45 protein-coding genes and 3 tRNA genes (1 of these 48 running past the window's edge) are annotated in these 57,671 nt (G+C 59.4%); 38 read left to right on the top strand and 10 right to left on the bottom strand.

The features are described 5' to 3' along the window. Window positions 1-178 precede the first annotated feature (178 nt). A complete protein-coding gene (locus tag KGB07_RS17605; RefSeq protein WP_046038691.1) occupies window positions 179-706 on the bottom strand; it encodes an outer membrane protein assembly factor BamE in 528 nt (175 codons plus the stop codon). Window positions 707-803: 97 nt separating this feature from the next. Between KGB07_RS17605 and fur the strand changes: the two genes are divergently transcribed. Beyond that, window positions 804-1,208 (top strand): ferric iron uptake transcriptional regulator, encoded by a 405-nt coding sequence (gene fur, locus KGB07_RS17610; RefSeq protein ID WP_003197684.1) that lies wholly within the window; start codon window positions 804-806, stop codon window positions 1,206-1,208. Between the two features lie 84 nt (window positions 1,209-1,292). Here the strand turns inward: fur and recN are convergent, their stop codons facing one another. Next, window positions 1,293-2,966, bottom strand: a complete 1,674-nt coding sequence (gene recN, locus KGB07_RS17615; RefSeq protein WP_008047468.1) for a DNA repair protein RecN — start codon at window positions 2,964-2,966, stop codon at window positions 1,293-1,295. 240 nt (window positions 2,967-3,206) lie between these two features. On the opposite strand from recN, the gene grpE reads away from it, so the two are divergent. From grpE to KGB07_RS17655, 8 genes are all read left to right on the top strand, one after another. Next, window positions 3,207-3,773, top strand: a complete 567-nt coding sequence (gene grpE, locus KGB07_RS17620; protein ID WP_046038692.1) for a nucleotide exchange factor GrpE — start codon at window positions 3,207-3,209, stop codon at window positions 3,771-3,773. Between the two features lie 102 nt (window positions 3,774-3,875). Beyond that, window positions 3,876-5,792 (top strand): molecular chaperone DnaK, encoded by a 1,917-nt coding sequence (dnaK, locus tag KGB07_RS17625; protein WP_046038693.1) that lies wholly within the window; start codon window positions 3,876-3,878, stop codon window positions 5,790-5,792. 295 nt (window positions 5,793-6,087) lie between these two features. Continuing rightward, a complete protein-coding gene (gene dnaJ / locus KGB07_RS17630) occupies window positions 6,088-7,212 on the top strand; it encodes a molecular chaperone DnaJ (RefSeq protein ID WP_046038694.1) in 1,125 nt (374 codons plus the stop codon). A gap of 10 nt (window positions 7,213-7,222) precedes the next feature. Beyond that, window positions 7,223-8,026, top strand: a complete 804-nt coding sequence (gene dapB / locus KGB07_RS17635; protein WP_046038695.1) for a 4-hydroxy-tetrahydrodipicolinate reductase — start codon at window positions 7,223-7,225, stop codon at window positions 8,024-8,026. A 259-nt stretch (window positions 8,027-8,285) separates the two neighbouring features. After that, on the top strand, window positions 8,286-9,422 hold the full coding sequence (carA, locus tag KGB07_RS17640) for a glutamine-hydrolyzing carbamoyl-phosphate synthase small subunit (RefSeq protein ID WP_046038697.1): 1,137 nt from the start codon (window positions 8,286-8,288) through the stop codon (window positions 9,420-9,422). A 117-nt stretch (window positions 9,423-9,539) separates the two neighbouring features. Next, window positions 9,540-12,761 carry a carbamoyl-phosphate synthase large subunit gene (carB, locus tag KGB07_RS17645; protein ID WP_046038699.1) on the top strand — a complete coding sequence of 1,074 codons (3,222 nt, stop codon included), beginning with the start codon at window positions 9,540-9,542 and terminating at the stop codon, window positions 12,759-12,761. A 2-nt stretch (window positions 12,762-12,763) separates the two neighbouring features. Further along, entirely contained in the window at window positions 12,764-13,240 is a 477-nt protein-coding gene (gene greA, locus KGB07_RS17650; RefSeq protein WP_046038757.1) for a transcription elongation factor GreA, read from the top strand. Window positions 13,241-13,268: 28 nt separating this feature from the next. Continuing rightward, window positions 13,269-13,673 (top strand): hypothetical protein, encoded by a 405-nt coding sequence (locus KGB07_RS17655; RefSeq protein WP_046038759.1) that lies wholly within the window; start codon window positions 13,269-13,271, stop codon window positions 13,671-13,673. Window positions 13,674-13,682: 9 nt separating this feature from the next. On the opposite strand, the gene KGB07_RS17660 is transcribed toward KGB07_RS17655, so the two are convergent. Then, window positions 13,683-13,991, bottom strand: a complete 309-nt coding sequence (locus KGB07_RS17660) for a YhbY family RNA-binding protein (protein ID WP_007942889.1) — start codon at window positions 13,989-13,991, stop codon at window positions 13,683-13,685. Between the two features lie 105 nt (window positions 13,992-14,096). Between KGB07_RS17660 and rlmE the strand changes: the two genes are divergently transcribed. The 17 genes from rlmE (at window position 14,097) to KGB07_RS17745 (ending at window position 30,342) form a co-directional block, all read left to right on the top strand. Further along, window positions 14,097-14,729 (top strand): 23S rRNA (uridine(2552)-2'-O)-methyltransferase RlmE, encoded by a 633-nt coding sequence (rlmE, locus tag KGB07_RS17665; RefSeq protein WP_046038702.1) that lies wholly within the window; start codon window positions 14,097-14,099, stop codon window positions 14,727-14,729. Window positions 14,730-14,928: 199 nt separating this feature from the next. Then, window positions 14,929-16,839, top strand: a complete 1,911-nt coding sequence (gene ftsH / locus KGB07_RS17670) for an ATP-dependent zinc metalloprotease FtsH (protein WP_015093436.1) — start codon at window positions 14,929-14,931, stop codon at window positions 16,837-16,839. An 8-nt stretch (window positions 16,840-16,847) separates the two neighbouring features. Beyond that, window positions 16,848-17,699: a dihydropteroate synthase gene (gene folP, locus KGB07_RS17675; protein ID WP_223466089.1), complete on the top strand. Its 852-nt coding sequence runs from the start codon at window positions 16,848-16,850 to the stop codon at window positions 17,697-17,699. A 16-nt stretch (window positions 17,700-17,715) separates the two neighbouring features. Next, window positions 17,716-19,053, top strand: a complete 1,338-nt coding sequence (gene glmM / locus KGB07_RS17680; protein WP_046038709.1) for a phosphoglucosamine mutase — start codon at window positions 17,716-17,718, stop codon at window positions 19,051-19,053. A gap of 66 nt (window positions 19,054-19,119) precedes the next feature. After that, window positions 19,120-19,875: a triose-phosphate isomerase gene (gene tpiA, locus KGB07_RS17685; protein ID WP_223466090.1), complete on the top strand. Its 756-nt coding sequence runs from the start codon at window positions 19,120-19,122 to the stop codon at window positions 19,873-19,875. A 4-nt stretch (window positions 19,876-19,879) separates the two neighbouring features. Further along, on the top strand, window positions 19,880-20,263 hold the full coding sequence (gene secG / locus KGB07_RS17690) for a preprotein translocase subunit SecG (RefSeq protein WP_017336473.1): 384 nt from the start codon (window positions 19,880-19,882) through the stop codon (window positions 20,261-20,263). Between the two features lie 22 nt (window positions 20,264-20,285). After that, window positions 20,286-20,371, top strand: a tRNA-Leu gene (locus tag KGB07_RS17695). A gap of 97 nt (window positions 20,372-20,468) precedes the next feature. After that, a tRNA-Met gene (locus tag KGB07_RS17700) sits at window positions 20,469-20,545 on the top strand. A gap of 138 nt (window positions 20,546-20,683) precedes the next feature. Further along, the gene (rimP, locus tag KGB07_RS17705) at window positions 20,684-21,142 is read left to right on the top strand and encodes a ribosome maturation factor RimP (RefSeq protein ID WP_007915250.1); all 459 of its coding nucleotides are present in this window, start codon (window positions 20,684-20,686) and stop codon (window positions 21,140-21,142) included. Between the two features lie 59 nt (window positions 21,143-21,201). Then, the gene (gene nusA / locus KGB07_RS17710) at window positions 21,202-22,683 is read left to right on the top strand and encodes a transcription termination factor NusA (RefSeq protein ID WP_007900474.1); all 1,482 of its coding nucleotides are present in this window, start codon (window positions 21,202-21,204) and stop codon (window positions 22,681-22,683) included. Between the two features lie 27 nt (window positions 22,684-22,710). Beyond that, window positions 22,711-25,236 carry a translation initiation factor IF-2 gene (infB, locus tag KGB07_RS17715; protein ID WP_046038713.1) on the top strand — a complete coding sequence of 842 codons (2,526 nt, stop codon included), beginning with the start codon at window positions 22,711-22,713 and terminating at the stop codon, window positions 25,234-25,236. Window positions 25,237-25,395: 159 nt separating this feature from the next. Beyond that, entirely contained in the window at window positions 25,396-25,797 is a 402-nt protein-coding gene (gene rbfA / locus KGB07_RS17720; protein ID WP_007973108.1) for a 30S ribosome-binding factor RbfA, read from the top strand. Between the two features lie 3 nt (window positions 25,798-25,800). Continuing rightward, window positions 25,801-26,718, top strand: coding sequence for a tRNA pseudouridine(55) synthase TruB (gene truB / locus KGB07_RS17725; RefSeq protein WP_046038714.1), 918 nt, complete (start codon window positions 25,801-25,803; stop codon window positions 26,716-26,718). Window positions 26,719-26,835: 117 nt separating this feature from the next. Beyond that, a complete protein-coding gene (gene rpsO / locus KGB07_RS17730) occupies window positions 26,836-27,105 on the top strand; it encodes a 30S ribosomal protein S15 (protein WP_003176135.1) in 270 nt (89 codons plus the stop codon). Window positions 27,106-27,311: 206 nt separating this feature from the next. After that, window positions 27,312-29,417, top strand: coding sequence for a polyribonucleotide nucleotidyltransferase (pnp, locus tag KGB07_RS17735; protein ID WP_007915263.1), 2,106 nt, complete (start codon window positions 27,312-27,314; stop codon window positions 29,415-29,417). 252 nt (window positions 29,418-29,669) lie between these two features. After that, a tRNA-Thr gene (locus KGB07_RS17740) sits at window positions 29,670-29,745 on the top strand. A 291-nt stretch (window positions 29,746-30,036) separates the two neighbouring features. Beyond that, complete coding sequence (locus KGB07_RS17745) at window positions 30,037-30,342, top strand: DUF6388 family protein (RefSeq protein WP_046038717.1); 306 nt, start codon at window positions 30,037-30,039, stop codon at window positions 30,340-30,342. An 83-nt stretch (window positions 30,343-30,425) separates the two neighbouring features. Here KGB07_RS17745 and nadC read toward each other — a convergent pair whose 3' ends face one another. After that, window positions 30,426-31,274: a carboxylating nicotinate-nucleotide diphosphorylase gene (gene nadC, locus KGB07_RS17750; RefSeq protein ID WP_223466091.1), complete on the bottom strand. Its 849-nt coding sequence runs from the start codon at window positions 31,272-31,274 to the stop codon at window positions 30,426-30,428. A 263-nt stretch (window positions 31,275-31,537) separates the two neighbouring features. Between nadC and KGB07_RS17755 the strand changes: the two genes are divergently transcribed. From KGB07_RS17755 to KGB07_RS17775, 5 genes are all read left to right on the top strand, one after another. Continuing rightward, window positions 31,538-33,292, top strand: coding sequence for a DUF1631 domain-containing protein (locus KGB07_RS17755; RefSeq protein ID WP_046038722.1), 1,755 nt, complete (start codon window positions 31,538-31,540; stop codon window positions 33,290-33,292). A gap of 62 nt (window positions 33,293-33,354) precedes the next feature. Then, on the top strand, window positions 33,355-33,915 hold the full coding sequence (gene ampD / locus KGB07_RS17760) for a 1,6-anhydro-N-acetylmuramyl-L-alanine amidase AmpD (RefSeq protein WP_046038724.1): 561 nt from the start codon (window positions 33,355-33,357) through the stop codon (window positions 33,913-33,915). Next, entirely contained in the window at window positions 33,912-34,748 is an 837-nt protein-coding gene (gene ampE / locus KGB07_RS17765) for a regulatory signaling modulator protein AmpE (protein WP_223466092.1), read from the top strand. Before ampD ends, ampE begins: the two co-directional genes overlap by 4 nt. Before the next feature lie 186 nt (window positions 34,749-34,934). Then, the gene (locus KGB07_RS17770; protein WP_046038727.1) at window positions 34,935-36,965 is read left to right on the top strand and encodes a methyl-accepting chemotaxis protein; all 2,031 of its coding nucleotides are present in this window, start codon (window positions 34,935-34,937) and stop codon (window positions 36,963-36,965) included. Between the two features lie 180 nt (window positions 36,966-37,145). Beyond that, window positions 37,146-37,535 carry a hypothetical protein gene (locus KGB07_RS17775; protein ID WP_046038728.1) on the top strand — a complete coding sequence of 130 codons (390 nt, stop codon included), beginning with the start codon at window positions 37,146-37,148 and terminating at the stop codon, window positions 37,533-37,535. Here KGB07_RS17775 and KGB07_RS17780 read toward each other — a convergent pair whose 3' ends face one another. Both KGB07_RS17780 and cra read right to left on the bottom strand, forming a co-directional pair. After that, a complete protein-coding gene (locus KGB07_RS17780; RefSeq protein ID WP_046038730.1) occupies window positions 37,536-38,312 on the bottom strand; it encodes a TatD family hydrolase in 777 nt (258 codons plus the stop codon). A gap of 3 nt (window positions 38,313-38,315) precedes the next feature. Beyond that, complete coding sequence (gene cra, locus KGB07_RS17785; RefSeq protein WP_046038732.1) at window positions 38,316-39,311, bottom strand: catabolite repressor/activator; 996 nt, start codon at window positions 39,309-39,311, stop codon at window positions 38,316-38,318. Between the two features lie 290 nt (window positions 39,312-39,601). Here cra and ptsP point away from each other — a divergent pair, with 290 nt between their 5' ends. The 4 genes from ptsP (at window position 39,602) to KGB07_RS17805 (ending at window position 46,800) form a co-directional block, all read left to right on the top strand. After that, window positions 39,602-42,463 carry a phosphoenolpyruvate--protein phosphotransferase gene (ptsP, locus tag KGB07_RS17790; RefSeq protein ID WP_223466093.1) on the top strand — a complete coding sequence of 954 codons (2,862 nt, stop codon included), beginning with the start codon at window positions 39,602-39,604 and terminating at the stop codon, window positions 42,461-42,463. Further along, the gene (gene pfkB, locus KGB07_RS17795; RefSeq protein WP_046038736.1) at window positions 42,463-43,404 is read left to right on the top strand and encodes a 1-phosphofructokinase; all 942 of its coding nucleotides are present in this window, start codon (window positions 42,463-42,465) and stop codon (window positions 43,402-43,404) included. Before ptsP ends, pfkB begins: the two co-directional genes overlap by 1 nt. Window positions 43,405-43,415: 11 nt before the next feature. Continuing rightward, window positions 43,416-45,155, top strand: a complete 1,740-nt coding sequence (locus KGB07_RS17800) for a PTS fructose-like transporter subunit IIB (RefSeq protein WP_223466095.1) — start codon at window positions 43,416-43,418, stop codon at window positions 45,153-45,155. A gap of 103 nt (window positions 45,156-45,258) precedes the next feature. Continuing rightward, window positions 45,259-46,800 (top strand): alkaline phosphatase D family protein, encoded by a 1,542-nt coding sequence (locus KGB07_RS17805; protein WP_046038740.1) that lies wholly within the window; start codon window positions 45,259-45,261, stop codon window positions 46,798-46,800. Window positions 46,801-46,859: 59 nt separating this feature from the next. Here KGB07_RS17805 and KGB07_RS17810 read toward each other — a convergent pair whose 3' ends face one another. Both KGB07_RS17810 and KGB07_RS17815 read right to left on the bottom strand, forming a co-directional pair. Beyond that, window positions 46,860-49,388 carry a PepSY domain-containing protein gene (locus KGB07_RS17810; RefSeq protein WP_223466097.1) on the bottom strand — a complete coding sequence of 843 codons (2,529 nt, stop codon included), beginning with the start codon at window positions 49,386-49,388 and terminating at the stop codon, window positions 46,860-46,862. Between the two features lie 156 nt (window positions 49,389-49,544). Next, a complete protein-coding gene (locus tag KGB07_RS17815) occupies window positions 49,545-51,869 on the bottom strand; it encodes a TonB-dependent receptor (RefSeq protein ID WP_223466098.1) in 2,325 nt (774 codons plus the stop codon). Window positions 51,870-52,082: 213 nt separating this feature from the next. Here KGB07_RS17815 and KGB07_RS17820 point away from each other — a divergent pair, with 213 nt between their 5' ends. From KGB07_RS17820 to ltrA, 3 genes are all read left to right on the top strand, one after another. Continuing rightward, on the top strand, window positions 52,083-52,763 hold the full coding sequence (locus KGB07_RS17820) for a Fe2+-dependent dioxygenase (protein WP_046038746.1): 681 nt from the start codon (window positions 52,083-52,085) through the stop codon (window positions 52,761-52,763). Next, complete coding sequence (locus KGB07_RS17825; RefSeq protein ID WP_046038748.1) at window positions 52,764-53,522, top strand: tetratricopeptide repeat protein; 759 nt, start codon at window positions 52,764-52,766, stop codon at window positions 53,520-53,522. Window positions 53,523-53,994: 472 nt separating this feature from the next. Beyond that, window positions 53,995-55,416, top strand: coding sequence for a group II intron reverse transcriptase/maturase (ltrA, locus tag KGB07_RS17830; protein ID WP_223466100.1), 1,422 nt, complete (start codon window positions 53,995-53,997; stop codon window positions 55,414-55,416). Window positions 55,417-55,499: 83 nt separating this feature from the next. Here the strand turns inward: ltrA and KGB07_RS17835 are convergent, their stop codons facing one another. Both KGB07_RS17835 and KGB07_RS17840 read right to left on the bottom strand, forming a co-directional pair. Continuing rightward, complete coding sequence (locus tag KGB07_RS17835) at window positions 55,500-56,663, bottom strand: type III PLP-dependent enzyme (RefSeq protein ID WP_046043936.1); 1,164 nt, start codon at window positions 56,661-56,663, stop codon at window positions 55,500-55,502. 660 nt (window positions 56,664-57,323) lie between these two features. Further along, window positions 57,324-57,671: the end of a betaine/proline/choline family ABC transporter ATP-binding protein gene (locus tag KGB07_RS17840; RefSeq protein WP_046043937.1), read on the bottom strand. The gene runs 810 nt beyond the window's last position; only the last 348 of its 1,158 coding nucleotides appear in the window; its start codon lies off the right edge, out of view; its stop codon occupies window positions 57,324-57,326.

The raw sequence follows: 57,671 nt of genomic DNA on the forward strand, positions 1-57,671 counted from the left end.
TACCTGGCCGAGCTTCATGCCTCAGCCCCGCACTATGTCCTGCCTCATCGGCGAGAGGAGCGTATTTATCCTCGCGCCATCCGGCTCAAATCACCGAAGTATCCGATCAGAAATAAAAATGCCAGTCAGCTTAACTGACTGGCATTAGGGCATGCCGGGCTTTTTATTGCGTCGCAAATTATTGCGGCGAGGTATCCAGTGGTTGCGGCGTCGGGACCGGAACGGTTTCTACACCGTCGACGTCCTTCTGGATCTGATCCAGCAACGAACCTGGCTTGACCGGCTTTTCCGGTTTTGGCTTCTCGACGTTCTCTGCCGGGGCAGGCACTGTCGTGCCGCTGTCCTTGCCGAGAATGGCTTCGTCACGGCTCACGCCTGGCATGAAATCACCGGAGAGGCTGACAAGCTGATCATTTGGGTTGAAGATAACGCTGATGCGTTCCTGTTGGCGTTCACCGCCACCCGGTTGCAGGCTGTACAGATAATCCCAGCGATCGGCATGGAACGTGTCAGTCAGCAGAGGGTTGCCCATGATAAACCGTACTTGCTTACGGGTCATTCCCGGGCGTAACTGGTCTATCATGTCCTGCGTGACGACATTGCCCTGCTGGATGTCGATTTTGTAAACCCCGGGGAATGAACAACCGGCGAGTGCGAGCAGTCCCACAAAGGTGAAACTGGTTAGCAAGAGCTTGGTGTTTTGCATCGGTGGGCGACTTCCACTATCTTGGCTGGGACAACGTAAACGCCGATCATACCCGCATTAAGAGAAGCTGCGAAGCAGCATCGCGAGAAAGCTGACCATGGTTGAAAATAGCGAACTACGCAAAGCCGGCCTCAAAGTGACCCTGCCACGGGTCAAAATTCTGCAAATGCTCGACTCCGCCGAGCAGCGCCACATGAGTGCCGAGGATGTCTACAAGGCCCTTATGGAGGCTGGTGAGGACGTCGGTCTGGCCACGGTTTACCGTGTTCTGACCCAGTTCGAGGCAGCTGGCCTTGTGGTGCGGCACAACTTCGACGGAGGCCATGCGGTCTTCGAGCTGGACGACGGAAAGCATCACGACCATATGGTCAACGTCGAAACCAGCGAAGTGATCGAATTCTTCGACGAAGAAATCGAGCGGCTTCAGAAAGCAATCGTCGACAAGTATGGCTTCGAGATGGTTGATCACAATCTGGTGCTGTACGTGCGCAAGAAAAAGTAAGCATGTCGCGCGAACTCAGGTTCGCGAAACGAACGAAGGCGACCCCAGGGTCGCCTTCGTGCTTTCTGCCTTTATTTATTCAATTCAAGCTTTTGCGGCCACCACCATTTTTTTGGCATGCGCCAGGGATTCCTTGGTGAGATCGATGCCGCCCAGCATTCGTGCGACTTCTTCGACGCGGTCGTTTTTGCTCAGTTTGGAAACGGCCGTGCGGGTGGCATCTTCGCCGCGCACTTTATGCACAAATAGATGTTGATGACCTTGCGCCGCCACCTGCGGCAAGTGGGTCACTGTCAGTACCTGTCCGCGCTCGCCGAGCCTGCGCAGCAACTGGCCGACGATTTCCGCGGTCGGGCCGCCAATGCCGACATCGACTTCGTCGAACACCAGGGTCGGGACACGGGAGGTCTGTGCGGTGATCACCTGGATCGCCAGGCTGATCCGTGACAGCTCGCCACCGGATGCGACTTTTGCCAAGGCTTTTAATGGTTGTCCCGGGTTGGCGCTGACCAGCAGCTCAACTTGTTCAAGTCCGTTAGGCAGCAGTTCGTCGCTGCTGTTTGGACGCAGTTCGATGGTGAAGCGCCCGCCAGGCATGCCCAGGCGCTGGATTTCCTGTTCCACTGCGCTGGCCAGGCTGCTCGAGGCTTGATGACGCAGGTCGCTCAGTTCCCGAGCCTTTTCCTGATAATGGCGAGCGTATGAAGACAGCTCATCACTCAGCCGCTCGATGGATTCGTCGTTGGCGTTGAGGGTTTCGATTTCATCCAGCAGTTTCTGCTGCATCTCGGCGACTTCGGTCGGCTGGATGCGGTGTTTGCGCGCCAGGGTGTAGATCGCGTCGAGGCGCTCTTCGAGGTATTGAAGGCGGGACGGATCGGCGTCGAAGTTGTCGAGGAAGCGATTCAGTTCGCCAACAGCCTCTTCAACCTGGATCTGTGCACTGGTCAACAAGCTGCTGGCTTCGCCCAGCGCACCGATCGAGCTGTTCACGCTCGACAGGCGATTGAGGCTGGCGGTGAGGGCGTTCAGTACATTTCCGGAATCACTTTCACTGCATTGCTCGACGACTTGCCGGCAGATGCCGAGCAAGGTCTCGGCGTTGGTCAGGTTCTTGTGTTCCTGCTCAAGCTGCTCCAGTTCGTTGTCGCCAAGGCCAAGGTTTTCCAGCTCCTCAAGTTGATAGCTGAGCAACTGATGGCGGGCGCGTTGCTCATCGCCGGAGTTGGAGAGCCGCTCAAGTTCCTGGCGGGTCTGGCGCCAGCGCTGGGCGGCGAGTTGAACCTGGCGGGCAAGGTCGGTTGCGCCGGCATACTCATCGAGCAGGCGACGGTGGGTGTCGGTCTTGAGCAGGGATTGGTGCTCGTGCTGGCTGTGAATGTCGATCAGCAGCTCGCCCAGCGCCTTGAGATCGCCAAGCGGGCAGGGCGTGCCGTTGATGTAGCCGCGCGAACGTCCTTCGGATGTGATGACCCGGCGCAGGATGCACGGGCCGTCGTTTTCGAGGTCGCGCTCGGCCAGCCAGGCGCTGGCTTCCGGAATGTCGACCAGATCGAAGGTGGCCAGGATATCGGCCTTGTCGGCGCCGGGGCGGACCACGCCGCTGTCGGCGCGATCGCCCAGGGTAAGGCCCAGCGCGTCGAGCATGATCGACTTGCCCGCGCCGGTTTCCCCGGTGATCACGCTCATCCCGCGATCGAGTTCGAGATCGAGATGTTCAACGATGGCGTAGTTGTGTACGGACAGGTGCACCAGCATATGGGCCGCTCCCAGGTGTTAGGTCTGGTTATTTATACAGTGTTTTGTTTCTGGCTGACAATGCCCCTCGTTAGCTCGATTCGCTCGGTCCGACGAAAGCCTTATCGCGACCGCGAATGACAAAGCAGTTGTTTTTTGTAGGGTTAATCGTCGGACCCCCTTGAAGCCGGATTTTGCGGCCCCATATAGCTGGGCAGAAGCGCGAGTTGAGCTCGCGGACGAAATTGAAAGGAGAAATCTATGGCTGACGAACAGACAGTGGATACGCAAAACCCAGACGCCAACCAGGCGCCCGAGGCTTCGGGTGATGACCTGGCGGCTCGTGTACAAGTGCTCGAAGAGCAACTGGCAGGCGCTCAGGATCAGGCTTTGCGTGTAGCCGCCGATCTGCAGAACGTCCGCCGTCGCGCCGAGCAGGATGTGGAGAAGGCTCACAAGTTCGCGCTGGAAAAATTCGCCAGCGACCTGCTGCCGATCGTCGACAGCCTGGAGCGTGGCCTGGAATTGTCCAGCCCGGATGACGAAAGCATCCGTCCGATGCGCGAAGGCATCGAACTGACCCTGAAAATGTTCCAGGACACCCTCAAGCGTTATCAGCTTGAAGCGATCGATCCCCATGGCGAACCGTTCAACGCCGTTCACCATCAGGCAATGGCCATGCAGGAAAGCGCCGATGTCGAGCCGAACAGTGTTCTGAAGGTGTTCCAGAAGGGCTATCAGCTCAATGGTCGCCTGCTGCGCCCGGCGATGGTCGTGGTCAGCAAGGCGCCTGCGCCGGTTTCGCCTTCGATTGATGAGCAGGCTTGAAATCCGCCGCAAGGCCCCCATTTATAAGTCAAGCGTTTAAGTGCTACCGCAGTTAGCCACCACTGCTGCGGCAACCAAATCCAAAGTTTCGGGAGAGTGAACATGGGCAAAATTATCGGTATCGACCTGGGGACTACCAACTCCTGCGTCTCCGTGCTGGAAAACGGCAAGGCAAAAGTTATTGAAAACGCTGAAGGCGCGCGTACCACGCCGTCGATCATCGCTTACGCCAACGATGGCGAAATCCTGGTTGGCCAGTCGGCCAAGCGTCAGGCCGTGACCAATCCGCACAACACCCTGTATGCGGTGAAGCGTCTGATCGGTCGTCGTTTCGACGAAGAAGTCGTGCAGAAAGACATCCAGATGGTCCCTTACAAGATCGTCAAGGCTGACAACAGCGACGCCTGGGTTGAAGTGAACGGCCAGAAAATGGCGCCGCCACAAATCTCGGCTGAAATCCTGAAGAAAATGAAGAAGACCGCCGAAGACTACCTCGGCGAGACCGTGACTGAAGCGGTGATCACCGTTCCGGCCTACTTCAACGACAGTCAGCGTCAGGCGACCAAAGACGCCGGCCGCATCGCTGGCCTGGACGTAAAACGTATCATCAACGAACCAACCGCAGCCGCTCTGGCTTACGGCATGGACAAGGCCAAGGGCGATCACACCGTGATCGTTTACGACCTGGGTGGTGGTACTTTCGACGTTTCCGTGATCGAGATCGCTGAAGTCGATGGCGAGCACCAGTTCGAAGTACTGGCTACCAACGGTGACACGTTCCTGGGCGGTGAAGACTTTGACATTCGTCTGATCGACTACCTCGTCGACGAATTCAAGAAAGAAAGCGGCATGAACCTCAAGGGCGACCCGCTGGCCATGCAGCGCCTGAAAGAAGCCGCTGAAAAAGCCAAGATCGAACTGTCCTCGAGCCAGTCGACCGACGTGAACCTGCCGTACATCACTGCAGACGCCACCGGTCCTAAGCACCTGAACGTGAAGATCTCCCGCGCCAAGCTCGAAGCGCTGGTGGAAGACCTGGTTCAGCGCACCATCGAACCTTGCCGCATCGCAATGAAAGATGCCGGTATCGAAGTTGGCGCGATCAACGACGTGATCCTGGTGGGCGGTCAGACCCGTATGCCACTGGTTCAGAAGCTGGTAACCGAGTTCTTCGGTAAAGAAGCTCGTAAAGACGTCAACCCGGACGAAGCTGTTGCCATGGGTGCTGCCATCCAGGGCGCGGTACTGGCCGGTGACGTGAAAGACGTTCTGCTGCTCGACGTCAGCCCGCTGACCCTGGGTATCGAAACCATGGGTGGCGTGATGACCGCGCTGATCGAGAAAAACACCACGATTCCTACCAAGAAATCGCAAGTGTTCTCGACCGCCGACGACAATCAGGGCGCCGTGACCATTCACGTGCTGCAAGGCGAGCGTAAGCAAGCCGCACAGAACAAGTCCCTGGGCAAGTTCGACCTGGCCGACATTCCACCAGCTCCACGTGGTGTGCCGCAGATTGAAGTGACCTTCGACATCGATGCCAACGGCATCCTGCACGTAGGTGCGAAGGACAAGGCTACCGGCAAGACTCAGTCGATCGTGATCAAGGCCAACTCCGGTCTGTCCGACGAAGAAATCGAGCGCATGGTGCGTGATGCCGAGGCGAATGCCGAGGAAGACCGCAAGTTCGAAGAGCTGGCTGCTGCCCGTAACCAGGGCGATGCACTGGTTCATTCGACGCGCAAAATGGTTACCGATGCCGGCGATAAAGTGACCGCTGAAGAGAAAACTGCAATCGAAGCTGCCGTAGTTGCCCTGGAAGCCGCCGTTAAAGGCGACGACAAGGCTGCTATCGACGCCAAGGTTGAAGAGCTGTCGAAAGTCTCCGCTCCAGTGGCGCAGAAGATGTACGCCGAACAGGCTCAGCCTGCTGAAGGCGCTGCACCGCACGACGACAAGGCGGAAAAGGCTGACGACGTTGTCGACGCCGAGTTCGAAGAAGTCAAAGACCACAAGTAAGTTGTTGGTCGGCCGGTTGACTGCCTTAAGGCGGTGACTGGTAGGATGTCGCCGCGCGGGAGCTTGCTCCCGCGTTGGCGTATCTGGAATACGCGAATTTTTACAGCATGCGACAGCGTTCGCGTGCTGGTGGTATGGCCGGAAATGCTCCTGCTTTTCGCGCCGCAAGTACCGCAAGAATCAAAGACCAGGATCGTTGAATTGACGTGAGTTGGGTCCGGGCCTGTATTGGGGCTCAACGAGTTCGGCAAACTCAGGAGGGTTTTGTCGGACGTCCTCAAGAGTGCAAAGACTTATGGCAAAACGTGACTATTACGAAGTATTGGGTGTTGAGCGTGGCTCAAGCGAAGCGGACCTGAAAAAGGCCTACCGTCGCCTGGCAATGAAGCATCACCCGGACCGTAATCCCGATGACAAAGCGTCGGAAGACATGTTCAAAGAGGCCAACGAGGCCTACGAAGTGCTGTCCGATTCCGGCAAACGCGCGGCATACGATCAGTACGGTCATGCCGGTGTTGACCCGAGCATGGGTGGCGGCGGTGCCGGTTTCGGTGGTCAGAACTTCTCCGACATCTTTGGCGATGTCTTCAGTGACTTCTTCGGTGGCGGTCGCGGCGGTTCCCGTGGCGGCGCTCAGCGCGGCAGTGACTTGCGTTACACCCTGGAGCTGGACCTCGAAGAGGCGGTGCGCGGTACGACCGTGAACATCCGCGTTCCGACGCTGGTCAACTGCAAGCCGTGTGATGGTTCCGGCGCCAAGAAAGGTTCGTCGCCGGTGACCTGCCCGACTTGCGGCGGTATCGGCCAGGTGCGCATGCAGCAAGGTTTCTTCTCGGTGCAGCAGACCTGCCCGCGCTGCCATGGCCAAGGCAAGATCATTTCCGATCCGTGCGATTCCTGCCACGGCGAAGGTCGTGTCGAAGAGTACAAGACCCTGTCGGTGAAAGTGCCGGCCGGTGTCGATACCGGTGACCGCATTCGTCTGTCCGGCGAGGGCGAGGCGGGCGCTCACGGTGGTCCGACGGGTGACCTGTACGTGGTGATCAATGTGCGCGAGCACTCGATTTTCCAGCGCGATGGCAAGCACCTGTTCTGCGAAGTGCCGATCAGCTTCGTCGATGCGGCGCTGGGTGGCGAGCTGGAGATTCCGACCCTTGATGGCCGGGTCAAGCTGAAGATCCCTGAGGGGACTCAGACCGGCAAGCAGTTCCGTGTTCGCGGCAAGGGCGTTGCGCCTGTGCGCGGCGGCGGAGCCGGTGACCTGATGTGCCGCGTAGCGGTCGAGACTCCGGTCAATCTGAGTCGTCGCCAGCGTGAAATGCTCGAGGAATTCCGTAGTTCGTTGGCGGACGACAACAGCCATTCACCGAAAACCACTGGTTGGTTCGAAGGCGTGAAGCGCTTCTTCGGCGATTTGTAAGGAGACAGGCATGCGACGTATTGCAGTGATGGGCGCCGCCGGGCGCATGGGCAAGACCCTGATTGAAGCGGTGCAGCAAACCCCGGGCGCCGGTCTGACGGCGGCGGTGGATCGTCCCGACAGCACGCTGGTCGGTGCGGATGCCGGCGAGCTGGCTGCGCTGGGTCGAATCGGCGTACCTCTGTCCGGTGATCTGGATCGGGTGGTCGACGAGTTCGACGTGCTGATCGACTTCACGCACCCGACGGTGACCTTGAAGAACCTGGCTTTCTGTCGTAAGCACGGCAAGGCCATGATCATCGGTACCACCGGTTTCAGCGTTGAAGAAAAGCAGTTGCTGGCGGAGGCGGGCAAGGACATTCCGATTGTCTTCGCGGCCAACTTCAGTGTCGGGGTCAACCTGTGCCTGAAGTTGCTCGACACAGCCGCTCGCGTATTGGGTGACGATGTCGATATCGAAATCACCGAAGCTCACCATCGGCATAAAGTCGATGCGCCGTCCGGCACTGCCATGCGCATGGGTGAGGTGATTGCCGATGCGTTGGGTCGCGATCTGAAAAAGGTGGCGGTGTATGGTCGTGAGGGTCAGACCGGCGCTCGTGATCGCGAGACCATTGGTTTTGCCACTGTGCGCGCTGGCGACATCGTTGGTGATCACACTGTGCTGTTCGCCGCCGACGGCGAGCGTGTCGAGATCACTCACAAGGCGTCCAGTCGCATGACCTTCGCCAAGGGCGCGGTACGTGCTGCTTTGTGGCTGGACGGGCGCGAGCCTGGCCTTTACGACATGCAAGACGTGCTCGATCTGCGTTAAGATGCACCCGAAATCGGGCTCGCGCACAGCGTTTGAGCCCGGTTTTGTTCCGCCAAGCGACGACCTGTCGCATTCTCCAGCCTTTAAGGCTCATTGGCGGTAGACCAAAAATGCCTTTTTCTGTAAGCTACAGCTTTAGTGTGTCCACTAAAAGCGCGCAGAATAATTCAGTGAAGAAGCGGGGTGACGTGTCCATACGTCACTCCGCTTTTTTACAACCTGCGATCGCCCTTTCAGGCTTTATTTACGGGAGGTCTTCTTGACTAAGCCAGCCATACTCGCCCTTGCTGATGGCAGCATTTTTCGCGGCGAAGCCATTGGAGCCGACGGTCAAACCGTTGGTGAGGTGGTGTTCAACACCGCAATGACCGGCTATCAGGAAATCCTTACCGATCCTTCCTACGCCCAACAGATCGTTACCCTGACTTACCCGCACATCGGCAACACCGGCACCACGCCGGAAGACGCCGAGTCCAACCGCGTCTGGTCTGCCGGCCTGGTCATCCGTGACCTGCCACTGGTGGCGAGCAACTGGCGCAACACGATGTCCCTGTCCGACTACCTGAAGGCCAACAATGTTGTGGCCATCGCCGGTATCGACACCCGCCGCCTGACGCGCATCCTGCGTGAAAAAGGCGCGCAGAACGGCTGCATCATGGCCGGTGACAACATTTCCGAGGCCGCCGCCATCGCCGCCGCCCAGGGTTTCCCTGGTCTGAAGGGCATGGACCTGGCGAAAGTCGTCAGCACCAAGGAAAGCTACGAGTGGCGCTCGACTGTCTGGGATCTGAAAACCGACAGCCATGCAACCATCGAAGCCTCCGAGCTGCCGTACCACGTGGTTGCCTACGACTACGGCGTCAAGGTGAACATCCTGCGCATGCTGGTCGAGCGCGGTTGCCGCGTGACCGTCGTGCCTGCGCAAACCCCTGCTGCCGATGTGCTGGCACTGAAGCCGGACGGCGTGTTCCTGTCCAACGGCCCTGGTGATCCGGAGCCTTGCGACTACGCGATCCAGGCGATCAAGGACGTGCTGGAAACCGAGATCCCGGTCTTCGGTATCTGCCTCGGTCACCAACTGCTGGCCCTGGCCTCCGGCGCCAAGACCCTGAAAATGGGTCACGGCCACCACGGTGCCAACCACCCCGTCCAGGACCTGGACAGCGGCGTGGTGATGATCACCAGCCAGAACCACGGTTTTGCCGTAGACGAAGCGACCCTGCCGGCCAACGTTCGCGCGATCCACAAATCGCTGTTCGATGGCACCCTGCAAGGTATCGAGCGTACCGACAAGAGCGCCTTCAGCTTCCAGGGTCACCCGGAAGCCAGCCCTGGCCCGAACGACGTAGCGCCATTGTTCGATCGCTTCATCACCGAGATGGCCAAGCGACGCTGATCGCTCGCCCTGATGTAGCAAAGCTTGAGGGTGGCCCCACACCGGTGGCCCCCTCAAGGCTTCAGAGATTGAACAAGACGGCTTGCCGACTGACCTGCGGATTTGAGTGACAAACCCATGCCAAAACGTACAGACATTAAAAGCATCCTGATTCTCGGTGCTGGCCCGATCGTGATCGGCCAGGCCTGCGAATTCGACTACTCCGGTGCCCAGGCCTGCAAAGCCCTGCGCGAAGAGGGTTACCGCGTCATCCTGGTGAACTCCAACCCGGCCACCATCATGACCGACCCGGCCATGGCCGACGCCACCTACATCGAGCCGATCAAGTGGCAGACCGTTGCCAAGATCATCGAGAAAGAGCGTCCGGACGCGCTGCTGCCGACCATGGGTGGCCAAACCGCTCTGAACTGCGCCCTGGACCTGGAGCGCGAAGGCGTTCTGGAGAAGTTCGGCGTAGAGATGATCGGTGCCAACGCCGACACCATCGACAAGGCTGAAGACCGTTCGCGTTTCGACAAGGCGATGAAGTCCATCGGCCTGGCGTGCCCGCGCTCCGGTATCGCCCATAGCATGGAAGAGGCCAATGCGGTCCTCGAGAAGCTCGGCTTCCCGTGCATCATCCGCCCGTCCTTCACCATGGGCGGCACCGGTGGCGGTATCGCTTACAACCGTGAAGAGTTCGAAGAAATCTGCGCCCGTGGTCTGGACCTGTCGCCGACCAAAGAGCTGCTGATCGACGAATCGCTGATCGGCTGGAAAGAATACGAAATGGAGGTTGTCCGCGATAAGAAGGACAACTGCATCATCGTCTGCTCCATCGAAAACTTCGACCCGATGGGCGTGCACACCGGTGACTCGATCACCGTGGCTCCTGCACAGACCCTGACCGACAAGGAATACCAGATCCTGCGTAACGCCTCCCTGGCGGTATTGCGTGAGATCGGCGTGGAAACCGGCGGTTCCAACGTTCAGTTCGGTATCTGCCCGAACACCGGCCGCATGGTCGTGATCGAGATGAACCCGCGTGTATCCCGTTCCTCGGCACTGGCTTCGAAAGCCACCGGTTTCCCGATCGCCAAGGTCGCGGCCAAGCTGGCTGTGGGTTACACCCTCGACGAACTGTCGAACGACATCACCGGCGGCAAGACCCCGGCGTCCTTCGAACCGTCCATCGACTACGTCGTCACCAAGCTGCCACGCTTCGCGTTCGAGAAGTTCCCCAAGGCTGACGCACGCCTGACCACTCAGATGAAGTCGGTGGGTGAAGTCATGGCCATCGGCCGTACCTTCCAGGAATCCCTGCAGAAAGCCCTGCGCGGTCTGGAAGTTGGCGTTTGCGGTCTGGACGAGAAGGTTGATCTGGCCAACCCGGAAAGCATGAGCGTTCTCAAGCGCGAGCTGACCGTGCCGGGCGCCGAGCGTATCTGGTACGTGGCGGACGCAATGCGCGCCGGCATGACCGTCGAAGACATCTTCGGCATGACCATGATCGACCCTTGGTTCCTGGTGCAGATGGAAGACCTGATCAAGGAAGAAGAGAAGGTCAAGACCCTGGGTCTGACCAGCATCGACCGCGATCTGATGTTCCGCCTCAAGCGCAAAGGCTTCTCCGATATGCGCCTGGCCAAATTGCTGGGTGTGACCGAGAAGAGCCTGCGTGCTCACCGCCACAAGCTGGAAATTTTCCCGGTCTACAAGCGCGTCGACACCTGCGCTGCCGAGTTCGCCACCGATACTGCCTACCTCTACTCGACGTACGAGGAAGAGTGCGAAGCGGCGCCATCGGGTCGCGACAAGATCATGATCCTGGGTGGCGGTCCTAACCGTATCGGCCAGGGCATCGAGTTCGACTACTGCTGCGTACACGCGGCGCTGGCCCTGCGCGATGATGGCTACGAGACCATCATGGTCAACTGCAACCCGGAAACCGTTTCCACCGACTATGACACTTCCGATCGCCTGTACTTCGAACCAGTGACCCTGGAAGACGTGCTGGAAATCGTCCGCGTCGAGAAGCCAAAAGGCGTGATCGTCCAGTACGGCGGCCAGACCCCGCTGAAACTGGCTCGTGCCCTGGAAGCCGCCGGCGTGCCGATCATCGGCACCAGCCCTGACGCCATCGACCGTGCCGAAGACCGTGAGCGCTTCCAGCAGATGGTCCAGCGACTGAACCTGCGTCAGCCGCCAAACGCCACCGTGCGCAGCGAAGACGAAGCGATTCGTGCCGCCAGCAAGATCGGTTACCCGCTGGTGGTCCGTCCGTCCTACGTACTGGGCGGTCGTGCGATGGAAATCGTCTACGAAGAAGAAGAACTCAAGCGCTACCTGCGTGAAGCGGTTCAAGTGTCCAACGACAGCCCTGTGCTGCTGGACCACTTCCTCAACTGCGCCATCGAAATGGACGTGGATGCGGTCTGCGACGGCAAGGACGTGGTAATCGGCGCGATCATGCAGCACATCGAGCAGGCTGGTGTTCACTCCGGTGACTCCGCGTGCTCGCTGCCGCCGTACTCGCTGCCTGCGCACATCCAGGACGAGATGCGTGACCAGGTCAAGAAAATGGCCCTGGAGCTCGGCGTGGTCGGCCTGATGAACGTTCAGTTGGCGCTGCAAGGCGACGACATCTACGTTATCGAAGTCAACCCGCGCGCTTCCCGTACTGTGCCGTTCGTGTCCAAGTGCATCGGTGTTTCCCTGGCAATGATCGCTGCTCGCGTCATGGCCGGTAAGACCTTGAAGGAAATCGGCTTCACCAAGGAAATCATCCCGAACTTCTACAGCGTGAAAGAGGCGGTGTTCCCGTTCGCCAAATTCCCTGGCGTTGACCCGATCCTCGGCCCAGAGATGAAGTCCACCGGTGAAGTGATGGGCGTAGGCGACACCTTCGGTGAAGCGTTCGCCAAGGCCCAGATGGGTGCCAGCGAAGTATTGCCGACCGGTGGTACTGCGTTCATCAGCGTTCGTGACGACGACAAGCCACTGGTTGCGGGCGTGGCCCGTGATCTGATCAACTTGGGCTTCGAAGTGGTTGCCACTGCCGGTACTGCCAAGCTGATCGAGGCTGCAGGCCTGAAAGTGCGCCGTGTGAACAAGGTGACCGAGGGTCGTCCGCACGTGGTCGACATGATCAAGAATGACGAAGTCACGCTGATCATCAACACCACCGAAGGTCGTCAGTCGATCGCTGATTCGTACTCCATTCGTCGTAATGCCCTGCAGCACAAGATTTACTGCACCACCACCATTGCTGCTGGCGAAGCCATCTGTGAAGCGCTGAAGTTCGGTCCCGAGAAGACTGTGCGTCGCTTGCAGGATCTACACGCAGGATTAAAGGCATGAGCATAACGAAGTACCCAATGACCGTTCAGGGCGCTCGCGCCCTGGAAGAAGAGCACACTCACCTGACCAAGGTCGTTCGTCCGAAGCTCAGCCAGGACATCGGTACGGCCCGCGAGTTGGGTGACTTGAAGGAAAACGCCGAATACCACGCTGCCCGTGAGCAGCAGGGTATGGTCGAGGCGCGCATTCGTGACATCGAGGGCCGGATTCAGAATCAGGTCATCATTGATGTCACGACCATTCCTCATACTGGCAAAGTGATTTTCGGCACCACTGTTGAAATCGCCAACGTCGAAACTGACGAGCGCGTCACCTATCACATCGTGGGTGAGGATGAGGCTGACTTCAAACTGGGCAAAATCTCTGTCGGTTCGCCACTGGCCCGCGCCTTGATTGCCAAGGAAGAGGGTGATGTGGTCGCCGTGAAAACGCCTGGCGGCGTTATCGAGTACGAGATTGTCGAAGTTCGCCACGTCTGAAGGCTGGCGCCCGTTTCGTGCGGGCGCCATGCTTTGGCAGCTGACCCAGATGTTATGGGTCGGCGGCTTGTGGCTGTTGCAAATCGGTCTGTTGCCGGTGCTGGGACGAATTGGCCTGGCGCCGCTGCTGATCGATGAAATCGCAGGCATGCTCAATACGCTGGTAGTGGGATTCGCTACGGCGTGTGTGATATTTCAGGCTTTGGTGCTGGTTAAGGCCGATGGCCTTGCCAGTCTATGGCGAGATATTCGCGGGCAGCTGCTATTGATGGCGCTGTGTGCGTGCGCGATGTACTTCGCGGTGCGTTTCGGCTGGCCGAATGCCGATCGTTGGCAGGCGTTCAGCTATCTTGTTCTGGGCTTTTCCGGGCTGGTGCTGGTGTTGCAGCCGGTGCCGGGATGGAGTGGCAGGGTGCGCGAAGCACACCCTTGACCCTTGCCATCACTTGAAGCGATGGACGTTCGACAGCTGCTTGTTGACGCTGAAGTTCTTGCGGTAGATCAGTGCCATCTTGCCGATGACCTGGACCAGATCCGCTTTGCCGACCTTGCAGAGCTCTGCAATGGACGCCAGGCGCGATTCGCGATCGAGGATGTTGAGCTTGATTTTAATCAGCTCGTGATCCGCCAATGCGCGTTCGAGTTCGGCTAACACACCTTCAGTCAAACCGTTGTCAGCCACAATCAAAACTGGTTTCAGATGGTGGCCAATGGATTTGTACTGTTTCTTCTGCTCTTGAGTGAGCGGCATAATCTGACCCCTGCGTCTGATCTTGTAAAAAGCGGCGGCCAGTTTACCCGAGCGAGTCCGGGACCGCCCAGTTAATCACGACCCGTTTTATTTTCGAGGTGGCCCGTGGCCCGTTCCAAGACAAGCCTTAACTGGCTGAAAGAACATTTCAACGACCCATTCGTCAAAATGGCACAAAAAGACGGGTACCGTTCCCGCGCCAGCTACAAGCTGCTGGAGATCCAGGAAAAGGATCGTCTGATTCGTCCGGGCATGAGCGTAATCGACCTTGGTGCGGCCCCCGGTGGGTGGTCCCAGGTGACCAGTCGTCTGATTGGCGGGCAGGGAACACTGATCGCTTCTGACATTCTGGAAATGGACAGCATTCCGGACGTGACCTTCATTCAGGGGGACTTTACCGAGGATGCCGTGCTGGCCCAGATCCTCGAGGCCGTCGGAAAAAAGGAAGTAGACCTTGTGATTTCCGATATGGCCCCCAATATGAGTGGATTACCGGCCGTAGACATGCCGCGAGCGATGTTCCTGTGCGAATTGGCACTGGATCTTTCGACCCGGGTGCTCAAGCCCGGTGGTGATTTTTTGATCAAGATCTTCCAGGGCGAAGGCTTCGATGAGTTCCACAAGAGCGTTCGCCAGCAGTTCGAGAAGGTGCAGATGCGCAAGCCGACCTCGTCGCGCGACCGTTCTCGCGAGCAGTACCTGCTGGGTCGCGGTTTCCGCGGACGCAGTGAAGGTTGAGTGAATTTTCGATCAGGGTGATAGGTTTTTTGTATTACGCCTTGTCAGAATTAGCGAATATTGTGTAGGAAGTGTTTCACAAAGGGTTACAGACGGCGCCTGCCAAGTTGTAGGTAATGTAGTAAGTTAGGCCGGTGAATATCATGCGAAGCGCGCGTCAGTAGCGGAGCTTGCTTCAGAGGGTAGTTAATTGAACGATATGGCAAAGAATCTGATCCTGTGGTTGATCATCGCGGCTGTCCTGGTGACGGTGATGAACAACTTCTCCAGCCCTAACGAGCCGCAGACCCTCAACTATTCCGACTTCATCCAGCAGGTCAAGGATGGCAAGGTCGAGCGCGTGGCGGTTGATGGCTACGTGATTACCGGCAAACGCAACGATGGCGACAGCTTCAAGACCATTCGCCCGGCGATCCAGGACAACGGCCTGATCGGCGACCTGGTGGATAACCACGTCGTGGTCGAAGGCAAGCAGCCTGAACAGCAATCCATCTGGACTCAGCTTCTGGTTGCCAGCTTCCCTATCCTCGTGATCATCGCCGTGTTCATGTTCTTCATGCGGCAGATGCAGGGCGGTGCCGGTGGCAAGGGCGGGCCGATGAGCTTCGGTAAAAGCAAGGCGCGCCTGCTCTCGGAAGATCAGGTGAAAACGACCCTGGCTGACGTTGCCGGTTGCGACGAAGCCAAGGAAGAAGTCGGCGAGCTGGTCGAGTTCCTGCGCGACCCAGGCAAGTTCCAGCGCCTGGGTGGCCGCATTCCTCGCGGTGTGCTGATGGTCGGTCCTCCGGGTACCGGTAAGACCTTGCTGGCCAAGGCCATCGCCGGCGAAGCCAAAGTGCCGTTTTTCACCATTTCCGGTTCCGACTTCGTCGAAATGTTCGTCGGTGTCGGTGCCAGCCGTGTTCGCGATATGTTCGAACAGGCCAAAAAACACGCTCCATGCATCATCTTCATCGACGAAATCGATGCGGTCGGTCGCCATCGTGGCGCCGGCATGGGTGGTGGTCACGACGAGCGCGAGCAGACGCTCAACCAGTTGCTGGTTGAGATGGACGGCTTCGAAATGAATGACGGCATCATCGTGATTGCTGCGACCAACCGTCCTGACGTACTGGACCCTGCGTTGCTGCGTCCGGGCCGTTTCGACCGCCAGGTTGTGGTCGGTCTGCCGGACATCCGTGGTCGCGAACAGATTCTCAAGGTTCACATGCGCAAAGTGCCGATGGGCGACGACGTTGCTCCGGCCGTGATCGCCCGTGGTACTCCAGGCTTCTCCGGTGCTGACCTGGCGAACCTGGTGAACGAGGCGTCCTTGTTCGCCGCCCGTGCCGGCAAGCGCATCGTCGAGATGAAAGAGTTCGAACTGGCGAAAGACAAGATCATGATGGGCGCCGAGCGCAAATCCATGGTCATGTCCGAGAAAGAAAAGCAGAACACGGCTTATCACGAAGCAGGCCACGCCATCGTGGGGCGTGTCGTGCCTGAGCATGATCCGGTGTACAAAGTGTCGATCATCCCGCGCGGCCGTGCGCTGGGTGTGACCATGTTCCTGCCGGAAGAAGATCGTTACAGCCTGTCCAAGCGTGCGTTGATCAGCCAGATCTGTTCGCTGTACGGCGGTCGTATCGCTGAAGAAATGACCTTGGGCTTCGATGGCGTGACCACCGGTGCTTCCAACGACATCATGCGCGCCAGCCAGATTGCGCGGAACATGGTGACCAAGTGGGGGCTCTCGGAGAAACTCGGCCCGTTGATGTATGCCGAAGAAGAGGGCGAAGTGTTCCTCGGTCGCGGCGGTGGCGGTCAGAGTGCAAGTTTCTCTGGCGAAACAGCCAAGTTGATCGACTCCGAAGTGCGCAGCATCATCGATCAGTGCTACGGCACGGCGAAGCAGATTCTCACGGATAACCGTGACAAGCTTGACGCGATGGCCGATGCCTTGATGAAGTACGAAACGATCGATGCCGAGCAGATCGACGACATCATGGCGGGTCGTACGCCTCGCGAGCCACGCGACTGGTCGGGTGGCACGGGTACTTCCGGCACCCCTCCGGTGGTGCAGGATGAGCGTCCGGAAACACCGATCGGTGGTCCTGCTGCTGACGTATAAGGTTTGAAATGACTTCTGTTCAGTCCTCGACCCGGTTGCCTTGCGGCAACCGGGTTCTTGATTTGGCCCAGACGCATGTCATGGGTATTCTCAATGTCACTCCTGATTCTTTCTCCGATGGTGGCCAATACAGCCAGCTCGACGCGGCCATGCGCCACGCCGAAGCCATGGTGGCGGCCGGCGCTACGCTGATCGATGTCGGTGGAGAGTCCACCCGCCCTGGTGCCAGGGTCGTATCGCCACTGGAAGAGCTGGAGCGCGTAGCGCCCATCGTCGAGCGCATCAGCCGCGAGCTGGATGTGATCATATCGGTCGACACCTCAACGCCAGCCGTCATGCGAGAAGCAGCGCGATTGGGTGCCGGGCTGATCAATGACGTGCGTTCGTTGCGTCGCGATGGAGCCCTGGATGCTGCAGCGGCCACCGGGCTGCCGGTCTGCCTGATGCATATGCTGGGCGAGCCGGGCGATATGCAGGACAATCCGCAGTATCAGGATGTCACCAGGGAGGTCGGTGAGTTTCTCTCCGAGCGCATGCATCAGTGTTCATTGGCGGGAATTGCGGCTGAGCGGATCATTCTTGACCCCGGCTTTGGCTTCGCCAAAACCTTGCAGCACAATCTGAGTTTGTTCAAACATATGGAAGCCCTGCATGCCTTGGGGCGACCCCTGTTGGTCGGGGTTTCGCGAAAGAGCATGATTGGTCAGGCGTTGAATCGTCCGGTGGGAGATCGTCTGTATGGTGGTTTGGCGCTCGCGGCGCTGGCTTCGGCGAAAGGTGCGCGTATATTGCGCGTCCATGATGTAGCCGAAACAGTGGATGTGGTGCGGATGATCGCCGCAGTGGAATCAGCCGAATAAGAATGATGGAGCACTTATGAGCAAAAAATATTTTGGCACCGATGGTATTCGTGGGCGTGTCGGTGAATACCCGATTACTCCTGACTTCATGCTCAAGCTCGGCTGGGCTGCAGGTATGGCATTCCGCAAGATGGGCGCCTGCAAGGTACTGGTAGGTAAGGACACCCGGATCTCCGGCTACATGTTCGAGTCTGCGCTTGAAGCAGGGCTGACGTCGGCAGGTGCCGATGTAATGCTGCTGGGACCGATGCCGACTCCGGCTATCGCCTATTTGACGCGTACTTTTCATGCCGAGGCTGGCATCGTCATCAGTGCGTCGCACAATCCGCATGATGACAATGGCATCAAGTTCTTCTCCGGCAATGGCACCAAGCTGCCGGATGAAGTCGAGCATATGATCGAAGAGTTGCTCGATACGCCAATGACCGTGGTTGAGTCGAGCAAGATCGGCAAGGTGTCGCGAATCAACGACGCCTCCGGCCGTTACATCGAATTCTGCAAGAGCAGCGTACGCACCGGCACCAGTTTCACGGGGCTGAAGATCGTGGTCGACTGTGCTCATGGGGCCACCTACAAAGTGGCGCCGAGCGTGTTCCGCGAGTTGGGTGCCGAGGTCGTGGTTCTCTCCGCGCAGCCCAATGGTCTGAACATCAACGAAAACTGCGGTTCGACCCATATGGGGCAACTGCAGGCTGCCGTCCTGGCTGAAAAGGCGGACCTGGGCATTGCCTTCGATGGCGATGGCGATCGCGTGCAGATGGTCGATCACACGGGGGCGGTAGTTGATGGTGATGAGTTGCTGTTCATCATTGCGCGTGACCTGCATGAGCGTGACAAGTTGCAAGGTGGTGTGGTCGGCACTCTGATGAGTAACCTGGGGCTGGAGCTGGCCCTGGCCGACCTGGGCATTCCATTCGTGCGCGCCAATGTCGGTGATCGCTATGTGATCGCCGAACTGCTTGAGCGCAACTGGATTGTGGGCGGGGAAAATTCGGGGCACGTGGTGTGCTTCAGTCACACCACCACCGGTGACGCAATTATTGCCGCGCTGCAGGTGCTGATCGCGCTGAAGCGCCGGGATGAAAGCCTGGCGCTAACCCGACAGGCGCTGCGCAAGTGCCCTCAGGTACTGATCAATGTGCGATTCGGTGGCGGCGCAAGCCCACTCGATCATCCGTCGGTCAAGGAAGCCAGCGAGCGTGTGACCAAGGCCATGGCGGGTCGGGGGCGTGTGCTTTTGCGCAAGTCCGGAACCGAACCGCTGGTGCGTGTGATGGTCGAAGGCGAAGACGAAACGCAGGTTCGTGGCTATGCCGAAGAGCTGGCAAAACTGGTTACTGAAGTTTCTGCCTGAATTCGGCTTGCCAGCCATGATTGTGTTGGGTAACATCTGCGCCCACTTTGACCGACGAGGTACAGCATGCGTCGCCCTATGGTAGCTGGTAACTGGAAGATGCACGGTACCCGCGCCAGCGTCGCTGAGCTGATCAACGGCCTTCGTGACTTGGCCTTGCCGAGCAGTGTTGATGTCGCGGTATTCCCGCCTTTCCTGCATATCAATCAAGTGATTGATGGCCTGGAAGGAAAGTCGATTTCGGTCGGCGCGCAGAATTCTGCGGTGGAATCCGGGCAAGGTGCGTTGACCGGTGAAGTTGCACCGAGTCAGTTGGTGGATGCGGGTTGTTCCCTGGTGCTTGTCGGGCACTCCGAGCGCCGCCAGATCATGGGCGAGCAGGACGCAGTGCTGATCCGCAAGTTCGCAGCGGCACAGGCATGTGGCTTGATTCCGGTGTTGTGCATAGGGGAAACCCTGGAGCAGCGTGAAGCCGGAAAGACTCTTGAGGTTGTCTCGTGTCAGCTGGGCAGTATCATTGAGGAGCTGGGTGTCGGTGCCTTTGCCAAGGCAGTGATCGCTTACGAGCCGGTCTGGGCCATTGGCACCGGGCTGACTGCAACGCCACAACAGGCGCAGGATGTGCATGCAGCCATTCGCGCCCAGTTGGCGGCAGAGAATTCTGAAGTCGCGCAAGGTGTGCGGCTTCTATACGGCGGCAGCGTGAAGGCGGCCAATGCGGTCGAACTGTTCGGCATGCCGGATATCGATGGGGGCCTCATTGGTGGGGCTTCCCTGAATGCAGATGAGTTCGGTGCGATCTGTCGCGCCGCGGGAAACTGAAAAAATGCTGGAAACAGTCGTAGTCGTTTTTCATCTGCTGGGTGCATTGGGCGTAGTAGCTCTGGTTTTGCTGCAGCAGGGTAAAGGTGCGGATGCTGGCGCGTCTTTCGGAGCAGGTGCTTCAAATACTGTGTTCGGAAGCCAAGGTTCCTCTACCTTTCTTAGTAAGTTTACTGCTATACTTGCCGCAGGTTTTTTCATAACCAGCTTGGGGTTAGGTTACTTTGCTAAAGAGAAGGCTCACCAGCTGACTCAAGTAGGTCTCCCAAATCCAGCGGTACTGGAAGTTCCAAAGCAACAACCGGCTTCTGATGATGTCCCGGTGCTTCAAGAGCAAAAGTCGGCTACTCCAGCGACTGACGTGCCTCCAGCTCAAGAGCAGAAGTAAGAAGGGTTTCAAACGTAGTATTGCCGAGGTGGTGGAATTGGTAGACACGCAACCTTGAGGTGGTTGTGCCCATAGGGTGTAGGGGTTCGAGTCCCCTTCTCGGTACCAATTAGTCAGGAGAGCCCGCTGTTGCGGGCTTTCTTGCAGGTGGAAGGTTACATTGACCCTGTAGGGGATCGGTCGTATACTTCCGCCCCAGCTTTGTCGCGGGGTGGAGCAGTCTGGTAGCTCGTCGGGCTCATAACCCGAAGGTCGTCGGTTCAAATCCGGCCCCCGCAACCAGTTTAAGGAGCCCCTTTTAAGGGGCTTTTTGTTAGCTGGACACTTTCAACGCCGCTGTTCGACGGCGTTTCAAGGATGGGCGTTTCGCCCATTTTTTTATTTTGCATAGCATGCACATACATGCACTAGGGGGTTCAGGTGTCGAGCAAGCTAGAAGAGTTGCAGGCCTTGCTGGCCCCGGTGGTCGTGGCCCTAGGCTATGAATGCTGGGGTATCGAGTTTTCGGCTCAGGGTCGTCACTCGATGTTGCGCGTTTATATCGATAAAGAAGGCGGCGTGCTGGTGGACGATTGCGCCATCGTCAGCCGTCAGATCAGCGGTGTGCTGGATGTTGAAGATCCAATCTCCGTTGAGTACACCCTTGAAGTTTCCTCGCCTGGCATGGAACGCCCTCTGTTCACTCTTGAGCAGTTTGCAAAATTTGCCGGTGAACAAGTGAAGATCAAGCTGCGCTCGCCTTTTGAAGGACGACGCAACTTTCAGGGCCTTCTGCGCGGCGTAGAAGAGCAGGATGTCGTGGTGCAGGTAGATGACCATGAGTTCCTGTTGCCGATCGATATGATCGACAAGGCCAACATTATTCCCAGTTTTGACTGAGGCGTGCCAGATACTGCGGATCCCGCGGATCCAATGGCTTGCGAAAGGCGAGGCGTACGATGAGCAAAGAAGTACTGCTGGTTGTTGAGTCGGTATCCAATGAAAAGGGCGTACCGGCAAACGTGATTTTTGAAGCGCTGGAGCTGGCCCTGGCCACTGCTACCAAAAAGCGTTTCGAAGACGAAGTTGATCTGCGTGTGGAAATCAACCGCCACACGGGTGCATACGAGACATTCCGTCGCTGGACGGTCGTCGAAGAAGCAGACCTGGACGATCCGGCCATCGAAACCTGGCCGAGCAAGGTTGCCGAAACGCATCCTGGCGCCAAGGTCGGTGACGTCGTAGAAGAGAAGATCGAGTCCATCGAGTTCGGCCGCATCGCTGCACAGACTGCCAAGCAAGTCATTGTGCAGAAAGTTCGCGAAGCCGAGCGCGCTCAGGTTGTTGACGCTTATCGCGAGCGCCTGGGTGAAATCATCTCCGGCACCGTGAAAAAAGTCACCCGCGACAACGTGATCGTTGATCTGGGCAACAACGCTGAAGCGTTGCTGGCCCGTGAAGACATCATTTCTCGCGAAACTTTCCGGGTTGGCGTGCGTCTGCGTGCGCTGCTCAAGGAAATCCGCACCGAGAACCGCGGCCCGCAGTTGATCCTGTCGCGTACCGCGCCGGAAATGCTGATCGAGTTGTTCCGCATCGAAGTGCCGGAAATCGCTGAAGGCCTGATCGAAGTAATGGCAGCATCCCGTGACCCGGGTTCGCGCGCCAAGATCGCGGTCCGCTCCAAGGACAAACGCATCGACCCGCAAGGCGCTTGCATCGGTATGCGCGGTTCGCGCGTCCAGGCAGTGTCGGGTGAGTTGGGCGGTGAGCGTGTGGACATCGTCCTGTGGGACGACAACCCGGCTCAGTTCGTGATCAATGCAATGTCGCCGGCTGAAGTGGCGGCAATTATCGTTGACGAAGATGCCCATGCAATGGACATCGCCGTTGGCGCAGACAATCTGGCTCAGGCCATTGGTCGGGGTGGTCAGAACGTGCGTCTGGCTAGCCAGTTGACTGGCTGGACCCTGAACGTGATGACCGAATCGGACATCCAGGCTAAGCAGCAAGCAGAAACCGGCGACATCCTGCGCAACTTCATCGACGAGCTGGAAGTCGACGAAGACCTGGCGCAGGTGCTGGTAGATGAAGGCTTTACCAGCCTGGAAGAGATTGCCTACGTACCGTTGGAAGAAATGCTCAACATCGACGGCTTTGACGAAGAAACCGTCAACGAGCTTCGCGCTCGCGCCAAGGATCGTTTGTTGACCAAAGCCATCGCTACTGAGGAAAAGCTGGCAGACGCCCATCCGGCCGAAGACCTGCTCTCGCTTGAGGGTATGGACAAGGATTTGGCGATGGAACTGGCGGTGCGCGGCGTAATTACCCGCGAAGACCTGGCCGAGCAGTCTATTGACGACCTGCTCGACATCGACGGCATTGACGATGATCGTGCCGGCAAGTTGATCATGGCCGCCCGAGCCCACTGGTTCGAGTAATTAGGCGCGGCCTGAGGAGAGAAGTGCATGACGCAAGTCACGGTGAAACAACTGGCCGATGAGGTCAAAACACCGGTAGAGCGCCTGTTGCAGCAGATGCGTGAGGCAGGTCTGCCGCACACCGCCGCCGAAGAACATGTGACTGACAGTGAGAAGCAATCGTTGCTGACTCACTTGAAAAGCAGCCACAAGGCGAAAGTGGAAGAACCACGCAAGATTACGCTGCAGCGTAAAACCACCAGCACCCTGCGTGTTGCTGGCAGCAAGAGCATCAGCGTTGAAGTACGCAAGAAGAAAGTCTTCGTACAACGCAGCCCGGAAGAAATCGAAGCCGAGCGCAAGCGTGAACTGGATGAACGTCGCGCAGTAGAAAATGCTGCCCGTCAGAAGGCTGAAGAAGAAGCCAAGCGTCGCGCCGAAGAAGAAGCGCGTCGCCAGCCTGCTGCTGCGCCGAACGCTCAAGCCGAACCTGTTGCAGCGCCTGCTGCGGTGGCCGAGCCAGTTCGCGAAAGCGCACCGGTTGTGGCAGCCGCTCCGGCTCCTGCGGCCGATACCCGCAAGCGTGACGAACAGCGCCGTCCGGACAAGCCACGTGCCGACGATAATAGTCGTCGCGGTAGCAGCGATGGCGAGCGCAAAAACGCTCCGCATCGTGCTTCGGTCAAAGAGAAAGCGCCTGCTCCACGCGTTGCCCCACGTACTACCGACGAAGAAAGCGACGGCTTCCGTCGTGGTGGTCGCGGCAAGGCCAAGCTGAAGAAACGCAACGCCCACGGTTTCCAGAGCCCAACCGGCCCTGTCGTGCGCGAAGTGAAGATCGGCGAGACCATCACTGTTGGCGATCTCGCCCAGCAGATGTCGGTCAAGGCTGCTGAAATCATCAAGTTCATGTTCAAACTGGGTACTCCAGCGACCATCAACCAGGTACTGGATCAGGAAACTGCCCAACTGGTTGCCGAAGAGCTGGGCCACAAAGTGACCCTGGTCAGCGACACTGCCCTGGAAGATTCCCTGGCCGAGTCCCTGAAGTTTGAAGGTGAAGCGTTCTCCCGTGCACCAGTCGTGACCGTAATGGGCCACGTTGACCACGGTAAGACCTCGCTGCTCGACTATATCCGTCGTGCCAAGGTAGCTGCAGGCGAAGCCGGCGGTATCACCCAGCACATCGGTGCGTACCACGTTGAAACTGATCGCGGCATGGTCACTTTCCTCGATACCCCGGGTCACGCTGCGTTTACCGCAATGCGTGCTCGTGGTGCCAAGGCGACTGACATCGTGATCCTGGTCGTTGCAGCGGACGACGGCGTGATGCCGCAGACCATTGAAGCTGTCCAGCACGCAAAGGCTGCCGGTGTTCCGTTGGTTGTTGCAGTGAACAAAATCGACAAGCCGGGCGCTGATCTCGATCGCATCCGTAGCGAACTGTCGGTTCACGGCGTGACTTCGGAAGAGTGGGGCGGCGACACCCCGTTCGTATCGGTTTCGGCGAAAGTCGGTACTGGCGTGGACGAGTTGCTCGAAGCTGTTCTGCTGCAAGCTGAAGTTCTGGAACTGAAAGCGACTCCTTCGGCTCCTGGCCGTGGCGTCGTGGTTGAATCGCGTCTCGACAAAGGTCGTGGCCCGGTTGCTACCGTTCTGGTTCAAGACGGTACCCTGCGCCAAGGCGACATGGTGCTGGTCGGTTCGAACTATGGCCGCGTTCGCGCCATGCTCGACGAGAACGGCAAGCCAATCAAAGAAGCTGGTCCTTCCATCCCTGTCGAGATTCTCGGCCTGGACGGTACCCCGGACGCTGGCGACGAGATGAGCGTAGTTGCTGACGAGAAGAAAGCCCGTGAAGTGGCTCTGTTCCGTCAAGGCAAGTTCCGCGAAGTCAAACTGGCCCGTGCTCACGCTGGCAAGCTTGAAAACATCTTCGAGAACATGGGTCAGGAAGAGAAGAAGACGCTCAACATCGTCCTCAAATCCGACGTCCGTGGTTCGCTGGAAGCGTTGAACGGTGCCTTGAACGGCCTGGGTAACGACGAAGTGCAAGTGCGTGTTGTTGGTGGCGGCGTCGGTGGTATCACCGAGTCCGACGCTAACCTGGCGCTGGCCTCCAATGCTGTACTGTTCGGCTTCAACGTGCGTGCCGATGCTGGCGCTCGCAAGATCGTCGAGCAGGAAGGTCTGGATATGCGTTACTACAACGTGATCTACGACATCATCGAAGACGTCAAGAAAGCCCTCACCGGTATGCTGGGCAGCGATGTTCGCGAGAACATCCTGGGTACCGCTGAAGTGCGTGACGTGTTCCGTTCGCCGAAGTTTGGCGCGATCGCCGGTTGCATGGTTATCGAAGGTGTTGTTCACCGTAACCGTCCAATCCGTGTACTGCGTGAAGACATCGTTATCTTCGAAGGCGAGCTGGAATCCCTGCGCCGCTTCAAGGATGACGCTTCCGAAGTACGTGCCGGCATGGAATGCGGTATCGGCGTCAAGAGCTACAACGACGTCAAAGCTGGCGACAAGATCGAAGTCTACGAGAAGGTCCAGGTTGCTCGCAGCCTCTAACTCGCGCACTTCAAGGGCCACGGCGAGCCGCCGCATGCAAGTGCGCGGCACGGCGTCAGGACTCTAAACGCAACGCCCGGTCTGGCTTTTGTCAGGCCGGGCGTTTGCCGCTTTCAGACCTCACGGGTTTCACCTTGGGGCAGTAACAGGTAACAAGACATGGCAAAAGAATATAGCCGTACCCAACGTATCGGCGATCAGATGCAGCGTGAGCTGGCACAGCTGATCCGTCGTGAAGTCAAAGACCCGCGCGTCGGCCTGGTCACCATTACCGCTGTTGAAGTCAGCCGTGACGTCGGTCACGCCAAGATCTTCATCACCGTGATGGGGCAGGACAGCGCCGAAGAAATCGCACAAAGCATCAAGGTGCTCAACTCCGCCGCCGGTTTCCTGCGCATGCAGCTGGCTCGCGAGATGAAGCTGCGCAGCGTTCCACAGCTGCACTTCCACTACGACGAAAGCGTCGTGCGTGGTGCGCATCTGTCGGCATTGATCGAGCGCGCAGTGGCTGAAGACAATCAGCATCCGGTTGCGGCAGAAGCCGAAGACACCAAGGAGTAATCGGTGGCTCAGGTCAAACGTATCCGTCGTAACGTCAGCGGCATTATCCTTCTCGACAAGCCGCTGGGGTTCACCTCCAACGCGGCCTTGCAGAAGGTTCGCTGGTTGCTGAACGCCGAAAAGGCAGGTCATACCGGCAGTCTCGATCCCTTGGCCACCGGCGTGTTGCCGCTGTGCTTCGGCGAGGCCACCAAGTTCTCGCAATACCTGCTCGATTCCGACAAGGGTTATGAAACCCTGGCGCAACTGGGCAAGACCACCACCACGGCGGATGCCGAAGGTGAAGTTTTGCAGGAGCGCCCGGTGACCGTTGGTCGCCCCGATGTCGAGGCTGTACTGCCGAAATTTCGTGGGCAAATCAGTCAGATACCGCCGATGTACTCGGCACTCAAGCGTGATGGCCAGCCGCTGTACAAGCTGGCTCGTGCAGGCGAAGTAGTGGAGCGCGAACCGCGTTCTGTTACTATTACGCGCTTGGAATTGCTGGCCTTCGAAGGTGATACTGCGCGGCTGGCGGTGGATTGCACTAAAGGCACCTATATCCGCACCCTGGTGGAGGATATCGGTGAGCAACTCGGTTGTGGCGCTTACGTTGCAGAACTGCGACGTACCCAGGCCGGGCCATTCACCCTGGCGCAGACGGTTACCCTCGAAGAGCTGGAAGCGGTACATGCCGAAGGCGGCAACGAAGCGGTCGATCGCTTCCTGATGCCATCGGACAGCGGCCTGCTGGATTGGCCACTGTTGCAGTTCTCGGAAGCGAGTGCGTTCTACTGGCTCAACGGCCAGCCGGTACGTGCCCCGGATGCTCCGAAGTTCGGCATGGTGCGGGTACAGGATCACAATGGTCGCTTCATCGGTATCGGTGAAGTGAGCGAAGACGGGCGCATCGCGCCACGTCGACTGATTCGGTCAGAATGACCGAACGAGGGTGGCTGTCAACAGGCACGGTCACTACTCATTTTTAGATACAGGGATTTGTCCCTGGCCTGTTGAAACTGTTTTTCTGAAACAGTTTCCTGATAAAAGGATTGCCTCATGGCTCTCGACGTTCAAGAAAAAGCTCAAATCGTAGCTGACTACCAGCAAGCTGTTGGTGACACTGGTTCGCCAGAAGTGCAAGTTGCACTGCTGACCCACAACATCAACAAGCTGCAAGGTCACTTCAAGGCCAACGGTAAAGATCACCACTCCCGTCGTGGTCTGATCCGCATGGTAAACCAGCGTCGTAAGCTGCTGGACTACCTGAAAGGCAAGGATCTGGGCCGTTATCAGGCTCTGATCGGTCGCCTGGGTCTGCGTCGCTAATAAGCGATTGCGCTAGAGGTTGGTTGTCTGTCGTGCACCAGCGGGTTTCCCGCCGGCGCATGGCAGGCTCCCAGCCTCAAGTTTTATCTGGATACCTGCTTTGCCTGAGTAACACCTGGACAAGCCAGTCGGGCCGATTCCCGACATTGCCCAAGAATTTCGCAAGAAACCAGTTCCCCCAAGAGCCACAAAGAAGGTAGGACACCGTGAACCCGGTAATCAAAAAATTCCAGTTCGGTCAGTCGACCGTTACCCTCGAGACTGGCCGTATCGCCCGTCAGGCCTCCGGCGCAGTATTGGTCACCGTTGACGACGACGTCAGCGTATTGGTGACCGTAGTCGGTGCAAAACAAGCCGATCCAGGCAAGGGCTTCTTCCCTCTGTCTGTTCACTACCAGGAAAAGACTTACGCTGCCGGTAAGATCCCTGGCGGTTTCTTCAAGCGCGAAGGCCGTCCTTCCGAGAAAGAAACCCTGACTTCCCGACTGATCGACCGCCCGATCCGTCCGCTGTTCCCGGAAGGCTTCATGAACGAAGTGCAGGTTGTCTGCACCGTCGTTTCCACCAGCAAGAAGACCGATCCGGACATCGCTGCGATGATCGGTACCTCGGCTGCGCTGGCGATCTCCGGCATTCCTTTCGATGGCCCGATCGGCGCTGCCCGCGTTGCGTTCCACGAAAGCACCGGCTACCTGCTGAACCCGACTTACGAGCAACAGGCTGCTTCGAGCCTGGACATGGTCGTTGCCGGTACTTCGGACGCCGTACTGATGGTTGAATCGGAAGCCAAAGAGCTGACCGAAGACCAGATGCTGGGCGCGGTACTGTTTGCTCACGACGAGTTCCAGGTTGTGATCAACGCCGTTAAAGAACTGGCCGCTGAAGCTGCCAAGCCAACCTGGACCTGGGCTCCTGCGCCAGAAGCCACCGAACTGCTCGGCGCTATCCGTGCCGAGTTCGGCGAAGCGATCTCCCAGGCCTACACCATCACCGTCAAGGCCGACCGTTACGCTCGCCTGGGCGAGTTGAAGGACCAGGTCGTTGCCAAGCTGTCCGGTGAAGAAGGCCAGCCTTCTTCCAGCGAAGTCAAAGCGGCTTTCGGCGAAATCGAATACCGCACCGTTCGCGAAAACATCGTTAACGGCAAGCCACGTATCGACGGTCGCGACACCAAGACTGTCCGTCCGTTGAACATCGAAGTCGGTGTTCTGCCAAAAACCCACGGTTCGGCTCTGTTCACCCGTGGCGAAACCCAGGCTCTGGTCGTTGCAACTCTGGGTACTGCCCGTGATGCACAGCTGCTGGACACCCTGGAAGGCGAGAAAAAAGACCCGTTCATGCTGCACTACAACTTCCCTCCGTTCTCGGTAGGCGAGTGTGGTCGCATGGGTGGCGCTGGTCGCCGCGAAATCGGTCACGGCCGTCTGGCCCGTCGTTCGGTTTCGGCCATGCTGCCTGCCGCTGACGTGTTCCCGTACACCATCCGTGTTGTGTCGGAAATCACCGAATCCAACGGTTCGAGCTCGATGGCTTCCGTTTGCGGCGCTTCCCTGGCCCTGATGGACGCTGGTGTGCCGATGAAGGCGCCGGTTGCCGGTATCGCCATGGGTCTGGTTAAAGAAGGCGAGAAATTCGCCGTCCTGACCGACATCCTGGGTGACGAAGACCACCTGGGCGACATGGACTTCAAAGTAGCCGGTACCGCCAAAGGCGTCACTGCGCTGCAGATGGACATCAAGATCAAGGGCATCACCGAAGAAATCATGGAGATCGCTCTGGGCCAAGCCCTGGAAGCGCGCCTGAACATCCTCGGCCAGATGAACCAGATCATTGGCCAGTCGCGTACCGAACTGTCGGCCAACGCTCCGACCATGATCGCGATGAAGATCGACACCGACAAAATCCGTGATGTCATCGGTAAAGGCGGCGCGACCATTCGTGCGATCTGTGAAGAAACCAAGGCTTCGATCGACATCGAAGACGACGGTTCGATCAAGATCTTCGGCGAGACCAAGGAAGCGGCTGAAGCAGCACGTCAGCGCGTTCTGGGTATTACCGCTGAAGCCGAGATCGGCAAGATCTACGTCGGTAAGGTTGAGCGCATCGTCGACTTCGGCGCATTCGTCAACATCCTGCCAGGCAAGGACGGTCTGGTTCACATCTCCATGCTGAGCGACGCTCGCGTTGAGAAAGTGACCGACATCCTGAAAGAAGGCCAGGAAGTGGAAGTTCTGGTACTGGACGTGGACAACCGCGGCCGTATCAAGCTGTCCATCAAAGACGTGGCTGCAGCCAAGGCTTCGGGCGTTTAATTACGCCTCACGCCTGACCGCTTCAACGTTGTAGAAAATGCCCCGCCGTGAAAACGGCGGGGCATTTTTATGTGCCGCAATTAACTGTGGCGAGGGAGCTTGCTCCCGTCGGGTTGCGCAGCGACCCAATGTTTTGCTGTGGGCCGATGGTTTTACGACTGCTGCGCAGCCGAGCGGGACGGTGCGGCGTTCCGACAAGCTCCCTCGCCACAGGTTGCCGCAACTCATAAGCGATGCTAGGTTTAGCCCACCGCCCGTGTAGCTCAGCCGGTAGAGCAGCGCACTCGTAACGCGAAGGTCGCAGGTTCGATTCCTGTCTCGGGCACCATATCCCCCTCGGTCATTTCACCTTTCTGCTCAGGTCCTCGACGGTACGCTTGAGGTTCTCGCCGTCATCAAAACATCGTGTGCACAACTTTTTGCGGGGAGATGCAAAGAGACGTGTAAATCCTCAGCCAAACGTCCTATATTCGGAGCCTGCCTGAGCACCGCCCAGCAGTTTTCAGATGATCCAGAATGGTTCTGAAGGCCAGATAAACCGGGCCTGATCCGGTTTTTGTGTCAGAGAGATCCTTGAAGATCCAGATCCATCTTCCATTCCCAGATCAGCGAGAACGCCATGACCGTTAAAGAGATGACCCAGGAAGCCCGACACGAAGAAGCGCTGAAGAAGTACGTGCTGGATAACCACGAACTGATGGACGAGATCAAGGACTTGAGTCCCGATGATCAGAAAGACCAGATTCAATGGGCTTTCGAGGACGAGGCCGAAGCCCAGGGCTTGCAGCCGTGGGAATTGAGCCTCAAATACACGTCGACACCGGAAGAGTACGAAGCAGAACGCCTGAAGCTGCATAAAGAAGCTGCCGAGGTGTTAGGCGTCGAGTGGGAAGAGTACTGCGAGATGAACAATCTGGTGGTTTGAGAGCAGATTCAAGCTTCAAGCGGCAAGCTACAAGTCAAAGCAGATCCGCTTGAAGCTTGCAGCTTGCCACTTGTAACTGCTCCTCAGAGACTCAAACGCATCGACAGATCGACCGCCTTCACATCCTTGGTCATCGCACCGATCGAAATGTAATCCACCCCGGTCTGTGCAATCGGCAGCAACGTGCTTTCGTTGATCCCGCCGCTGGCCTCCAGCTTGGCCTTGCCGGCGTTCAAGCGCACGGCTTCGCGCATGTCGTCCAGGCTCAGTTCATCGAGCATGATGATGTCGGCACTGGCCGCCAGCGCTTCTTTCAATTCATCCAGGCTTTCCACTTCAACCTCGACCGGTTTGCCCGGGGCGATCTTGTGGGCGGCGGCGATGGCCTGCGCGATGCCGCCGCTGGCGGCGATGTGGTTTTCCTTGATCAGGAAGGCGTCATACAGGCCGATGCGGTGGTTATGGCAACCGCCGCAGGTTACGGCGTACTTTTGCGCCAGGCGCAGCCCCGGAATTGTTTTGCGGGTGTCCAGCAGCTTGACCTGAGTCTCGGCCACGAAGTCCGCCAGGTATTGCGCACGGGTCGCCACGCCGGAGAGCAGTTGCAGGAAGTTCAGGGCGCTGCGTTCACCGGTCAGCAGCGAGCGCGCCGGGCCTTCGAGGTGGAACAGCACCTGATTGGGCGTCACCCGTTCACCGTCGGCAACCTGCCAGTGCACCGCCACCCGTGGGTCCAGTTGCCGAAACACGTTATCCACCCAGGCGGTGCCGCTGATGACGGCCGCATCGCGGGTAATGATGGTGGCTTTGGCCAGGCGCTCGGCCGGGATCAACTGCGCGGTGATGTCGCCGCTGCCGATGTCTTCACGCAACGCACGGCGCACGTTGGCTTCGATTTCGGCGGTCAGATCGGCGAGACGTAGGTTCGGCATAACGGACTCCACAAACAAAGTGGCTCGATTATAGGGCCATGGCACGGACCAACCCAAGGCATCAGAGCGTTACGTTGGCACCGGCACCTACATTTGGTCGAATCCCTGCCGTTGTCGCGTTGGTCATCGTTGCCGAGCAAACACCTGTTTGAGGGCAGATGCAGAGTCTTCTGGCACAAAGGGGAGCTTTTACAAGATAATCCGCCTTGTATTTGACGTCATGAGTTTGACGAGTCGAAGCATCACCGTTCCAGGGAGGCCGAATGCACAACGACGGGAATGTAGTGCCTTTGCACAAGGCAACTACCGACCAGGTGGCTCACTCGCCACTCGCCCGACTGCCGGCGATTCTTCTCCAGGTTCGCGACAAGGCCGCGCAACAACTGCGGCACGGATTGCAGGCACTGTTCGACAACGCCGACGACACCCTCTTCGAAATGGCCGACCGCGCCCGCTGTGGCGTCGAGCAAAACATCTTCTTTCAAGCGATGCGCGATTTGCGCCTCAAGCGCAAAAGCATCGAGCGGGTTTTTCTCGAACAGTTTTTCGCCGCGTTTATCCGTCTCGGCCAATACGAAAGCGCGCTTGCGGCCTTGCCCCAGGCCCTGGCGGCCGATACCTCGACGGTGCAACCCGATGTAGAGCTCGAGCGCACGGTCGCGGTGCAAGCGATGGTCAGCCGGGTGCTGGACCGCGACGGTTTCGCCCTGGACCAACTGACGGCCCGGCTCTGCGCCTTGTTGGGCAAGGCGCCGGGCGATCTGCACAATCCCCTGGGCCCAGCGATGCTCTGCGAGTACTTTTTGCAAGCCGCACGCCAGCTGGGGCTGGAGATCAAGGTCAAGCTGATCATCCTCACGTTGTTCGAACGTTATGTCCTCAGCGAGACCGATCAGCTTTACGCAGAAGCCAATCAGCTGCTGCTCGCCACCGGTGTGTTGCCCGACCTGAAACCGGCGCCGGTGTGTCGTACTACCGACCGACCTGACATCAGCGTTCAGGATGGACCGACCGATGAGGGCCCCGATCCGGTCTGCTTGCCGATCGATGAAAGTGTCCAGGAGGCTTTCGCCGCGTTGCAGGTCCTGCTGCTCAACGTTCGCGGCAGCCTGTCGCCTGTGCTGGAAGTCAGTGCCACGGCACAGCCGATTTCCACGCGCGATCTGTTGCGCCTGCTTTCGCACTTGCAGCAATACGTGCCGGCACCGGCGGCCGTCGATGATTTTGATCTGCACAACCAGCTCGAACAGTTACTGACCCGGGTCAGTGTCAAAAGCGGCAGGTCACGGGTTTTCGGGGAGGCCGATGAGGATGTGATCAACCTGGTCGCCATGCTTTTCGAATGCATGCTCGATGATCGCAACCTGCCGGATTCCCTCAAGGTACTGATCGGCCGATTGCAGATTCCACTGGTCAAGGTGGCGGTGCTCGACAAGAGTTTCTTCAGCCGCAGCAGTCATCCGGCACGGCGTCTGCTCAACGAAATCGCCAACGCAGCCATGGGGTGGGGAGTCAGTGACGATCATGAGCGTGACAACCTTTACGTGCGCATCGACCAGGTCGTACAGCGTCTGTTGAATGACTTTGTCGATGATCCGGCGATATTTTCCGAACTGCTGGCCGACTTTCTCGCGTTTACCCAGGATGAGCGCCGTCGCAGCGAGTGGCTTGTGCAGTGCGTTCGCGACGCCGAGCACGGGCGGGCCAATTCGCCTGGGAAGGCGTCGATGATGGTCGAGGTGCAGGAGCCTGTCGATCAAATGCATCCAGGCTGCTGGGTGGAGTTTCAGGAAGACCCGGAAAATACCCTTCGCTGCAAACTGGTGGCTGTCATTGAAACCACCGGCAAATACATCTTCGTCAACCGCACTGGCATGAAAGTGCTCGAGCGCAGCCGCACCGACCTGGCCCAAGAGCTGCGCAACGGCGTGGCGCGAGTGCTTGACGATACCTTGTTGTTCGAGCGGGCACTGGAGTCGGTGATCGGCAACCTCAAGCGACTCAAACGCGGCAAGTGATCGCGCCCCGGGGGATTATCGCGGCATACTGTGCCAACACAGTCGACGTTGAAGGAATCGGTATGCAGTTGGACCCCGCGAGCGGTTGGATTCAGGGAGTGCATCACTGCCCCTCACCCAACTTCAATGCGCGCCCCACAGGCGAAGTTTCCCTGCTGGTGATCCACAACATCAGCCTGCCGCCGGCGCAGTTCGCCACCGGCAAGGTGCAGGAATTTTTCCAGAATCGTCTGGATGTCACCGAACACCCCTATTTTGAAGGGATCGCGGATTTGCGGGTGTCGGCGCACTTTCTGATCGAGCGTGATGGTACCGTCACCCAGTTTGTTTCGTGCCTTGAGCGTGCGTGGCATGCGGGGGTCTCGAGCTTCGAGGGACGGGAAACCTGTAACGATTTTTCCGTGGGCATCGAACTCGAAGGCACGGATGATCTGCCGTTCACCGACGCGCAATACAGCGCGTTGACAGCCCTGACCCGCCAGTTGCAACAGGCGTTCACGGCAATCACCACGGAGCGCATCTGCGGGCACAGTGACATTGCACCGGGGCGCAAAACCGATCCAGGGCCGGCGTTCGACTGGGCACGCTATCGTGCCGCCTTGGCACAAGAGGAAGGACGATGAGTTTTCTGGTGTTGCTGTTGGCGGTGTGGATCGAGAAGTTCTCGGCCTTGCGCCATCGGGTTCAGCGTGACAATGGCTGGACACACGAGCTGAACAAACTTGAAGCCAGCCCGCGACTTTCGAACCGACCATGGCTGGTGCTGGCGGCACTGGTCTTGTTGCCGGTGGCGTTGCTGGCTTTGCTGCTGGTCGTCATCGAGCCGGTGGCCTACGGGTTGCTGGCGTTGCCGATCCATTTGCTGGTGGTTATCTACAGCCTGGGGCGCGGTGATCTGCTGGGCGATCTCGGGCCGTTCCGCGATGCCTGGCGTCGGGAGGACCTGCAAGCGGCGGCCCATGTCGCCAAGCGCGACCTGGATATCTGTGCAGACAATGGCGAGCAGCTACTGGAGCAGGTCGAAGGGCATTTGCTGTGGGAGGCCTACCAGAGCTTTTTCGCGGTGATTTTCTGGTACTTCCTGTTGGGGCCGGTCGCGGCGTTGAGTTATCGGCTGCTGGCGCTGGCCGAGGAGCACGGGAAAAACCCTGCAGTGGTCGAGCGCGCCGGGCAACTGCGTCACGCCTTTGACTTGTTGCCGGTGCGTCTGCTGGCGGCGAGCCTGGCGTTGGTCGGCAATTTTGTCGCGGTCAGTCGGGTCATGCTGCATGAGCTGCTGAACTGGAACATCAGCGCCGCGCAATTGATCGTGAAAGTCGGGCTGGTGGCCGGTGAAATTCCGGCACCGGTGACCGGTGCGGAAGGTATCAACAATCTGGACCGCATTTGGGCGCTGCTGCTGCGTGCGGCGGTGCTCTGGTATGCTGGGTTTGCATTGTGGACGGTCCTGCATTAGTCCAGCAGTCAATGCCCCCTCGCCACTGGGCGATCACTAGTCCGAAGTGCTTCGCCCTGTCGTTAACCTTAAGTTACAAAGCCTCCTGCCGATTTAAGTTATACAGAGATAGCGTCGAATAGTGGCTATCTGCTGTCTGTCTGCGCCTGCCAATAAAAAAAATAAGAAATTGAAGGGAGACATCCAGTGAAGAGCTTGCTCTATCCCGCTGTCGCACTGATGAACCGCCTGAGCTTCGGCATGAAGTTCAGCCTGATCAGCGTACTGTTCCTGGTGCCGATGCTGGTGACCAACTTCTATCTGGTGCGTGACTCCTATCGCGAATTCCAGGGCACGCGCATCGAACTGCAAAGTCTCGACCTGTTGGGCAACAGCCTGGCGTTGCGGCGCGATCTGGAAACCCTGAACAACCTGGTGCAGATCAATGTCAGCCTCGGCCAATCCGGCAAGGCCGGCAATGTCGAATCGAAAATCAGCGCCCTTGAGCAGAATATTTTGACTCGCCTGCAAGGGCTGACGGCGATGACCGGCGACCCGGAGCAGGTCGCGGTGTTTGATGGCAAACGCGATGAAATGATCGCCGCGTTCAAGGCCCAGCAAACGGAAAACTCCCTGCAAAGCAAAAGTGCCTTGATCGGCAAGCTGGTGGGCAGCGCGCAGATTTTCAGCCAGCTCATCACCAGCCAGTCCGGCCTCAGTCGCGACAACCAGAGCGACATGCGCCAGTTGAGCGAACTCGTCACCCTCGTCACGCCACGGGTCACCCAGATCCTGGGCGAAGGTCGGGCAATGGGCTCTTATTCGCTGGGGCAGGGGTTCATCAATTCGGCTTCAAGTACCCGTTTCGATGAATTGCTGGCGCAGATTGAAAAGCTCCAGGCCGAGTATGGCCTGAAGTTGCAGGATGCCCTGGGTTCCAGCAAGGCTGCGCGTGAGACCTTGGCCGCTCAGGCCGATAGCAGCCGGGCATCCTTGAAGAAAGCCAGCGAGCTGTTCGAAGAGCAAGTGGTCATGGCCGATACCCTCGATGCACCGTGGCAGGGCTTTTACGATCAGGTCACTGCCCTGATGGACCAGACCTACCAACTCAATGAAGCAACCCTGAAGTATCTCGGCCCGCAGTTGCAGCAACGCCTGGACCAGAACCGTACACACATGATCTTGCAGGCCGTGGCGCTGTCTGTGGTGTTTGTACTGATCTTCTACCTCTACGGCGGTTTCTATGCCTCGACCCGCACCACGCTCAAGCGCCTGGGAGCTGTGATGGACAAGGTGGCGGCCGGCGACATGACCGTGACCTTCAGCGCCCACAGCCGCGATGAGCTGGGGGAGTTGGGTGAGGTGTTCAACGGCACCGTGAAAAAGATCCATGACCTGATCGAGCGGGTGGGGCAGACCGTCAGTGAAGTCGAGCGTCAGGCCGGGCAAGTGGAAAACGTTTCCGCGCAAAGCAACCAGGCCGTCGCCGGGCAGCGCACGCAGATCGAACAAGTGGCTACGGCCATGAACCAGATGTCAGCCACTTCCCAGGAGGTCGCGCGCAGTGCCGCCGCGGCGGTGAGCAGTGCCCACAGTGTCAACGACGAGACCATCAGTGGCCGCGGCCTGGTGGAGTCGCAGCAAGGCAGCATTGCCGCGCTGGCCAACGAGATCGATCAATCGGTGCTGGTGATCAACCAACTGGCCAGCGACAGCCAGTCCATCAGCCGCGTACTCGAAGTGATCAAGAGCATCGCCGAGCAGACCAACCTGCTGGCGCTCAATGCCGCCATCGAGGCCGCACGGGCCGGTGAGCAGGGCCGTGGTTTCGCCGTGGTAGCCGATGAAGTCCGGACCCTGGCCAAGCGAACCCAGCAATCGACCGAAGAAATCGAACAGATGATCGCCAGGCTCCATGGCGGTGTCGGCGCGGCGGTCAAGGCCATGGGTACCAGCCATGAAATGGCCAGCGGCACGGTGGGGCAGTCGGAGAAGGTCCAGCAGGCGCTGGAAAACATCCTGGGAGCGGTCGGCATGATCGTCGACCAGAACCAGCAGATTGCCGCCGCCGTGGAGCAGCAAACCGCCGTGGCCCACGACATCGACCAGAACATCGTCGAGATCAATCGCGCCGGCGAGCGTACCGCTGAAGGTGCGCATCAGACCGAAGACGCCAGCCGGGCGTTGTCGGCCCAGGTCGTGGAGTTGAAGCAGTTGATCAGCGCGTTTCGGGTCTGAAGGCGTCCTGGGATCCTGTGGGAGCAAGCCCGCTCCCACAGGGTTTGGAGTGCTGTCGGAAAGTTTTGTAATACTTTTTCCCTTTCCAGGTGGGAGTCCTCCTGATTCTCTTCGTGCGCTGGCATTTTGAGTTCAATCAAGGAAGATTAACGCGGCTTACCGCCTGGAGGAGGCTTGCTCATGTCTGCTGCAACAATAGGAGTCCAGGGGCGCTGTGCGCATTGTCAGCGCACGTTGCTGCTGCAACCCTGGCAACTCAATGCCATTGCGATCAATGAAGCGTTTACCTGTACTCACTGTCAGAAACGCGTTCAGTTAAGTTGTCCGGAACAGATCCGGCGCTTCAAGTCCCTCGACTCTTTTTCACTGTTGCGCGCCAGCCTGCGGGTGATGGTCTGCACCGCATTGCTGGTGGCGTTGGTGATGGAGTGGGTGGGAATGCTCAGCGTCATCGAACAGCTGAATGCTTCGCTGATCGTCTTGTTCGTGTATTTCGCGGTGGTCCGTTACTTCCGTCGGCGCCAGCACCTGACGCTGATCCTGGAAGTTGCCAGGGCTCACGCTGACTGATTACCAGCCGAACACTTCGCAGCTGTTGGCGGTGCTGGCAGCCGCCAGTCGTTCCGGGCTGATCGCCATCCATTGCGCCAGTGCCGTGCAGATCGCCGGCAGGTGTGCCGGGCTGTTGCGCTGGCCGGGGAACATGGCAGGGGCCATGTCCGGGGAGTCGGTTTCCAGCACCACCGAATCCAGTGGCAGTTCGCCGAGCACGCGGTGCATGCGCAGCGCCTGCGGCCAGGTCGGGGCGCCACCAAGGCCGAGCTTGAAACCAAGCTTGATGTATTCCCGAGCTTCCTCCTGGCTGCCGGCGAAGGCGTGGATGATGCCGGCCCGTTTCAGGCGAAAGCGTTTGAGCGTGGCAATCACCGCCGCATGGCTACGCCGCACATGGATCAATGCCGGAAGCGCGAAATCCGCCGCCAATTGCAATTGCGCCTCGAACAACGCCTGCTGGCGGTCGCGGTCCAGGGTTTCGATGAAGTAATCCAGGCCGATCTCGCCGACGGCACACAGTTGTCGATGGCCAGCCAGACGGGTCAGCCAGTCGGCGAGTTCGCTGAGGTGTTGCGGGCGATGATCGTCCAGGTAAACCGGGTGCAATCCGAACGCGGCGTGCAGGTCGGGATCACTCTGCACCAACTCCCATACTCGCTGCCAATTGGCCTGATAAACCCCCAGCACCACGATCCGCCGCACCCCGAGGGCGCGGCTTTCGGCCAGCAGCGCCTGACGGTCAGCGTCGAAGTCCGGAAAATCCAGATGGGTGTGGGTGTCGATCAGCTCCACGGTTCAGTCCTGGCGAATACGCTGCTTGAACGTGCGCGCGATGGCTTGTACGCCAGGCCGGTAATCAGACTGCTCGATGGCTGCCAGGGCCAGCGCGAGGGCCTTGTCGGCGATCAACTGGTGTTGCTGGGCCATGGCGTTGACCGGTAGCGGCAGGAAGTCCAGCAACTGGGTGTCGCCGAATGTGCCGAGTCGCAGCGGGCGGTTTTTCAACGGGAAGTCGTGCAGTGCATCGAACACGCCCTGAAGCAGCACGTAGGATGTGGTCACCAGGGCATCGGGCAAATGGCCCAGACGCTGCAGCAACTCTTCCATCAGTTGTTTGCCGCACTCGCGGCTGAAGGACTCACCTTCTTCGATCAGCACCTCGCCGTTGAACCCGGCGAGCGCCTCTTTGAAGCCGGCGCAACGTTCCTGGCTGATGCTCAGCTCCGGGCGGGCGCCGATCAGCGCGATCTGTTTGGGCAAGGGATCGAGCAGGCTGCGGGTCAGTTGCAGGCTGGCCTCGCGGTCGTCACTGATCACCGAGCAGAAATGCTCGGGTTCCATGACCCGGTCGATGGCGATGATCGGAATGCCCTTGGCCTGCAATTGGCGATAGCTGTCGTCGCCGGCCGGCAGGCAGCTGGCAACGATCAGTGCGTCGCAGCGCCGGGCGCGGAACAGTTGAAGCAATTGCCGTTCGCTGTCCGGTGCATCGTCGGAACTTGCGATCAGCAACTGATAACCCCGGGCCCGCGCACCTTGCTCCAGCAATTTGGCGATTCGCGCGTAACTGGGGTTTTCCAGATCCGGCAGAATGAACCCCAATGTGCGGGTGTGCCGGCTGCGCAAACCGGCAGCCTGCGGGTTAGGCGTGAAGCCATGTTGTTCGACGACCGCGCGCACGCGTTCGACGGTAGCGCTGCTGATGCGCTGTTGTTCGGCCTTGCCATTGATGACATAGCTGGCGGTGGTGACGGACACACCGGCCAACTGGGCGATATCACTGAGTTTCAACCCGCTGTTTCCTTGTTTTTTCGAGATTGCCTCGACATTTTCGTCAATCCTAACCGATTAAGGCAGGCGACCATTGTCGCAACGCATCCGACAAGTTGGACTTCAAGGATGGGCCAATATCGAGTAACGTGCCAATCGATATAGATTAAACGTTTCAGCAGGCGTATTTTCTACGTTTTAGGCGCCTTTGGCCGGTTCTGCCGTAAAACCGCCAAAAGCGATGACCAAGCGCCTAAGCTGACTCATTCAAAACAATACCTGGTGCCCCAAGGCGCCAAAAAGGAGAAAGCATGCTCGAGCTCACTGTAGAGCAGATTTCCATGGGCCAATCGGCTGTGGATAAATCCGCAGCGCTGCAATTGCTGGCCCGGCATCTGGTTGCCGACGGCCTGGTTGCCGAGGGTTATCTCGCTGGTTTGCAGGCGCGGGAAGCCCAGGGCTCGACCTTTCTCGGTCAAGGTATTGCCATCCCCCACGGTACCCCCGAAACCCGCGACCTGGTGTTCACCACCGGCGTGCGCCTGATGCAGTTCCCCGATGGCGTGGACTGGGGCGATGGTCATATCGTTTACCTGGCGATCGGTATCGCCGCCAAATCCGATGAGCATCTGCGCCTGTTGCAATTGCTCACCCGCGCCCTCGGCGAGACTGACCTGGGCCAGGCCCTGCGTCGCGCCGGTTCCGCCGAAGCCTTGCTGAAGTTGTTGCAAGGCGCGCCACAGGAACTGGCGCTGGATGCGCAGATGATCGGCCTCGGTGTGGCGGCCGAAGATTTCGAAGAGCTGGTCTGGCGCGGCGCACGTCTGCTGCGGCAGGCCGACTGTGTGAGCAACGGTTTCTCCGCAGTGCTGCAGCAGGTTGAAGCGCTGCCCCTGGGCGATGGCCTGTGGTGGCTGCACAGCGAGCAGACGGTAAAGCGTCCGGGCCTGGCCTTCGTCACCCCGGACAGACCGCTGCGCTATCTCGGCCAGCCACTCAATGGATTGTTCTGCCTGGCCAGCCTCGGTGAGGCCCATCAAGCGCTGCTCGAACGCCTGTGCGCGTTGTTGATCGAAGGGCGTGGCCATGAGTTGGGGCGCGCCACCAGCAGCCGCAAAGTCCTCGAAGTGCTCGGTGGTGAAGTGCCCGCCGACTGGCCCAGCACGCGAATTGCATTGGCCAATGCCCACGGTTTGCATGCGCGGCCGGCGAAAATCCTCGCGCAACTGGCAAAGAGTTTTGACGGTGACATCCGTGTGCGCATCGTCGATGGTCACGACAGTGCCGTGTCGGTGAAGAGCTTGAGCAAGTTGCTCAGCCTCGGCGCCCGTCGGGGGCAGGTCCTGGAAATCATCGCCGAACCGAGCATCGCGGCGGATGCGTTGCCGGCCTTGTTGGCCGCCATCGAAGAAGGTCTTGGTGAGGAAGTCGAACCGCTGCCGCCGGTAAGCCAGGTGCGCGAAGTCGTTGGCGATGTGGCCGAAGTGGTCCTCGCCCCAATTTCAGGCAGTGTGGTCCAGGCTATTGCCGCCGCTCCGGGAATCGCCATCGGCCCGGCGCATATTCAAGTGCTGCAAACCATCGATTACCCGTTGCGCGGCGAGTCTGCCGGCATCGAGCGTGAACGTCTCCAGCAAGCTCTGGCGCAGGTACGCCGTGACATCCAGGGCCTGATCGAGCGCAGCAAAAGCAAAGCCATCCGCGAAATCTTCATCACTCACCAAGAGATGCTCGACGACCCGGAACTGACCGATGAGGTCGATACGCGCCTCAAGCACGGCGAAAGCGCTGAGGCGGCGTGGATGGCCGTGATAGAAGCGGCGGCCCGGCAGCAGGAAGCGTTGCAGGATGCCTTGCTCGCCGAGCGCGCTGCCGACTTGCGCGACATCGGGCGTCGGGTGTTGATGCAGCTCAGCGGCATCGAAACCCCGAGCGAACCGGACCAACCGTACATTCTGGTGATGGATGAGGTCGGCCCGTCCGACGTCGCGCGTCTCGACCCCGCTCGCGTGGCGGGGATTCTCACCGCCCGGGGTGGCGCTACTGCGCACAGTGCGATTGTCGCCCGGGCTCTGGGCATTCCGGCACTGGTCGGCGCCGGCCCTGGCGTGTTGCTGCTGGCGCCGGGTACGCCGTTGCTGCTCGATGGCCAGCGTGGTCGCCTGCATGTGGACGCTGACGCGGCGACCTTGCAGCGCGCCACGGCCGAACGCGATACCCGCGAGCAGCGCTTGAAGGCGGCTGCGGAACGGCGTCATCAACCGGCGCTGACCACCGATGGCCACGCCGTCGAAGTGTTCGCCAACATTGGTGAAAGCGCTGGCGTGACCAGCGCGGTGGAGCAGGGCGCCGAAGGCATTGGCCTGTTGCGCACCGAACTGATTTTCATGGCCCACCCGCAGGCGCCCGACGAAGCGACTCAGGAAATCGAGTACCGCCGCGTCCTCGACGGTCTGGCCGGGCGGCCGCTGGTGGTGCGTACCCTCGATGTCGGTGGCGACAAACCGCTACCGTACTGGCCGATAGCGAAGGAAGAAAACCCCTTCCTCGGCGTGCGCGGCATTCGCCTGACCTTGCAGCGCCCGCAGATCATGGAAGCGCAATTGCGCGCCTTGCTGCGGGCTGCCGACAACCGGCCGCTGCGGATCATGTTCCCGATGGTGGGCAGCGTCGACGAGTGGCGCCAGGCCCGTGACATGACCGAACGCCTGCGCCAGGAAATCCCGGTTGCCGACCTGCAACTGGGGATCATGATCGAAGTGCCATCGGCGGCGTTGCTGGCGCCGGTGCTGGCCAAAGAGGTCGATTTTTTCAGCGTCGGTACCAACGACCTGACCCAATACACCCTGGCCATCGACCGTGGCCATCCGACGCTGTCGGCCCAGGCCGATGGTTTGCATCCGGCGGTACTGCAACTGATCGACATCACCGTGCGCGCGGCCCATGCCCACGGCAAATGGGTCGGTGTATGCGGTGAGCTGGCGGCCGACCCTCTGGCGGTGCCGGTGCTGGTCGGCCTCGGGGTGGATGAGCTCAGCGTCGGGGCGCGCAGCATTGCCGAAGTCAAGGCGCGGATTCGCGAACTGGGCTTCACTCAGACTCAAACCCTTGCCCGACAGGCCTTGGCCGTGGGCAGCGCCAATGAAGTGCGCGCATTAGTGGAGGCCCTGTAATGGCCCGGATTCTTACCCTGACCCTCAACCCGGCGCTGGACCTGACCGTCCAGTTGCCGCGCCTTGAAGCCGGCCAGGTCAACCGCAGCGATGTGATGCACACCCACGCCGCCGGCAAAGGTGTGAACGTGGCGCAGGTGCTGGCGGACCTCGGGCATCAGCTGACCGTCAGTGGCTTTCTCGGCGAAGACAACCTGCAAGCGTTCGAAACATTGTTCGCCAAACGCGGCTTTGTCGATGCCTTCATCCGTGTTCCGGGCGAGACCCGCAGCAATATCAAACTGGCGGAAAGCGATGGCCGCATCACCGACATCAACGGGCCGGGGCCACAGGTCAGCGAAGCGGCGCAGCAGGCCTTGATCGATCGACTGGAGCAGATTGCCCCGGGGCACGATGCGGTGGTTGTCGCCGGAAGCTTGCCGTTGGGCGTCAGCGCGCAATGGTTGCAGGCGTTGATCTTGCGCTTGAAAAACCTGGGGCTGAACGTCGCCCTCGACACCAGCGGTGAGGCGCTGCGTGCAGCGCTCAAAGCGGGGCCGTGGCTGATCAAGCCCAACACTGAAGAGCTGGCCGAGGTGCTGGACTGCGAGGTCGTGTCGGTCAGTGCCCAGGCCTTGGCGGCGGAGCGCTTGCACGCCCAGGGCATCGAGCATGTGGTGATCTCCCACGGTGCCGAAGGCGTGAACTGGTTCAGCGTCGGCTCGGCACTGCATGCCACGCCACCCAAGGTCAGCGTCGCCAGCACGGTGGGGGCGGGTGATTCGTTGCTGGCGGGGATGCTCCACGGTTTGCTCAGTGCCGATACGCCGGAGCAGACCTTGCGCACCGCCACGGCGATTGCCGCGATGGCGGTGACCCAGATCGGATTCGGCATTGGCGACGCAGCGCAACTGGCGCAGCTCGAACAGGGTGTGCGCGTGCGTCCCCTGACAGAACAATAAGAGGGTTTGTCATGAAGTTAGCCATCATTACGGCCTGCCCGAACGGCATGGTCACCAGTGTGCTGTGTGCCCGGCTGCTCGACGCTGCGGCCCAGCGTCAGGGCTGGAGCACCAGTGTCGAAGTCACCGATGCCGCGCATCCCGAAAAGCAACTGTCGGCGGCCACCCTCGACGCGGCCGAGTGGGTGCTGCTGGTGACCAGCGCGCCAGTGGACATGTCGCGGTTTGTCGGCAAGCGGGTGTTCCAGAGCACTCCGGCTCAGGCCTTGCAGGACGTGGAAACGGTGCTGCGGCGGGGAGCGCAGGAGGCACAGGTCTACGTCGCTACCGAAACCGTCATCGAACCTGTGGCGGTCGTCCAGAACGCGCCGCGACTGGTGGCCGTCACCGCGTGCCCGACGGGTGTCGCTCACACGTTCATGGCCGCCGAGGCCTTGCAGCAAGCGGCCAAGCGCCTGGGCTATGACTTGCAAGTGGAAACCCAGGGCTCGGTCGGCGCACGCAATCCGTTGAGCGCGCAAGCCATTGCCGAGGCCGATGTGGTGCTGCTGGCGGCCGATATCGAAGTCGCCACCGAGCGTTTCGCCGGCAAGAAAATCTATCGCTGCGGCACCGGCATTGCTCTCAAGCAAGCTGAAGCGACCTTGAAAAAGGCCTTGGCCGAAGGCCAGCAGGAAAGCGCATCGAGCGCTGCCAAGACAACGGCCAAACAGGAGAAGACCGGCGTCTATAAACACCTTCTGACCGGCGTGTCGTTCATGTTGCCGATGGTGGTGGCCGGTGGCTTGATGATTGCCCTGTCGTTCGTGTTCGGCATCACCGCGTTCAAGGAGGAGGGCACGCTGGCGGCGGCGTTGATGCAGATCGGTGGCGACACCGCGTTCAAGCTGATGGTGCCGCTGCTGGCAGGCTATATCGCCTATTCCATCGCCGACCGTCCGGGCCTCGCGCCGGGGATGATCGGCGGCCTGCTGGCGAGTACCCTGGGTGCCGGTTTCATCGGCGGGATCATTGCCGGTTTCCTTGCCGGTTACGCGGCCAAGGCGATCAACCGTTATGCGCGATTGCCGCAGAGCCTTGAGGCGCTGAAGCCGATCCTGATCATCCCGCTGCTGGCGAGTCTGTTCACCGGTCTGGTGATGATCTACGTGGTCGGCAAACCGGTGGCCGGGATGCTTTCCGGGCTTACGCATTTCCTCGACAGCATGGGCACCACCAATGCGATTCTGCTGGGTGTGTTGCTGGGCGGCATGATGTGCGTCGACCTCGGCGGGCCGATCAACAAGGCGGCCTATGCGTTCTCGGTGGGCTTGCTGGCGTCGCAGAGTTACGCGCCGATGGCGGCGACCATGGCGGCCGGCATGGTGCCGCCGATCGGCCTGGGCATCGCCACGTTCATTGCCCGACGCAAGTTCGCGCAGACTGAGCGCGAGGCCGGTAAGGCAGCGCTGGTGCTGGGGCTGTGCTTCATCTCCGAAGGGGCGATTCCGTTTGCGGCGAAAGATCCGTTGCGGGTGATTCCGGCGAGCATCGCCGGCGGTGCGCTGACCGGTGCGCTGTCGATGTATTTCGGCTGCAAACTGATGGCACCCCACGGTGGGTTGTTTGTGCTGGCGATCCCGAATGCGATCAACCACGCGCTGCTTTATTTGTTGGCGATTGTGGCGGGGAGCCTGTTGACTGCGGTGGTGTATGCGCTGGTGAAACGAACGGAGGTGGTGGAATTGGCGGTAGAACCCGTCACCGCCTGACACCTGACCCTGCCCCCACAGGAATCTTCAGCGCTGGGAAGATTTTTGTCATGCCAGGGTCATAGGTCCATGCTTTAGTTTTTCCTTTTTCAGGGAGAACACCATGAGCGATTTCAACCTCGGGCGTCGTCGTGTCATGCAAGCGGTTGGCGCCGGGCTGTTGTTGCCGGGGCTGGCGCCGGCGGTGATCGCTTCGGTCAAGGATCGGCCGCAACTCACCGACGGCGTGCAGTCCGGCGACCTGCTGGGCGACCGGGCGATCATCTGGAGCCGCTGCGACCGCCCCGCGCGGATGGTGGTGGAGTGGGACACCCGCAGCCTGTTTCCCAACCCCCGGCGATTCGTCTCGCCCCTGGCGGATGCGCGCACCGATTTCACTGCCCGGGTCGAACTCACTGGGCTGCCCGCCGACCAGGCGATTTTCTATCGTGTGCAGTTTGAAGACGCCCAGAGCGGCGTTGCCAGCGAGCCCTGGTTCGGTCACTTGCGCAGCGTGCCGCAGACCCGTCGCGATATCCGTTTTGTCTGGAGCGGCGACACCGTCGGCCAGGGCTTCGGCATCAACCCGGACATTGGTGGCATGCGCATCTACGAAGCAATGCGTCTGCGTCTGCCAGACTTTTTTATCCACAGCGGCGACACCATTTACGCCGACGGCCCGATCCCGGCGCAGATCACCACGGAAGGCGGCCGGGTGTGGCGCAACATCACCACCGAGGCCAAGAGCAAAGTCGCCGAAACCCTCGATGAGTATCGCGGCAACTATCGCTACAACCTGATGGACGAAAACATCCGTCGCTTCAACGCCGAGGTCCCGCAGATCTGGCAGTGGGATGACCACGAAGTGGTGAACAACTGGTCGCCGGGCAAGCAACTGGATGCGCGTTACCAGGACAAAGATATCCACAGCCTGGTGGTCCGCGCACGCCAGGCCTGGCTCGAATACGCGCCGATGCGTTTGCAGAGCGGCGATGGCGGCGGGCGGATCTATCGCAAGCTCGGTTACGGGCCGCTGCTCGATGTATTTGTACTCGACATGCGCAGCTATCGCGGGGCCAACGATGACAATCTGGGCGCTGAAAAACCCTTCCTCGGTCGTGAGCAACTGGATTGGCTCAAGCGCGAAATGCAGGCCTCGAACGCACAATGGAAAGTCATCGCCGCCGACATGCCCATTGGCCTCGGCGTGCCCGACGGTGAAGTCAGTCCGGGTGTCGCGCGTTGGGAAGCGGTGGCCAACGGTGACCCCGGCCCGGCCCAGGGGCGCGAACTGGAAATCGCCGAATTGCTCGGTTTTCTGCGGGCGCAGCAGGTGCGCAATTTCCTGTTCCTGACCGCGGATGTGCATTACTGCGCGGCCCATCATTACCACCCGGATCAGGCGGCGTTCCAGGATTTCGAACCGTTCTGGGAGTTCGTCGCCGGGCCATTGAATGCCGGCAGTTTTGGGCCTAATCCGCTGGATAAAACCTTCGGCCCTGAAGTGGTGTTCGAAAAGGCGCCGCCCGCGCAGAACGTCTCGCCGTTTGCCGGGTTTCAGTTTTTTGGCGAGGTGAATATCGATGGGCAGAGCGGGGAGTTGAGCGTGGTGTTGCGCGATCTGGACGGGGTGTCGGTTTTCGAGCAGAAGTTGCAGCCGGTTTGACCGACACATGACCCCCTGTGGGAGCGAGCAAGCCCGCTCCCACGTTGGGATGTGGTGAATCAGTACACGTCGCGGCGGTAGCGGCCCTGTTCGATCAGCCGCTCCACTTCGGCGGCGCCCAGTACCTCGTTGAGCACCTGGTCCACGCCTGAAGCCATGCCTCGAAGGCTGCCGCAGATGTAGATCACGGCATCGTCCGCCAGCCACTTCTTGAGCTCGGCTGCCGATTCACGCAGGCGATCCTGTACGTAAATCTTTTCGGCCTGGTCGCGGGAAAATGCCAGGTCGAGGCGCGCCAGATCACCATTGATCAGCCACTCCTCCAGCTCCTTTCGGCACAGGTAGTCGTGCTCGCGATGGCGCTCGCCAAACAGCAGCCAGTGACGTTGCTGACCATCGGCAATCCGTGCCTTGAGCAGGCTGCGCAACCCGGCCAGCCCCGTGCCATTGCCCAGCAGGATCATCGGTACCGGTTGGGCCGGCAGATGGAAACCACTGTTGCGCCGCACGCGCAGGCTGATGGAACTGCCCACTGGCGCGTGTTCGGTCAGCCAGCCGGAGCCGACGCCGAGATTACCGTCGGCATGCACTTCCTGGCGCACGATCAATTCCAGCACGCCATCGGCCGGGATCGACGCAATGGAGTACTCACGCATGGCCAACGGCACGAGGGCCTCTGCCAGCGCCTGCGCGTGCAGGCCGACCAGGTGGGCGCGGTTCTCCGGCAACTGGCGGGTGGCCAGGGCCTGTTCGAGGGTTTCTTCCAGGCCGTTGAGTTGCACCTTGGTTTCACCGTGAATGCCCATGCCGTCGAGGAAATGTTCGATGGCCCAAGGGCAATTGCGCGGCAACACTTCCACCAGGTCGCCCGCCAGCCAGCTGCTGGTGGAAGGAGGCTTGAGGCCCAACAAGTACACCGGCGCACCACTGCTGTCCGGGTTGAGCAATTCACGACGCAGCAGGGTCCAGTTGTCGTAGCTGGGCGCTTGCCAGGTATCCACGGGGGCCTGGCCGGTCAACAGGCCCAGTTGCTGTTGCCAGTGACGCAAGGCATAAGGGTCACCGCTGTCGACTTCCACCGGGGCGAACAGGGTCTTTGCGCCATGTTCGCCCAACCAGGCATGCAGGCGTTTGGCGAAACCGCAGAAGTGTTGATACTGCCGGTCGCCCAGTCCCAGGACGGCGTAATTCAGGCGTCCCAGGCTCGGTGCTCGGCCAAGTACTTTGCGCTCGAACCCGCGGGCGCTGTCCGGTGCTTCGCCGTCGCCGAAGGTGCTGACCACGAACAAGGCATTGTTCGATTCATGCAAGTCCTGCTCGCTGACGTCGGCCAACGGTTGCACTTTTACCGGCAAGCCTGCGGCCTGCAATTGTCCGGCGGTTTGCCATGCCAACTGTTCGGCAAAACCACTTTGGCTGGCGAAGCCGATCAGCCACGCCGGTGCGTCGCTGGCGGTTTGCACGAGGTCTTTGCGCGCATCCTTGATCTGGCGTTTTTTGCGCCGACGATCCAGGTACAGCATCCAGCCGGTGACGAAGAACAGCGGCATGGTCAGCGCGGTAAGGGTCAGGATGATGCGCCCGACGATGCCGAAGTAGCTGCCGACGTGCAGCGCATAGATACTGGTCAGCAGTTGCGCCTTGAGGCTCTTGTCGCTGTAGCGATCAACGCGCTTGACCACGCCGGTGGCCGGGTCGAGGGTGATCTGGTTCAGGGCGCGGTCGTGAGGCGACGTCTTCAGCAGGAAGTACACGGTCGCGGGTTGGCCGGCCACGGGCGGCATGCGCACGTTATAGGAACTGAGTTGCGGGCCGGCCGCGCTGTAGATGCTGCTCCACATCGCCGCGTAATCGGCCGTCGGTGCCGGACCGCTCGGCGCTGGGCCGCGTCCGCCGCGCCCGCGTTCGCTCTGCGGTGAGTCGGAGAGCAAGCGGGTCAGGCCCTTGTTGTACCACTCGTAGGACCAGGACAATCCGGTCAGCGCTGCCAGGAGGTAAAACACCAGGCACCAGGTGCCGGCCACCGAGTGCAGATCCCAGTTGAAGCTGCGGCCCTTTTTCTTCCAGTCCAGTGTCAGCCAGGCGCGCCAGCTTTTCCATTGGCGAGGCCAGCGCAGGTACAGGCCGGACAGGCAGAAGAACACCAGGATCAGCGTGCACGCGCCGGTGATCTGCCGACCCGTGTCGCCCATGGCGAGGAAGCGGTGCAGTTGCAGCATCAGGCCGAAGAAATCCTGGCCGGTGGCGTTGCCGAGGAACTCGGCGGTGTAGGGGTCGAAGTAGCGCATCTCGCCACGGCGCTCGCCCGGTGGCGGGGTGAACCACACTTTGGCGGCGTTGCCGCTGTCGGTTTCCACGGTGAGCATCGAGACTTTTTTGCCCGACGCGGCTTCGATGTGCTCCACCAGTTCGGCGGGCGGCAGCACACCGGCGACCTGTTTTTCGACCTGCAACACAGAAGGGTTGAGTGTGCTCAGGATTTCATCCTGAAACGACACCACCGCGCCGGTGATGCCCATCAGGGCCAGGACCAGCCCGGCGCTGATGCCGAAAAACCAGTGCAACTGGAACAGGGTTTTCTTCAACACGTCGCTCGCCTTGTTCGTTCAAATTGATTCATCACGGCGCGCATTATGCCGTGGGGTTGTCGAGAAGCATTCTTTTTTACACACAAAGGCCCCGTTCATGTGAATGAACGGGGCCGGGTCTGATTTCACCCTCCCTTGTGGGAGCGTAAGTGGCAATCAGAAGTGGAAGTTGGTGCTCAGCAAAGCGGTGCGACCGGCCGCCTGGTTGGCGAAGTGAGTCGAGAACGCCTTGTCGTAGTAGGTTTCGTCGGTCAGGTTCTGCACGTTCAGTTGCAGGTCGACATTCTTGGTCAGCTTGTAGGCCGCCATCGCGTCGTAACGAACGTAGGAATCGACCATGGTGGTGTTGGCGGCACTGCCGAACACGTCATCGACATAGAACGCGCCGCCACCGATGGTCAGCCTTGGCGTGACTTGATAGGTCGTCCACAGGCTGGCGCTGTTCTTCGGCGTGTTAGGCAGTTCGTTGCCGTTATTGGCTTTGTTTGCCGGCAGGTCGCCGCCATCGACTTGCTCGCTGTCCATGTAGGCGTAACCGGCGAAGACCTGCCATTTGTCGGTGAGCTTGCCGCTGGCCGACAGTTCTACACCTTGAACGCGGGTTTTTCCGATGTTTTCGAAGGTGGTGGTATTGGTCTGCACACGAGCGTTGTCTTTCTCGGTGCGGAAGATGTCGGCGGTCAGGGACAAACGATTGTTCAGCAGATCCCACTTGGTACCGATTTCGTAGTTCTTGGTGGTTTCCGGCTCCATGTCGCTTTTCAGCAGGTTGCCGTTGCGATCCGGCGTGCCGCCCAGCGGGTTGCCGTCCATGCCTTCACCGAGGGTGTTGCCCGGTGGGGTGGCGGACGTCGCGTAGGACGCATAGATGCTGCCGTTCTCGGCTGGTTTGTACACCACACCGAACTGACCGGTAACGAATTCGCTGGTGTCATCACCCTTGGACGTGGTCACGCTGGAACCGTTGAAGGTTTTGTAGTCGGTGTCGAAGTGGTCGTAGCGCAGGCCCATGTTCACCAGCCACTGCTCGGACAATGTCAGGGTGTCGAACACATACAGTGCGTAGGTGTTGGCCTTGGTGTCGGTGCCGGCATAGTTGCGCGAGATGGCGCCGCTCCATGGATCATTCTGGTTCGGGTTGGACAGCGATGTGCAGTTGTAACCGCTTGGCGCGCCGATCATTGCCGGGGAGCAGTTGGTGGTTACCGCTGCCGTTCCCGGGGTGGTGTCCGTGTTGACGTTGTACGTCGATTTTTCGCTTTCCTCGTGGGTGTATTCGACACCGGTGGAGAAGCTGTTCTTGAACCCGGCGATGTACACATCACCAAACAGGTCGGTCTGGTTGGTCGTGGTCTCGGTGTTGCTCACACGAGTGTTCGCCCGGCGCCAGACGCTGCCGTTGTTGACGTTGCCCTTACTGTCGTCCGGCTGGGTCAGGATGTAGTCCTGCATGCTGGTGCCGTGACGCAGGGTGTTCTTGATGGTCAGCGAGTCGCTCAGGTCGTGCTCGATGGCGAAGGTCGCCGTGTCGGTGCGGGTCTTGCGGAAGTCGCGGTCGGTCAAACCATAGAAATTGCTGCTGTCGCCGCCGTCATTCGGCTTGTCCGGGTTGGCCTTGGTACGCGCCGCCGAGCCTCCGGTCGGGATGCTGTACGGAATACCCGAGTCCGGCAGGTCGTTGCTTTCGAGATGGTAGTAGTCGAGGTTGACGCGGGTGTCGGTGCCCAGGCCGAAGGCCAGGGAAGGTGCAACACCCCAACGGTCGTAGTTGACGCTGTCACGTCCGGCGACGTTGCTCTCGTGGCTCAGCAGGTTCAGACGGCCGGCGGCGGTGTCGGTGAACTGGTAGTTGCCGTCGAAGGTGTAGCGCTGGGTCTGGTCGGAGCCCCAGGTGAAACCACCGTCGAGCGAATTGCCCAGGTGAGCCTTTTTGCTGACCAGGTTGATGCTGCCGCCCGCAGCGCCACGGCCGCCGATGGCCGAGTTCGGGCCCTTGCTGACTTCGATCGACTCAACGGCGAAGATTTCGCGGCTCTGTGAGCCGGTGTCGCGCACGCCGTCCAGGTAGGTGTCGCCCTGGGCGTCGAAGCCGCGGATGAACGGACGGTCACCCTGGGGGTTGCCACCTTCACCGGCACCGAAGGTGATGCCTGGAACAGTACGCAGCGCGTCCTGCAAGTTGAGCGAGCCGGTATCTTTCAAGACCTGCTGCGGAACAACGGTCACCGAACGCGGCGTGTCGATCAGCGGCGCGGTGTACTTGGGCGAGGAGGCTTTCTCGACGTTGTAGGTTGTCTCGTCCTGGGCTACGCCAGTGATGGCAGTGGCGCCCAGCGAAATCACTTTGTCCGGTGCTTTTTCGTCGGTTTTTTCCGCTGCGAAAACCATGTGGCCCGCAGAGCTGGCTGTAATCGCCATGCCGATGGCGGATGCGAGCAGACGTGGTGAGCTGACCGGTACTTGTGGTTGTTGACGCGACATTTGAATTCCCCTCCCCAAGGATTTGAGGCCGCGGAATATAGTGTAAATAGGTATTCGTAACAATTGCGAAACATTACTATTCGCACTGAATTTACAATCTTTACAATTTAACCTTACGGTTTCTGCTGACTCATTCGTCAGATGTGTTTTACATTAGCAATAAGAATCAATACCATTACTATCCCCATCCCTTTGGTTTCAGGTGCCTTTGTCATGCTGCTGCACATTCCCGGCCTGTTTGAAAAAGACGAGGTGCAGCGCATTCGCGAGGTTCTGGAGCAAGCCGATTGGGCCGATGGCAAGATCACCGCCGGCTACCAGTCAGCGAAGGCCAAGCACAATTTGCAGTTGCCGGAAGGGCATCCGCTGGCCAAGGAGATCGGCGCGGCGATGCTGGAGCGGCTGTGGAAAAACCCGCTGTTCATGTCAGCAGCCTTGCCGCACAAAGTCTTTCCTCCGTTGTTGAACTGTTACACCGCCGGTGGCAGTTTCGACTTCCATATCGACAACGCAGTGCGTCAGCCCAAAGGCGGCATCGAGCGGGTGCGTACGGATTTGTCCGCCACGCTGTTTTTCAGCGAGCCAGAGGATTACGACGGCGGCGAGCTGGAAATCCAGGACACCTTCGGCACCCAGCGGGTGAAGCTGCCTGCCGGTGACATGGTGCTGTACCCCGGCACCAGCCTGCACAAGGTCAATGCGGTGACGCGCGGAACGCGACTCGCCTCGTTTTTCTGGACGCAAAGCCTGGTGCGTGAAGACAGTCAGCGCGCCCTGTTGTTCGAGATGGATGGGGCGATTCAACAACTGACCCGCGACGTGCCCGATCATCCATCGCTGATCCGCCTCACCGGCACCTATCACAACCTGTTGCGTCGCTGGGTCGAGGTGTAAGTGGCGGATTTTCGTTTACGCCGCGAAGAAATGCTCGACGGTGAGCGCCTGCGCTCGATGCTCGACGAAAGTCCGGCCCGGGCGGCCCAGGCCATCCTGATTGCCGCGCGCGAAGGTGAGGTCGAAGCCCAGGCCTTGCTCGGGCAGATTCTGCTCGACGGCCAGGGGATCGCGCAGGACCAGCCGCTGGCGCTGAGCTGGTTCGGCATCGCCGCGCGCCAAGGGCACCCGATGGCGCGCAACATGCTCGGTCGTTGTCATGAGCATGGCTGGGGTTGTGTTGCCGACGCATCGCTTGCCGCACGGCACTATCGAGTCGCGGCACAGGCCGGGCTGGATTGGGCGATGTACAACTACGCCAATCTGCTCGCCACAGGACGCGGGGTAAATAAGGATCAGGCGTCGGCGTTCAGCTTCTATCAACGCGCGGCACACTTGGGCCATGCCAAATCGATGAATCTTCTGGGTCGATATCTGGAAGAGGGGCGTGTGTGTCCCATGGATTTGCGAGCGGCCCGCGACTGGTATCGGCGTTCGGCCGAGGGCGGGGACTTTCGGGGGCAGTTCAGCCATGCGGCGTTTTTGGCCCACACCGGCTATATCGACGAAGCACTAGGCTGGCTGCGCAAGGCGCTGGCGAACGGCAACCCGAACTTCCTGCGGGTGGCGAGCCAGACGCTGGCCAGTGCAACGGACCCGCGGATTCAGGCATTGGCCGCAGAATATGCCGGTCGCTGCGCCGAGCTGGAGAGTCGCTGAATTGCAGGCACAAAAAAGCCCATGACACGTCATGGGCTTTTTGTTTGTGCGCCAGGCATGGCGCGTTGCGCGCAAGCGCAACCGGCTTGGCTGTGGTGGCCGCGCTGGTGACTTGGAGGTGAAAGTCCTCTACACACCCGGCAAGGGGAAGTGTTAGCCAGAGGCAAGGGTGTCGCGGGTGACTGCGAATCTGAAGGAAGCCCGAGGCAAAATGCTGGCCTGACGAACAGGAAGTGGATTAGGCGGCGCAGCGGGGTAAGGGGGCAAACTTCCTCAAAGCCCAATACTTGCACGGAACGTTGCGACGTAGATCCAACAGGCATAAGCAGGAAGGTCACGCGAATTACCCTGGGAGATCTGCACGTTTGCCACTGTGCTACCGAAGGCCGAGAGGCGACGGGATGAACGTGCAGAAGTCAGCCGAGGCCGTAGTAAGTGGCGAATAACCGCGTCACCAAGGGCTGAACAGGTTATGCCGCTGGTAGGCGTCAGAGTCTCGTTGGATACCGAAATGCAGAAATTTCTCGCAGAGAAGACTGTTACTCCGAGTCCCGGACAGTATCCGCGGATGACGACTGACAGCGCACAGGTATCGGCGGCGTCTGTGGCGTGGACGAACGCGGAGCCGGACACGCTGATGGAGCAGGTGCTCGCACCCGCCAACCTCAAGCGTGCGTATCAACGCGTAGTCAGCAACAAGGGCGCGCCGGGTGCCGATGGCATGACGGTCGACGAATTGGCAGGCTACGTGAAACAGTATTGGCCGACCCTTAAGGCTCGGTTGCTGGCCGGTGAGTATCACCCACAAGGTGTACGCGCCGTCGACATTCCGAAACCCAAAGGCGGGACAAGACAGCTGGGTATCCCCTGCGTCGTGGATCGCCTGATCCAGCAGGCCTTGCTACAACAGCTCACGCCGATCTTCGACCCTCTGTTCTCGGATTACAGCTACGGCTTTCGTCCGGGCAGAAGCGCTCACCAAGCCATCGAAACCGCTCGCGGCCATGTGGCAGCGGGTCACCGCTGGTGCGTGGAACTTGATCTGGAGAAATTCTTTGATCGGGTCAACCACGATGTCCTGATGGCTTACGTGGCGCGTCAAATCGAAGACAAGCGTGTGCTCACGTTGATCCGTCGTTACCTCGAAGCGGGAACGATGTCAGGCGGACTCGTCAGCCGACGGCAGGAAGGGACGCCGCAAGGCGGCCCGCTTTCGCCGTTGCTGTCGAACATCCTGCTCAACGAACTCGACAGCGAACTGGAACGACGGGGTCATCGCTTCGTGCGTTACGCCGACGACGCCAACATTTATGTGCGCAGTTGTCGGGCGGGTGAACGAGTGATGGTCAGCGTTGAGTGCTTCCTGATCCAGCGTCTGAAACTGACGCTGAATAGGGAAAAGAGCCGTGTGGCACGGCCTTGGGTCTGTGACTATCTGGGTTATGGGATGAGCTGGCACCGACAGCCGAAGTTAAGAGTGGCGACGATGAGTCTGGGTCGCTTACGTGACCGAGTCAGGGACCTGCTACACAAAGCGCGGGGTTGCAAGATGGCAACCGTCATCGTGCGGATAAACCCTATGCTGCGTGGTTGGGCTGGCTACTTCAAGCTAAGTCAAAGCAAGCGGCCACTTGAGGTGCTTGATGGCTGGGTGCGTCGTAAGCTGCGCTGCGCCGTATGGCGTCAATGGAAACAGCCCTCAACAAGGGCTCGTAACTTGATACGCCTGGGGCTCAGTAGGCATCGCGCCTGCATATCGGCGTTCAATGGTCGTGGCCCATGGTGGAGCTCAGGAGCTGCGCATTTGAATCACGCGCTACCGAAGAAACTGTGGGATCGGCTTGGTCTGGTCTCAATACCGGATACGATAACTCGGCTTAATCGCATAACTTGAACCGCCGTATACGGATCCGTACGTACGGTGGTGTGAGAGGACGGCGGCTGTAAAGCCGCCTCCTACTCGATTCTACGCAGTATTTACACGTAGAACGACTTCAGCGGCGGGAAGCCATTGAATTCGACGGCGCTGTAGCTGGTGGTGTACGCACCGGTCGACAGCCAGTACAGGCGATCACCGATGGCCAGGTTCAGTGGCAGGCCGTACTTGTAGTTTTCGTACATGATGTCGGCGCTGTCGCAGGTAGGGCCGGCGATGACCACTTCTTCCATCTCGCCTTTTTTCTCGGTCCAGATCGGGAACTTGATGGCTTCGTCCATGGTTTCGATCAGGCCGGAGAACTTGCCCACATCCGTGTACACCCAACGCTCGACAGCGGTACGGGATTTGCGCGCGACCAGCACTACTTCGCTGACCAGGATGCCGGCGTTGGCGATCAACGAGCGGCCTGGCTCGAGGATAATTTCCGGCAGGTCATCACCGAAGTCTTCCTTCAGGAAGCGGATGATTTCCTCGGCGTAGGTTTCCAGGCTGTTGGTACGGGTGATGTAGTTGGCCGGGAAGCCGCCGCCCATGTTGATCAGCTTCAGGTGGATGCCGTCTTCTTCTTTCAAACGCTCGAAGATCACTTTGACTTTGGCGATCGCTGCGTCCCAGACGCTGATGTCGCGCTGCTGCGAGCCGACGTGGAAGGAGATGCCGTAAGGCACCAGGCCCAGGTCGCGAGCGAGGATCAGCAGGTCCATGGCCATGTCGGTCTGGCAGCCGAATTTACGCGACAACGGCCAGTCGGCGGTGGTCGAGCCTTCGGTCAGGATACGTACATAAACTTTTGCACCCGGAGCGGCCTTGGCGATGTTGCGCAGGTCGGCTTCGGAGTCGGTGGCGAACAGACGCACGCCCTTCTCGTAGAAGTAGCGGATGTCCTTGGATTTCTTGATGGTGTTGCCGTAGCTGATGTGGTCGGCGCTGACGCCGCGATCGAGCACTTTGTCCAGTTCATAGATCGAGGCGATGTCGAAGCTCGAGCCTTTCTCTTTGAGCAGGTCGATGATCTCGACGGCCGGGTTGGCCTTGACCGCGTAGTAGATCTTGGCGAATTCGAAACCGGCGCGCAGGTCGTCATAGGCCTGGCTGATCATCGCGGTGTCGATCACCACGAACGGGGTTTCCTGTTTGTCGGCGAACGCCTTCATTTTCTGAAAGGTTTCGCGCGCGAAATAGTCTTCGACCTGGATCGACATACCTGGGAGCTCCTACTGGCAAACGTTAGTAATCAATGGGTGCAAATGAACGTCCTCCGTATCCCCACTTTGGTTCGCCTACTTCCCAAGGCATGTCGCCGAAAGCAAAAAGGCCATGGGAAGTGCAGCTTTCCCTTGGCCTTGCTGTCTCGTCGTCAGTACTTGAGCCGGATGGATCGTTTCCAGCATGGACGTTCGGCGCGAACTTTAGGGCGTGAGGGGCTTGAGATCAACAAAAAATGTCGCGTTTTTGCACTCTTCTGACGCGCGTTACGAGCGTCACTCTTTTTAACCGACTCAGATGACAGTCGGATGTTCCAGAAGATTTATGAAGTGTTAAAAATACCTGCACGTTCGACGCTTTTGTGCGCTAAGTCGCTAGTAACTACGATAGCGTCAACATCGGCGACGTTGGCAGCGAAAAGGTAGGCAGAGAGGGGATTTGACTATTCCTGAGCGTGTATCAGGATGGCTTTTACAGACGCTGCTGTTGATATTTTTTTCCGGTCTGCCGATTACTCAAGAATTGCACAAACCTTGTAGGAGTGAGCCTGCTCGCGATGGCATTTTCACTGCCAACATCGTGTTGACTGACATTGCGCTATCGCGAGCAGGCTCACTCCTGCAGGTTTTGCGTTTTTTACCGGGCGATATGAGTGATCAGGCGACCACCGCCTCGGCTGGCGACACGATGTTGGTCTTCATCCCCCGCGAACGTCCGGAGCTCAAGTAAGCAGCAATCGACTCCTGTGTCACCTCACCCAAAAACACCCTCTCGGCATCCATCACCGGCAACCACGCCCGATTGAACTCGTACATACGCGACAGCAGGATGCGCAAATGTTCGTCGTACGCCGCCGTGGCATTGAACTCGCGTTGGTACTGTGCGCAGGTGCCGGTCTGACGGTGCAGGTCACGACGTCGTACATAACCCAGGGCTTTATTCTCGGCACAAGTCACCACCACGTAGCGTCGGTCATGCTCGTCCATCAACTCCAGCGCTTCGGC

The organism is Pseudomonas sp. GL-RE-26 (assembly GCF_019956275.1).
Lineage (GTDB): Bacteria > Pseudomonadota > Gammaproteobacteria > Pseudomonadales > Pseudomonadaceae > Aquipseudomonas > Aquipseudomonas grandcourensis.

Bases quoted from the DNA above. Each gene is read 5' to 3' on its own strand.
- KGB07_RS17660 (WP_007942889.1), bottom strand. From the start codon at position 13,991: ATGCCGCTCACTCAAGAGCAGAAGAAACAGTACAAATCCATTGGCCAC.
- KGB07_RS17775 (WP_046038728.1), top strand. From the start codon at position 37,146: ATGTCTGCTGCAACAATAGGAGTCCAGGGGCGCTGTGCGCATTGTCAG.
- KGB07_RS17745 (WP_046038717.1), top strand. From the start codon at position 30,037: ATGACCGTTAAAGAGATGACCCAGGAAGCCCGACACGAAGAAGCGCTG.
- KGB07_RS17655 (WP_046038759.1), top strand. From the start codon at position 13,269: ATGCTTTGGCAGCTGACCCAGATGTTATGGGTCGGCGGCTTGTGGCTG.
- ampE (WP_223466092.1), top strand. From the start codon at position 33,912: ATGAGTTTTCTGGTGTTGCTGTTGGCGGTGTGGATCGAGAAGTTCTCG.
- ftsH (WP_015093436.1), top strand. From the start codon at position 14,929: ATGGCAAAGAATCTGATCCTGTGGTTGATCATCGCGGCTGTCCTGGTG.
- recN (WP_008047468.1), bottom strand. From the start codon at position 2,966: ATGCTGGTGCACCTGTCCGTACACAACTACGCCATCGTTGAACATCTC.
- ptsP (WP_223466093.1), top strand. From the start codon at position 39,602: ATGCTCGAGCTCACTGTAGAGCAGATTTCCATGGGCCAATCGGCTGTG.
- dnaK (WP_046038693.1), top strand. From the start codon at position 3,876: ATGGGCAAAATTATCGGTATCGACCTGGGGACTACCAACTCCTGCGTC.
- KGB07_RS17805 (WP_046038740.1), top strand. From the start codon at position 45,259: ATGAGCGATTTCAACCTCGGGCGTCGTCGTGTCATGCAAGCGGTTGGC.
- dnaJ (WP_046038694.1), top strand. From the start codon at position 6,088: ATGGCAAAACGTGACTATTACGAAGTATTGGGTGTTGAGCGTGGCTCA.
- KGB07_RS17800 (WP_223466095.1), top strand. From the start codon at position 43,416: ATGAAGTTAGCCATCATTACGGCCTGCCCGAACGGCATGGTCACCAGT.
- KGB07_RS17815 (WP_223466098.1), bottom strand. From the start codon at position 51,869: ATGTCGCGTCAACAACCACAAGTACCGGTCAGCTCACCACGTCTGCTC.
- secG (WP_017336473.1), top strand. From the start codon at position 19,880: ATGCTGGAAACAGTCGTAGTCGTTTTTCATCTGCTGGGTGCATTGGGC.
- ampD (WP_046038724.1), top strand. From the start codon at position 33,355: ATGCAGTTGGACCCCGCGAGCGGTTGGATTCAGGGAGTGCATCACTGC.
- folP (WP_223466089.1), top strand. From the start codon at position 16,848: ATGACTTCTGTTCAGTCCTCGACCCGGTTGCCTTGCGGCAACCGGGTT.
- KGB07_RS17605 (WP_046038691.1), bottom strand. From the start codon at position 706: ATGCAAAACACCAAGCTCTTGCTAACCAGTTTCACCTTTGTGGGACTG.
- dapB (WP_046038695.1), top strand. From the start codon at position 7,223: ATGCGACGTATTGCAGTGATGGGCGCCGCCGGGCGCATGGGCAAGACC.
- nusA (WP_007900474.1), top strand. From the start codon at position 21,202: ATGAGCAAAGAAGTACTGCTGGTTGTTGAGTCGGTATCCAATGAAAAG.
- grpE (WP_046038692.1), top strand. From the start codon at position 3,207: ATGGCTGACGAACAGACAGTGGATACGCAAAACCCAGACGCCAACCAG.
- tpiA (WP_223466090.1), top strand. From the start codon at position 19,120: ATGCGTCGCCCTATGGTAGCTGGTAACTGGAAGATGCACGGTACCCGC.
- glmM (WP_046038709.1), top strand. From the start codon at position 17,716: ATGAGCAAAAAATATTTTGGCACCGATGGTATTCGTGGGCGTGTCGGT.
- KGB07_RS17835 (WP_046043936.1), bottom strand. From the start codon at position 56,663: ATGTCGATCCAGGTCGAAGACTATTTCGCGCGCGAAACCTTTCAGAAA.
- KGB07_RS17820 (WP_046038746.1), top strand. From the start codon at position 52,083: ATGCTGCTGCACATTCCCGGCCTGTTTGAAAAAGACGAGGTGCAGCGC.
- KGB07_RS17755 (WP_046038722.1), top strand. From the start codon at position 31,538: ATGCACAACGACGGGAATGTAGTGCCTTTGCACAAGGCAACTACCGAC.
- carB (WP_046038699.1), top strand. From the start codon at position 9,540: ATGCCAAAACGTACAGACATTAAAAGCATCCTGATTCTCGGTGCTGGC.
- pfkB (WP_046038736.1), top strand. From the start codon at position 42,463: ATGGCCCGGATTCTTACCCTGACCCTCAACCCGGCGCTGGACCTGACC.
- rpsO (WP_003176135.1), top strand. From the start codon at position 26,836: ATGGCTCTCGACGTTCAAGAAAAAGCTCAAATCGTAGCTGACTACCAG.
- nadC (WP_223466091.1), bottom strand. From the start codon at position 31,274: ATGCCGAACCTACGTCTCGCCGATCTGACCGCCGAAATCGAAGCCAAC.
- rbfA (WP_007973108.1), top strand. From the start codon at position 25,396: ATGGCAAAAGAATATAGCCGTACCCAACGTATCGGCGATCAGATGCAG.
- ltrA (WP_223466100.1), top strand. From the start codon at position 53,995: ATGCCGCTGGTAGGCGTCAGAGTCTCGTTGGATACCGAAATGCAGAAA.
- fur (WP_003197684.1), top strand. From the start codon at position 804: ATGGTTGAAAATAGCGAACTACGCAAAGCCGGCCTCAAAGTGACCCTG.
- infB (WP_046038713.1), top strand. From the start codon at position 22,711: ATGACGCAAGTCACGGTGAAACAACTGGCCGATGAGGTCAAAACACCG.